We start from the raw sequence: 57,671 nt of genomic DNA on the forward strand, positions 1-57,671 counted from the left end.
CTGAACATACTGACCTGCCGCAAATTCTGTATAATGTGCCGTCCCGTACAGGCTGCGATATGCTGCCGGAAACCGTCGGCCGTCTGGCGAAAGTAAAAAATATTGTCGCAATCAAAGAGGCGACAGGGAACTTAAGTCGGGTTCACCAGATCAAAGAGCTGGTTTCAGACGATTTTATTCTGCTCAGCGGTGATGATGCGACCGGGTTGGACTTCATACAGCTCGGCGGTCATGGCGTGATTTCCGTTACCGCGAACGTTGCGGCGCGTGATATGGCGGAAATGTGCAAACTGGCGGCGGAAGGTCGTTTTGCCGACGCGCGGGTGATTAATCAGCGTCTGATGCCGTTACATAACAAACTATTTGTCGAACCCAATCCGATCCCGGTGAAATGGGCATGTAAGGAGTTGGGACTTGTGGCGACCGATACGCTGCGCTTGCCGATGACGCCGATCACCGATACGGGTCGTGAGATTGTCAAAGCGGCGCTCAAGCATGCCGGTTTGCTGTAAAGTTTAGGGAGATTTGATGGCTTACTCAGTACAAAAGTCGCGCCTGGCCAGGGTTGCGGGTGTTTCGCTCATTATGCTGCTCGCGGCCTGTAGCTCTGACTCGCGCTACAAGCGCCAGGTGAGCGGTGATGAATCCTATCTGGAAGCCGCACCGCTTGCTGAACTTCATGCGCCAGCAGGGATGATTCTGCCGGTAACGACGGGCGACTATAACATTCCGGTGACCAACGGCAGCGGCGCTGTCGGCAAAGCGCTGGACATTCGTCCGCCTGCTCAGCCGTTAGCGCTGGTGACCGGCGCGCGTACCCAGTTTACGGGCGATACCGCAACCTTGCTGGTGGAAAATGGTCGCAATACCAACCTGTGGCCGCAGGTTGTCAGCGTGATTCAGTCCAAAAACTACACGATTGAAAAACGTGATGACGCCAGCCAGACCCTGACGACCGATTGGGTTGAATGGAACCGTCTGGATGAAGACCAGCAGTACCGTGGACGTTATCAAATCTCGGTGAAACCGCAGGGTTATCAGCAGGCTGTAACGGTGAAACTGGTGAATCTGGAACAGGCTGGCAAGCCTGCCGCAGATGCCGCTTCGCTACAGCGTTATAGCGCTGAGATGATGAACGTAATCTCGGCGGGTCTGGATAAAACCGCCACCGACGCTGCGAACGCCGCGCAAAACCGTTCTGCCGCTACGATGGATGTGCAGAGCGCCGCAGATGACACCGGTTTGCCAATGCTGGTCGTCCGTGGGCCGTTCAACGTGGTGTGGCAGCGTCTGCCAGCCGCGCTTGAAAAAGTGGGCATGAAAGTGACCGACAGCACGCGTTCTCAGGGCAGCCTGGCAGTGACCTACAAACCGCTGTCTGACAGCGGCTGGCAGGAGCTGGGCGCAACCGATCCGGGGCTGTCGTCCGGCGACTATAAATTGCAGGTGGGCGATTTAGACAACCGCAGTAGCCTACAGTTTATCGATCCGAAGGGGCATACCCTGACGCAGAGCCAGAACGACGCGCTGGTTGCCGTCTTCCAGGCAGCGTTCAGCAAGTAAAAATTGAGGGGCTGGAGCAATCCAGCCCTTTTTTCTGATATGATACGCAAACGTGTGCGTCAGCAGAAAAACGCAATTTTTACCGTAATTTCGCCCCCAGGCTGTAGGTCGGATAAGGCAACGCCGCCATCCGGCAAAGTGTGGCAGAAAATGAATTTTTATCGTTAATTCACACCAGGAGTAATAAAGATGCAAAAGCAAGCTGAGTTGTATCGTGGTAAAGCGAAGACCGTATACAGCACGGAAAACCCGGACCTGTTGGTGCTCGAATTCCGCAATGATACGTCAGCAGGGGATGGCGCGCGCATTGAACAGTTTGATCGCAAAGGGATGGTGAACAACAAGTTTAACCATTTCATCATGACTAAACTGGCAGAAGCGGGCATCCCGACCCAGATGGAGCAGCTGCTGTCCGATACCGAGTGTCTGGTGAAAAAGCTGGATATGGTGCCGGTCGAGTGCGTGGTGCGTAACCGTGCGGCTGGTTCTCTGGTCAAGCGTCTGGGCATTGAAGAAGGCATCGAACTGAACCCACCGCTGTTCGACCTGTTCCTGAAAAACGATGCGATGCACGATCCGATGGTCAACGATTCTTACTGCGAAACCTTCGGCTGGGTGAACAAAGAGAATCTGGCGCGCATGAAAGAGCTGACCTACAAAGCTAACGACGTGCTGAAAAAGCTGTTTGACGATGCCGGTCTGATCCTGGTCGATTTCAAACTGGAGTTTGGTCTGTACAAAGGCGAAGTAGTGCTGGGCGATGAATTTTCCCCGGACGGTAGTCGCCTGTGGGACAAAGAGACGCTGGATAAAATGGACAAAGACCGTTTCCGCCAGAGTCTGGGCGGCCTGATCGAAGCCTATGAAACCGTCGCACGTCGCCTGGGCGTGCAGTTAGATTAATTCTTCCCCCGTCAGCATCAACCGGAGAGTCAATGCTCTCCGGTTTTTCTCTACCACCATTATTCTAATGGTAATCTTGCGCTGAACCGCCTACGATCATCATCATAATGAATAGTATGTTGAGGTGATTATGCGCTGGCAAGGGCGTCGTGAAAGTGACAATGTAGAAGACAGACGCAATAGCTCCGGCGGCCCGTCAATGGGCGGGCCGGGTTTTCGTTTGCCCAGCGGCAAAGGCGGAATCATTCTGCTGATTGTCGTGCTGGTGGCGGGCTATTACGGGGTGGATCTTACCGGTTTAATGACCGGGCAGCCGATTTCTCAGCAGGAAACGACGCGTTCGATCAGTCCAAATGACGATGAGGCCGCGAAGTTTACCTCCGTCATTCTGGCGACCACAGAAGATACCTGGGGCCAGCAGTTTGAGAAAATGGGGCGTACATATCAGCAGCCTAAGCTGGTGATGTACCGTGGCGCGACGCGCACAGGATGCGGTGCGGGTCAGTCCGTAATGGGGCCGTTCTATTGCCCGGCGGATGGCACGGTCTATATCGATCTTTCCTTCTACGATGACATGAAAAACAAACTGGGCGCGGATGGCGATTTTGCCCAGGGTTACGTTATCGCCCACGAAGTGGGGCACCATGTGCAAAAACTGTTGGGCATCGAACCGAAGGTCCGTCAGCTGCAACAGACCGCATCGCAAGCGGAAGTGAACCGACTCTCCGTACGTATGGAGCTACAGGCGGATTGCTTCGCGGGCGTCTGGGGGCACAACATGCAGCAACAGGGCGTGCTGGAATCCGGCGATCTGGAAGAAGCGTTGAATGCGGCGCAGGCGATTGGCGACGATCGTCTGCAACAACAAAGTCAGGGACGCGTGGTGCCGGACAGCTTCACTCACGGCACTTCCGAGCAGCGCTATACCTGGTTTAAACGCGGTTTTGATAGCGGCGATCCGGCACAATGTAATACCTTCGGCAAAGGTTTTTAACATACCGGGGCAGGGATGTCTGACAATGACGCATTGCGGGCGCTAACCGCACAAATGGCGCAGGAAGGGATTCGTCGGCTGCTGGTGCTCAGCGGCGATGCGTCCTGGTGTCGTGAACGGGCGCTGGCGCTGCGAGAAGCATTGGCTGGCGACTGGCTGTGGGTGGCAACCGATGCGCCCGCCGCGCCGCACTGTACGCCGCAGGCGTTACAAACGCTACTGGGACGCGAGTTCCGCCACGCGGTTTTTGATGCGCAGTTGGGGTTTGATGCCTCGGCATTCGCGGCGCTGAGCGGCACGCTGCGAGCCGGAAGCTGGCTGGTGCTGCTGACGCCGCCGTATTCTGCATGGGAATCCCGTCCCGATGCGGACTCGCTGCGCTGGAGCGACTGCCCGCAGCCTGTTGCAACGCCACATTTTATCCAGCACCTCAAACGCGTGATGGCCCGTGACGAGCAGACGCTGCACTGGCAGCAGTCTCAACCGTTTTCATGGCCGCGCTTTCCTGCTCGTCCCCACTGGCAACCCGCTACGGGTGAACCGCAGCCTGAGCAGGCCGCGATTTTGCAGCATCTGCTGCGGATGCCGCCTGGCGTGGCCGCCGTTACGGCAGCGCGAGGTCGGGGTAAATCGGCGCTGGCCGGGCAGTTAATTTCGCGGATGAGCGGGACGGCCATTGTAACTGCGCCGTCGAAAGCGGCGACGGACGTGCTGGCGCAGTTTGCCGGTGAGAAATTTCGCTTTCTCGCTCCTGATGCGCTGTTGGCGGGCACGGAAACGGCCGACTGGCTGATTGTCGATGAAGCGGCGGCAATCCCCGCGCCGCAGCTACATCGCCTGGCGTCGCGTTTTTCACGCATATTGTTGACCACCACCGTTCAGGGCTATGAAGGGACGGGACGCGGTTTTTTGCTGAAGTTCTGCGCCCGTTTTCCTCATCTCCGGCGTTTTGAACTGCGACAGCCTGTTCGCTGGGCGCAGGGGTGCCCGCTGGAACAATGGGTCGGCGAAGCGCTGATATTCGACGACGAGACGTTTGCCCATGCGCCGCAGGGGGCGATTCGGTTCTCCGCTTTTACGCAGGCGCTCTGGCATACCGGGCCGACGCAGCCGCTGGCGGTGTATCAGCTGCTTTCCGGCGCGCACTACCGCACCTCTCCGCTCGATCTGCGCCGTATGATGGATGCGCCGGGGCAGCATTTTCTCGGCGCTTTTACGGCTGAACGAGTGGCGGGAGCCGCCTGGCTGGTGGAGGAGGGCGGACTATCGGCCGCGCTGAGCCAGGCCGTGTGGGCGGGCTATCGTCGCCCGCGCGGAAATCTTGTCGCGCAGTCGTTGGCCGCTCATGGCGGCGATCCGCTGGCGGCGACGCTGACCGGGCGTCGGGTGAGCCGTATTGCCGTCCACCCGGCCCGCCAGCGGGAAGGGATTGGGCAGCAGCTGATCGCTGAGGCATACGGCGGCGCCAGCCAGTGCGACTATCTCTCCGTCAGTTTTGGTTATACCGCCGAACTCTGGCGATTCTGGCAGCGTTGCGGTTTTGTACTGGTGCGGATGGGGAACCACAAGGAGGCGAGCAGCGGCTGTTATACGGCGATGGCTTTGCTGCCCATCAGCGAGGCCGGCGCGCGGCTGGCGCACCGCGAGCACCAGCGTCTGCGCCGGGATGCGGAGATACTGGCTCGCTGGAACGGAGAAGCGATCCCGGTTATCCCGCTGAAAGCGTCTACGCTTAATGATGATGACTGGGATGAACTGGCGGGCTTTGCGTTTGCCCATCGACCGTTGCTCACGTCGTTAGGCTGTCTGAGTCGACTGCTTGAGCGCTGCGAGCTGGCGCTCCCCGCGCTGCGTGGACGCCTGGAGGAGAAGTGCAGCGACGCGAATCTGTGTATCCGGCTGGGTTTGCCTGGGCGTAAAGCGCTGCTTGTCGCCCAGCGCCGGGAAGTCGCCCATGCGCTTACCGCACTGGATGACGAACGGGCGCAGCGGTTACGCGAACGCGTTTTGCAATGGCAATTTTTTCACTAACTCCTTCAATTTCCTGGCATGGTCATTGTGATTAAGCGGCGTAGAATCTGTTTTATCAGTTAAGGAGATCGCCATGAAACATGACCATTTTGTTGTTCAAAGCCCCGATAAACCCGCGAAACAACTGCTGTTGCTGTTTCATGGCGTGGGCGATAACCCGGTCTCAATGGGAGAAATTGGCTCCTGGTTCGCACCGTTATTTCCAGAGGCGCTGGTGGTCAGCATTGGCGGCGCGGAACCTTGTGGCCCGGCGCCTGGGCGTCAGTGGTTTTCGGTTCAGGATGTGACGGAAGAGAACCGCCAGGCGCGGGTTGATGCGATTATGCCGGTGTTTATCGAGACGGTTCGCTACTGGCAGAAACAGAGCGGCGTTGGGCCGGAGGCTACCGCGCTGATTGGGTTTTCGCAGGGGGCGATTATGTCTCTTGAGAGCATCAAGGCCGAGCCGGGTCTGGCATCGCGCGTGATTGCTTTCAACGGACGCTACGCCAGCTTGCCGGAAACCGCCACGACCGCCACAACGGTACATTTGATTCACGGCGGTGAAGACCGGGTGATTGAGTTATCTCATGCGGTTGCCGCACAGGAAGCGTTAGTCCGTGCCGGAGGCGATGTGACGCTGGATATCGTCGAGGATTTAGGCCATGCGATTGACGATCGCAGTATGCAGTTTGCGCTCGACCATTTGCGCTATACCGTGCCGAAACACTACTTTGATGAAGCGTTGAGCGGCGGTAAGCCGAATGATGATGATATTATCGAAATGATATAAGCCGGAACTGAACCGTAGGCCGGATAGGGCGAAGCCGCCATCCGGCATTCAGACGGTATGTTGACTGATGGCGACACGCTTATCAAGCCTACAGGTTTATCTGACTATTTCTTTGGCTGATCTTTCTTCGGCCAGTCGTCGTCATCGTCCCACTTATCGTTAAAATCACGATGCGGGGGCAGCTCCGGTTTATTGGCGAGGAATTTTTTGTGATCGACCCGCTTGAGGTCTTTGATCACATTGATCAGTACGCCCACCAAAAACACCAGCACCAGAATCCACCAATATTTTGCCAGCCAGTCCATGCTTATTTCCTCTTACAGGAACACGCGTCAGGCGACGAGTTGTTCCATGATACGTTGATACATGCGGGCAAGCAGTTGCAGATCGGCTGCATTAACACATTCATTAATTTTATGAATGGTGGCGTTGACCGGCCCGAGTTCGACTACCTGCGCCCCCATACGCGCAATAAAGCGCCCGTCGGACGTTCCACCCGTAGTGAGTAACTGCGGTTTTATCTCATTATAGTGCTCAATGGCGTTCACCACCGCATCCACCAGCTTGCCGCGCGCCGTCAGGAACGGCTGGCCGGAAAGCCACCAGTCCACCGTGTAGCGTAATTGATGTTTATCCAGCAGCGCGTGAACGCGCTCTTTGAGAGTCTCATCGGTAAGCTCGGTGCTGAAGCGGAAATTGAACTGAATAAACAGCTCGCCCGGAATGACGTTATTGCTGCCGGTGCCAGCCTGAATGTTGGCAATCTGCATACTGGTCGCCGGGAAAAATTCATTTCCCTGATCCCACTCGATCGCCACCAGTTCATTCAACATCGGCGCTGCGCGATGCACCGGGTTATCCGCCAGATGGGGATAAGCGACGTGCCCCTGCACACCGTGGATCGTCAGGTTGCAGGTCAGCGACCCGCGACGGCCATTCTTGACCACATCCCCGACGATTTCAGTGCTGGACGGTTCGCCGACCAGGCAATAGTCCAGACGTTCGTTACGCGCCATCAGCGTTTCGACCACCTTCACGGTGCCGTTTTTCGCGCTGGCTTCTTCATCCGAAGTGATAAGGAACGCCAGACGCCCCTGATGATCTGGATGCTGGGCGACGAAACGTTCAGCCGCAACGACCATCGCCGCCAGAGAGCCTTTCATGTCTGCCGCACCACGGCCAAACAGCATTCCGTCGCGGATTGTCGGTTCAAAAGGCGGGTTGATCCAGCGATCGACATCACCCGCTGGTACGACATCGGTATGCCCGGCAAAAGCCAGCGTTTCGCCTTGTCCGCGCCATGCCCAAAAATTCTGTGTATCGCCAAAATCCATATGCTCAACGGTAAAACCGATTGCACGCAGGCGTTCAATCATTAACGCCTGGCATCCTGCGTCATCTGGACTCAGGGAAGGGCGGCGAATAAGCTGCTGTGTCAGCTCAATAACCGGGCACGACATAGACTACACCTCATCAAAAAACTGCTGATAACTGGATTCGCTAAAACCCAGCAGCATAGGCTTCCCGGTCGCGCAGAGCAATGGGCGTTTGATAATTGCTGGCATTTCAGTCATTAATGCTGCGGCGGACGCCGCATCCGTGATGCCGTTACGCGTGGCTTCATCAAGTTTACGCCATGTCGTTCCGCGCGTATTCAGCAAGGGCTGCCAGCCTGACTCCGCAATAAACGTATTCAATAACGCGGCATCGATTCCGTCTGCGCGGTAATCGTGAAAGCGGTAGTCAATACCGTGAGCCTCCAGCCAGCGTCGCGCCTTTTTAATCGTGTCACAATTTTTGATGCCGTAGACGGTGATCATGTTGAATCCTTTTACGCGAATTACGAATAATTAAGCAATATTATCGTGGTATCCGTCAGTGCGGAACTGCCATATACCGGTTATTTATCATGACATAATAAACGGTAAATATAACATTGTTGAACTCTTGTGAATAATAATTCTGAAATGTTGCTTAATAAGCATCTCATCGGGAAGTATAAATCCAGCGAGCTGCAATAGGCTGTTTCTTAACTGAAATGAGCGCGGTTTTCAGAAGTGGATTAATGTTTCAAAATATTGCAGTAAGTCACATAAAATTTATGGTTACAGGGTCATAGTAATGCCATGAACCCCATTCACCGGAGGATGTAATCACTGCAATCGGTTAAATTATCTTCTCTTGAGGATAATGTTTTCGTAGAATAGCCATAATAATAAGAGAGGTTGTTATGATTGAACGCGAACTGGGGAACTGGAAAGATTTTATCGAAGTTATGCTTCGCAAATAAATTTCTGGAAGATATCCTGATCCTGAAAAGGATAAGAAAAAGGCGACTCAAAGTAAGTCGCCTTTTTTGTGTCTTATTCCGGCTTCGGTTTCAGCGGGAAGCGGCGACGCACCAGCACAAAGAACAGCGGTACGAAGTAAATCGCCAGGATGGTGGCGGAGATCATCCCGCCCATGACGCCTGTCCCGACGGCATGCTGGCTCCCGGAACCCGCCCCGTTGCTAATCGCCATCGGCAGCACCCCGAAAATAAAGGCCAGAGAGGTCATCAGAATTGGGCGTAAACGCTGGCGGCAGGCATGCAGCGTGGCATCCAGCAGATCGTGGCCTTTCTCGTTCATCTCATTGGCGAATTCGACAATCAGGATCGCGTTTTTCGCGGAAAGGCCGATCACCGTTAGCAACCCGACCTGGAAGTAAACGTCATTTTCCAGTCCGCGCATCCAGGTGGCGAGCAGCGCGCCAATGACGCCCAGCGGCACCACCAGCATGACCGAGAACGGCACCGACCAGCTTTCATACAGCGCGGCCAGACACAGGAAAACGACCAGCAGTGAAATGGCGTACAGCGCAGGCGCCTGCGCGCCAGAGAGACGTTCCTGATAAGACATCGCCGTCCATTCAAGCCCAAACCCCGTTGGCAACTGGCGAACCAGCGACTCCATTACATCCATTGCCGTACCGGTACTGACGCCAGGCGCCGCTTCGCCAACAATCTCGACCGCCGAGTAGCCGTTATAGCGCTCCAGACGCGGAGAGCCCGTTTCCCAGCGTGACGTTGCAAAGGCGGAGAAAGGCACCATGCCGCCGTCTTTATTACGCACATACCAGAGATTGATATCGTCCGGCAGCATGCGGTATTTCGCCGCCGCCTGTACATAGACCTTCTTCACGCGACCCCGGTCCATAAAGTCATTGACGTAACTGGAGCCCCATGCGGTTTGCAGCGTGTCATTGATGTCGTCGATAGAGACGCCCAGCGCCTGGGCTTTGCGCTGATCGATATCAATTTGCAACTGCGGACTGTCGTCCAGACCATTGTGACGCACGCGGGTCAGCGCACTGTCCTGCGCTGCCAGCTCAATCAACCGATCGCGTGCGGCCATTAAGGCATCGTGACCGGCGCCCGCGTGGTCCTGAAGTTCCATATCAAACCCTGCGGAACTGCCCAGACCGCTGATTGCCGGTGGACTGCTGGCGTAAACGCGCGCTTCTTTAATCTTGTTAAAGGCTTTCGTGGCGCGTTCAATAATGGCAAACGAGGTGCCGGTCGTGGCGTTGCGTTCGTCCCAGTCTTTTAAGCGGACAAACATGCGCGCCACGTTTTGACCGTTCCCGCCAGGCCCCGATCCCACCGTCGAGAAGACGGACATGACGTTGTCTTTCTCCTGGGTGAAGTAATATTTTTCAACTTCCTGCACCACTTTTAAGGTCTGCTGCTGCGTGGAGCCGCTTGGCAACTGTACTGAGGTAATAAACATCCCACGGTCTTCCTGCGGCAAGAAGGAGGTCGGCAGACGCAGGAACAGCACCACCATCGCGCCGAGCAACAGAACGTAGATCAGTATCCAGCGCAGGCTGCGATGCAGGATCTTCGCAACGCCTTTCTCGTAGCGTTCAGCGTTGCGGTTGAACGTCCGGTTAAACCAGCCGAAGAAGCCTTTCTGTCCGTGATGCTCGCCTTTGTGCAGGGGTTTTAGCAGCGTGGCGCACAGGGCGGGCGTCAGGATCATCGCCACCAGCACGGAGAGCACCATCGCGGCGACAATCGTGATGGAGAACTGGCGATAGATAGCCCCGGTCGTACCGCCAAAGAAAGCCATCGGCACAAATACGGCTGACAGCACCATCGCGATACCGACCAGCGCCCCTTGTATCTGCCCCATCGATTTTCTGGTGGCTTCGCGCGGCGAAAGACCTTCCTCGCTCATGATGCGCTCGACGTTTTCCACCACCACGATGGCATCATCGACCAGCAGGCCGATCGCCAGCACCATCGCGAACATCGTCAGCGTGTTAATGCTGTAGTCGAAGGCATACAGGACGGAGAATGTCCCCATCAATACCACCGGTACGGCGATAGTGGGGATCAGCGTGGCGCGGAAGTTTTGCAGGAACAGGTACATCACCAGGAACACCAGCGCGATGGCTTCCAGCAGGGTTTTCACCACATCGATAATCGAGGCTTTGACGAAGGAGGTGGTTTCATACGCCACCTTATACTCCAGACCGTGCGGGAAGTATTCGGCCAGCTCGTCCAGGCGGTTAAGCACCAGTTTGGCGGTTTCCATTTCGTTGGCGCCAGAGGCCAGTTTTACCCCCAGACCGGAGGCCGGATTACCGTTGAAGCGGCTGAGATAATCATATTTTTCAGCGCCCATTTCGACGGTCGCCACATCGCCCAGCTTGACCTCTGAACCGTCCTGGTTGACGCGCAGCGTGATATCACGGAACTGCTCGGGCGTTTGCAGCAGCGACTGGGCGTTGATTGTCGCATTGAGCGCCTGCCTGTCGACCGAAGGCGTGCCGCCAAGCTGCCCGACGGCAATTTGCGCGTTCTGTGATTCGATGGCATCCGTGACATCTTTCGCGGTCATCTGGTAGCTGTTGAGTTTGGCCGGGTCCAGCCAGATACGCATCGAATATTGCGAACCGTAGGCGTCGATATCCCCCACGCCGTTTACGCGGCTGAGCGGGTCCTGGATATTACTGGCGACATAGTCGGCGATGTCCTGTTTATCCATTGAGCCGTCGGTGGAGACAAACGCAATGGTCAGGATGTTGGTGTCCCCGGTTTTACGGACCGTGACGCCCTGGTTCTGTACCGCCTGCGGCAATTTACGCATTGCCGATTGCAGCTGGTTTTGTACCTGCTGGACGGCTTCATCGGGGTCGGTTCCGGCCACAAAACTGAGCGTCACCGTTGCCTGGCCCGTCCCACTGCTTTGCGACGACATATACATCAGATTATCGAGGCCGGTCATATTCTGTTCGATAACCTGAGTGACGGTATTCTCCAGCGTCTGCGCGGATGCCCCCGGATAATTCGCGGTAATACGGACGTTTGGCGGCGCCAGGTCGGGGTATTGCTCTACGGGCAAAGAGAGAATGGCCAGGGTGCCCGTCAGACACAACAGGATTGCCAGCACCCAGGCAAAAATGGGGCGATCGATAAAGAAATTCGCCATTAAAGGAGGACCTCGTGTTTCTGCGTATAATTATTGGGTATGACCTGCTTCACTGTAGCGGCAAGGTACGTGTCAAACGTGGAGAAAAAAAGAAGATAATGTAAATTATCATGCACGTTTACAGCATACATTTTGTGCCAGTGCCGCCCTGTCTGTATTCCCGCCGTGCGGTGCTTTGCCGTTCTTTACGCTAATTGACCCTCTTCATCTTCCGATGAGCGAAAACTGATGCTGACCAGCGTCCCGCCCCCTGACGGTTGCGAGAAATTCAGCGTGCCGCTAAGTCTTTCCGCACGCTCGCGCATAATGTTCAGACCGTAGTGTCCCGTTGGTTCGTTCGGTTCGCCAATGCCGACGCCGTTATCCCGAATATAGACCGTATGGTTGCCATCGGGGGCGGTGACGCAGCTAACGGCGATCTCCGTGGCGCTGGCGTGTTTAATCGCATTCAGCACCGCCTCGCGAACGATTTGTAACAGGTGCACCTGCATTTGCGCATCCAGCGCCAGCGTCGGTAAACGGCAATCTAGCGTCAGTTTCGCAGAGGTCTGGCTTTGCAGGGTATCCAGCATTTCATGCAGCGCAGAAGGTAAGTCGGCCTGCTGTAAGGTCAGGCGGAAGGTGGTCAGCAGCTCGCGCAACTGACGATAAGCGTCGTTCAGCGCCCGGGAGAAATCCGCCATGATGCTTTGCGCAGGGAGGTTATCTTCTGGAATTGAGCGCTTCAGCAGCGTCAACTGAATGCGCAAATAGGAGAGCACCTGCGCCAGTGAGTCATGCAGCTCGCGGGCAATAGTCGCGCGCTCTTCCATCAGCAGCAGTTGCTGGAAATGTTTTTGCGCCTGATTAAAGTACAAACCGCGTCCCAGCATGGTCGATACGCTGTGCAGCAGCGGGGTGGAGGCGCTGACGTTGGGGCTTTGCCAGTGCAGTTCGCCGTAGACCGTTTCCTGCATCGTGACCGGCAGAATCTGCATGGGCAAATCAGTGCTTTCCGCTCCTTCGCTGATCCGCCAGTTATCGCCCACGGTTAATTCCAGATAGTAAGCGGCGTCATGTTCGCGGACGATCTGTAAAATATGGCGGAAACAGTGAACGTCGATTTGGCTGGTATTGAGCGCCTGTGAGCACTGGTACAGCACTTCCAGACGGCGGTTGGCTTCGTGCAGATCGTGGGTTTTTTCTTCTACCGAAGCCTCGAGAGAGCGGTACAGCTTATGCAACTCGCTCGACATCTGGCTAAACGTTTTGGCCAGCAGCCCCAGCTCATTCGGCAAGTGGGTATTCAGCGGCGGGATGTCGAACTGACCATGTTCAATGTGCTGGCTGGCGGCGACCAGTTGGTTAAGCGGCTGGACTACCTGCTGGCGAATCCGCCGCAGGGTGAAAAAGACCAGCGTGAAGATCCCGATGCCGCCCGCCAGCGATATGCCGACCACCAGCATCACCTTGCGCTCGGCATAGTGTTGCAGCGCCAGAACGAAGAGATCGATCTGATCGACATAGTTATTGATATTGGCGCGATACCACTTTATATCCGCATCCACCAGTCTCGTGTTCATCTCCAGCCAGTTCGCATGCAGTTGCCCGTAACGGCTTTTAACCGTCTGCGGGACGTACCAGGCGTTCAGGTTACTTAACGCGGGAGAGTTGAGCGCTTGCTGAAAAAGCTGACGGTGCGCGTTCAATTGCGGACTGCCGCTTTGCAGATCGTAACCCAGTCGGTAGCTCTGCATACGCAGTGAACCGGCCACGTTAATGGCCTCGGCATCCCGCAAACTGCTCGCCAGCGTCAGCAGGGCGATACCGGTTGAGAGAATCGACAGCAGCACAATGTAAAAAAAGGCCCGGGCCAGGCTGGCCGAGACAGGGCGTTTGACGACCACGCGCGTAATCCCCGAAAAATATGCTCACAGTGAACGGATAAATATTGGCAAGTGTAACTGAAACGCAATTTCACCAGCGATGAAATAAATTGATCTGCCACAGGTTCTGGATAAATAGTTGTGCGTCCTGGGCAAATGAACATTGCCGACCCCTTCGGCGTCGGTTAATAACATTCATATAAAGAATAAGGTTTTTGCCACCAAAACAGAAGGACGCCATGAATCGTTTTATTATGGCCAATAGCCAACAGTGCCTGGGATGCCATGCCTGTGAGGTCGCTTGCGTAATGGCCCACAATGATGAGCAACACGTACTGCACCAGCGGCATTTTCAGCCCCGAATTACGGTGATCAAACATCAGCATCAGCGCAGCGCGGTAACCTGCCACCACTGCGAGGATGCGCCTTGCGCCAGGAGCTGCCCAAATGGCGCAATCCGTCATGTCAAAGACAGCGTTCAGGTCAACCAGCAAAAATGTATCGGCTGTAAATCCTGCGTGGTTGCCTGTCCCTTCGGCACAATGCAGATAATCCTTACGCCAACAGGTCAGGATCAGGTCAAAGCCACGGCGCACAAATGCGATTTGTGTCTGGATCGCGAAGGCGGCCCGGCCTGTGTTGAAAACTGCCCGGCAGATGCGTTGCAGCTGGTAACGGAAGCGTCGCTGACCCGGCTGTCGAAAGCGCGGCGTCTGCGCACCGCGCGTCAGGAAAATCAGCCCTGGCATGCCTGTGCGACGGGAGTCACTCCTGGTGCGCTCAATAAAGTCGAACAGATGCGGGCGACGCCCCCACGCGGTGAGCCGGATAAGCTGGCGATTGACGCGCGAAAAACCAGCTTTGATGAAATCTACCTGCCGTTTCGTACCGCGCAGGCTGAACGCGAAGCGGCCCGCTGCCTGAAGTGCGGTGAACACAGTATCTGCGAGTGGACGTGCCCGCTGCACAACCATATTCCGCAGTGGATTGAGCTGGTAAAAGCGGGAAACATTGACGATGCGGTGGCGCTGTCGCACCAGACTAACTGCCTGCCGGAAATTACCGGGCGCGTATGCCCGCAGGACAGGCTGTGCGAAGGCGCCTGTACGGTGCGCGATGAGTATGGCGCGGTGACGATCGGCAATATTGAACGCTACATTTCCGACCGGGCGCTGGACAAAGGCTGGCGGCCAGACCTGAGCGGCGTGCAGCAGCAGGATAAACGCGTGGCGATTATTGGCGCGGGCCCGGCCGGGCTGGCCTGCGCGGATGTGCTGGCGCGTCATGGCGTGAGCACGACCGTGTTCGATCGCCACCCTGAAATTGGCGGCCTGCTGACCTTTGGCATTCCCTCTTTTAAGCTGGATAAATCACTGCTGGCGCGCCGTCGCGAAATCTTCAGCGCGATGGGAATTCATTTTGAACTGAACTGCGAAGTCGGCAAAGACGTCAGGCTGGCGTCGCTGCTGGATGAGTACGATGCGGTTTTTGTCGGCGTCGGCACATACCGTTCCATGAAGGCCGACCTGCCAAACGAAGATGCGCCGGGCGTATATGATGCGCTGCCGTTCCTGATTGCCAACACGAAACAGGTTATGGGGCTGGATGAATTGCCTGACGAACCTTTTATCGACACCGCTGGGCTTAATGTTGTGGTGCTGGGCGGCGGCGATACCGCGATGGACTGCGTGCGTACCGCGCTGCGTCATGGCGCAAGCCAGGTGACCTGCGCATATCGTCGCGACGAGGCGAATATGCCGGGGTCGAAAAAAGAGGTAAAAAACGCGCGGGAAGAGGGGGCGCACTTTGAATTTAACGTACAGCCGGTTGAACTGGTGCTGAATGCCGACGGTTGCGTCAGCGGCGTGCGTTTTTTACGTACTCAGCTTGGCGAACCCGATGCGCAGGGGCGTCGCCGCCCGATGCCCATCGCGGGCAGCGAGTTTGTCATGCCCGCCGATGCGGTAATTATGGCGTTTGGTTTTCATCCGCATGGTATGCCGTGGCTGGAGGCGCACGGTGTGAAAGTGGACGACTGGGGGCGCATTGCGGCAAATGTCGAAAGCGCGTTCCGTTACCAGACCAGTAATCCTAAAATCTTCGCGGGCGGTGACGCCGTGCGCGGCGCCGATCTGGTGGTGACGGCGATGGCGGAAGGGCGTCACGCCGCGCAGGGGATTATTCAGTGGCTGGGGATCATGCAAACCGGATAAGTCTCCATTCGGCGCGAGCAGCATGATAGCGCGCAGACAAAACCGGCCTTGCGGCGTAAGATTACCTGTCTTCTTATGCTGTGGAGCCGGTATGTCGCAAAAAATTACTCTCATCAAAGACAAAGTTCTCTCTGATAACTACTTTATCCTGCGCAATATTACCTACGATCTGACCCGTAAAAATGGCGATGTGATTCGCCATAAGCGCGAGGTTTACGATCGCGGCAATGGCGCAACGATCCTGCTGTATAACCGTGAAAAGCAGACCGTGGTGCTCATCCGCCAGTTTCGCGTTGCCACCTGGGTGAACGGCAATGAAAGCGGCCAGTTGATAGAAACCTGCGCCGGGCTGCTGGATAACGACGAGCCGGAAGCGTGCATTCGCAAAGAAGCGATTGAAGAGACCGGCTATGAAGTGGGTGAGGTGCGTAAACTGTTTGAGTTATACATGTCGCCTGGCGGCGTGACGGAACTGATTCACTTCTTCATTGCAGAATACAGCGACAGCCAGCGGGCAAACGCAGGCGGCGGTGTGGAAGATGAAGATATTGAGGTACTGGAACTGCCATTAACACAGGCGCTGGCGATGATCAAAACCGGTGAGATACGAGACGGTAAGACCGTGTTATTGCTCAATTATTTGCATTCTTCCTCGCTAATGGATTGATAAATAAGGTTTATATTTCTTTACATAATGATGCCGCTATCCGACAAATCTGATTGAGCCACAGGAGTCGCGCAAGGAAGATACCGCCTAAAGCCGTTTCGTTTTTCTTCTGGGGTTGTACCGTCCATGCGCAATCGCGTTATTTTCGTTTTCCTGCTCGGCCTGCTGCCGACGTCGCTGACGTGGGCGGCGCCAGCGCAGCAGACTTTTTCTGACTGGCAGGTCACCTGTAACAATCAGAATTTTTGCGTGGCGCGTAATACCGGCGAACATCGCGGGCTGGTGATGACGTTAAGCCGCAGCGCCGGGGCGCATACCGATGCGGTACTTCGCATTGATTTGGGGGGGCTGACCTCGCCCGGTGCGAAAGAGGCGGAGATTGCGCCGCGTCTGCTGCTGGATGAAAAACCGCTGCCGCTAAATGCCGGGCAATGGCGCATCACGCCCTGGCATCTGATGACGGACGACACCGCCACCATTGCTGCGTTTTTACAGACCATTCAGGAAGCCCAGGCGATTACCCTGAAAAAGGGAAAACAGACGATTTCTCTGGTGGGGCTTAAAGCTGCGCTGTTGTTTATCGACGCACAGCAAAAACGCGTTGGCAGCGAAACGGCGTGGATTGATAAAGGGAATGATCCGCCGCTCAGCGTGCCGCCCGCGCCAGCGCTGAAAGGCGTGGCTATCGTCAACCCAACGCCGACGCCGCTCTCTTATGATGAACGCAACGATCTGCTGGATTACGGTAACTGGCGGATGAACAGTATTCACTGCTCGCTTGACCCGATGCGCCGGGAAGTGCGCGTCGCGGCCCTGACCGATGACAAAGCCCTGCTGATGATCGGTTGCGAAGCCGGAGCCTATAATACGGTCGATCTCGCGTGGATTGTCTCACGCAAAAAACCATTCGCCTCCCGCGCCGTACGGTTGCGTTTGCCCTTTAACTCCGGGGCTGAAAGCAATGATATGGAGCTGATGAACGCGGTTTTTGACGAGAAATCCCGGGAATTAATCACGCTGGCAAAAGGGCGTGGGTTGGCCGATTGCGGTATCCAGACGCGCTGGCGTTTTGACGGCCAGCGTTTTCGTTTGGTGCGTTATGCCGAAGAGCCAAGCTGCGATAACTGGCATGGGCCAGATGCCTGGCCCACGTTGTGGATCACACGTTAGGGGCGCCCGGTGGCGCTAACGCTTACCGGGCCTACGGCCCATTTTGTAGGCCGGATAAGACGCATCGCGTCGCCATCCGGCTTCCGACCCACTCATCCATTTTTACGCTTTAAGCACCTTATGCGCTTTTTCGACGATATTCTCGACCGTAAAGCCGAAATAAGGGAACAGTTTTTCGGCCGGGGCCGATTCGCCATATCCCGTCATCCCGACAATCGCGCCTTTCAGCCCGACATATTTGTACCAGTAGTCGGCAATGCCTGCCTCAATCGCCACGCGAGCGGCAACGTTCGACGGCAGCACGGATTCGCGATACGCCTCATCCTGAGCATCAAAAATATCCGTCGAAGGCAGGGACACCACCCGGACGTTATGACCTTCTCCGGTCAGCTTTTCCGCCGCCAGCAGGGTGATTTCCATTTCAGACCCGGTGGCAATCAGGATCACATCCGGCTTACCGCCGCTGTCTTTCAGCACATAACCACCACGGGCGATCTCCTTCACCTGCTCCGGGGTACGCTCCACCTGCGCCAGATTCTGCCTTGAGAGAATCAGCGCCGTCGGGCCGGTATGGCGCTCAACCGCCAGCTTCCAGCCGACTGCCGCCTCAACCTGATCGCACGGACGCCAGGTGCTGAAATTCGGCGTCAGACGCAGGCTGGCCAGTTGCTCCACGGCCTGGTGCGTCGGCCCATCTTCACCCAGCCCGATGGAGTCGTGGGTATAAACCATGATCTGCCGGGCTTTCATCAACGCCGCCATTCGCGCCGCGTTACGGGCGTATTCCACAAACATCAGGAAGGTCGCGGTGTAAGGCACAAATCCGCCGTGGTGGGCAATGCCGTTGGCAATGGCCGTCATACCAAATTCGCGCACGCCGTAGTGAATGTAATTCCCGGCCGGATCTTCTTTCAGCGACGTCGAACCTTTCCAGATAGTCAGGTTACTGGGCGCGAGATCCGCCGAGCCGCCGAGCAGTTCCGGTAGTATTGGGCCGTAGGCGTTCAGCGTATTTTGCGATGCCTTGCGGGTGGCGATTTTGGCCGGGTTGGCCTGCAATTCAGCAATGTATTTTCGCGTCGTGGTTTCCCAGGACTCTGGCAACTCGCCGCGCATTCGTCGGGTAAACGCTCTTGCCAGATCGGGATATGCTTTCTGATACGCCGCGAACTTCTCCTGCCATGCCTGCTGCGCTTTTTCCCCTTTTTCACGCGCATCCCAGGCACGGTAAATCTCTTTCGGGATCTCAAAAGCAGGGTGATGCCAGCCCAGTTTCTGGCGGGTCAGCGCCACTTCTTCTTCTCCCAGCGCCGCGCCGTGAGACTCCTCTTTCCCGGCTTTATTCGGTGAGCCGAAGCCGATTACCGTCCGGCAAATAATCAACGACGGTTTGTCTTTCACACTCTGCGCTTCAAGAATCGCTTTCTTCACGGCTTCGGGATCGTGTCCGTCGATCTCATGCACCACATGCCAGTGATACGCTTCGAACCGTTTGGCGGTATCGTCGGTAAACCAGCCTTCGGTTTCGCCATCAATTGAGATGCCGTTGTGATCGTAGAAGCCGATTAGCTTGCCCAGCCCCAGCGTACCCGCCAGCGAGCAGACTTCGTGCGAAATCCCCTCCATCAGGCAGCCATCGCCCATAAAGACATACGTGTAGTGATCGACGATGTCATGATCGGGCTGATTAAACTGCGCGGCCAGCGTGCGTTCGGCAATCGCCAGACCGACGGCGTTCGCCAGTCCCTGACCTAATGGCCCGGTGGTGGTTTCAACGCCTGGCGTATAGCCGATTTCCGGGTGCCCCGGCGTTTTTGAATGGAGCTGACGGAAGTTTTTCAGCTCCTCGATTGGCAGATCGTAGCCGGTCAGGTGCAGCAGGCTGTAGAGCAGCATTGACGCGTGGCCGTTGGAAAGAATAAAGCGATCGCGGTCATACCAGGTGGGGTCGGTTGGGTTGTGGCGGAGAAAATCATTCCACAGCACTTCAGCAATATCCGCCATGCCCATCGGCGCGCCGGGATGACCGGAATTGGCTTTTTGTACGGCATCCATACTGAGCGCACGAATGGCATTGGCAAGGTCTTTTCGGGACATAAATCACTCCGTGGCAAGGTTTACAGTTTGGCGGCGAGCAGGTCTTCCAGTTTGCGTTGGTCAACGGCGAACAGGCGGATACCTTCCGACAGTTTCTCAACGGCCATCGCGTCCTGATTATGTTCCCAGCGGAATTCCGCTTCGGTCATCGGGGTCGGGCGATGGAACGTCTGCGATGACGGCACCAGTTTGCGGATCACCGGCTCTTCTTTTTCTTGTAGCGCTTTCAGTAGGTTGGGAGAAATGGTCAGGCGGTCGCAGCCTGTCAGCGCCAGGATTTGCTCGGTGCGACGGAAACTGGCCCCCATGACGATGGTTTCGTAGCGGTGACGTTTGAAGTAGTCATAGATATTACGTACCGATTTCACCCCCGGATCTTCTTCCACGACGTAGGGGTCCATCGGGCTGTGCGCCTGATACCAGTCATAGATACGCCCGACAAACGGCGAAACCAGAAAAACGCCCGCTTCCGCGCAGGCGCGCGCCTGTGCAAAAGAGAACAGCAGCGTCAGGTTACAGTTGATGCCTTCTTTCTCCAGCCCTTCCGCCGCCCGTATCCCTTCCCAGGTTGACGCGAGCTTAATTAAAATGCGCGATTTTTCCACGCCCTGCTGCTGGTAGAGGTCAACCAGGTGGCGGGCCTTCTGCATACTTTTTTCTTTATCGAAGGATAAGCGCGCGTCCACTTCCGTAGAGACCCGTCCGGGGACGATTTTCAGAATTTCCGCACCGAAATTGACGGCCAGTTTATCGCTGGCCTCGGCGACCTGTTGCTCCTGGGTTTTACCGCGTTTCTTGCCCCAGGCGATCGCGTCATCAATCAAATGGCTGTATTGCGCAAGGCCAGCCGCTTTTAGCAGCAGCGAGGGATTGGTGGTGGCGTCCTGAGGCTGATAATGGCGAATGGATTCGATATCGCCGCTGTCTGCCACGACAGTGGTGAATTGTTTGATGCCGTCTAACTGGTTCATAGGAAATACTCCTTGAAAAGTAAAGCGTTAGGTGAGTGCGTTGATTCACACTTCTGAGAAATTCATGCAGTACACAACAAAAAAGCATAGCAGACAGGCATGGTAATGCGGGTTTAAGCGGGTAACATGGATGCTATAAATTGATAACAAATTCTTTCTTTGAGTAGTGAGAGTATGGCTACCTTCAAAGTTTATGCCGCGCAGGGAGGTGATAATGTGCGGCGCACCAGAGGTTACCCGCGCCACTTTTTTGATCGATACGTGAAAGGAACAACAAGATGGATGACCAATTAAAACAAAGCGCCCTCGATTTCCACGAATTTCCCGTTCCAGGTAAAATCCAGGTTTCCCCGACCAAGCCCCTTGCCACACAGCGCGATCTGGCGCTGGCCTATTCGCCAGGCGTAGCGGCGCCGTGTCTTGAAATTGAAAAAGACCCGCTGGCGGCTTACAAATACACCGCTCGCGGCAATCTGGTCGCGGTGGTCTCTAACGGAACGGCGGTACTCGGCCTGGGCAACATCGGCGCGCTGGCCGGTAAACCGGTAATGGAAGGTAAGGGCGTTCTGTTTAAGAAATTCGCGGGTATCGACGTGTTTGATATTGAAGTCGACGAACATAACCCGGATAAATTCATTGATGTCGTTGCCGCGCTGGAGCCGACGTTCGGCGGGATTAACCTCGAAGATATTAAAGCGCCTGAATGTTTCTATATCGAGCAGAAACTGCGTGAGCGCATGAATATTCCGGTATTCCATGATGACCAGCACGGAACGGCGATTATCAGCACCGCCGCGATTCTTAACGGCCTGCGCGTGGTGGAAAAAAATATCTCTGACGTGCGGATGGTGGTTTCCGGTGCAGGGGCGGCGGCAATCGCCTGTATGAACCTGCTGGTGGCGTTGGGGATGCAGAAACACAATATCGTGGTCTGTGACTCGAAAGGCGTTATCTATAAAGATCGCGAACCCAACATGGTGGAGACCAAAGCGGCCTATGCGGTGGTGGATGACGGCAAACGCACGCTGGATGACGTGATTGACGGGGCGGACATTTTCCTGGGCTGTTCCGGCCCGAAAGTGCTGACCCAGGAGATGGTGAAAAAAATGGCGCGTGCGCCGATGATCCTGGCGCTGGCGAACCCGGAGCCGGAAATTCTGCCGCCGCTGGCGAAAGAAGTGCGTTCAGACGCCATCATTTGTACCGGACGTTCCGACTATCCGAACCAGGTCAACAACGTGCTCTGCTTCCCGTTCATCTTCCGTGGCGCGCTGGATGTCGGCGCAACCGCGATCAACGAAGAGATGAAACTGGCGGCGGTACACGCCATTGCCGAACTGGCGCACGCCGAACAAAGTGAAGTGGTCGCTTCCGCCTATGGCGATCAAGATTTGAGCTTCGGCCCGGAATACATCATTCCAAAACCGTTCGACCCGCGCCTGATTGTGAAGATTGCGCCTGCCGTGGCGAAAGCGGCGATGGACTCCGGCGTGGCGACGCGGCCGATCGCTGATTTCGATGCCTACATCGATAAGCTGACCGAATTTGTCTACAAAACCAACCTGTTCATGAAGCCAATTTTCTCTCTGGCCCGTAAAGCGCCGAAGCGCGTAGTGCTGGCGGAAGGGGAAGAGGCGCGTGTCCTGCATGCGACGCAGGAGCTGATTACGTTAGGTCTGGCGAAACCGATCCTGATTGGTCGCCCGAGCGTGATCGAAATGCGTATTCAGAAGCTGGGGCTACAGATCAAATCGGGTGTGGATTTCGAGATCGTTAACAATGAATCCGATCCGCGCTTCAAAGAGTACTGGGGTGAATACTATAAGATCATGAAACGCCGTGGCGTGACGCAGGAACAGGCGCAGCGGGCGGTGATCAGCAATACCACGGTGATTGGCGCGATCATGGTTCTGCGCGGTGAAGCGGATGCGATGATCTGCGGCACCATCGGCGAATACCACGAACACTTCAGCGTGGTGCAGGAACTGTTTGGCTACCGTGAGGGCGTCCACGCGGCGGGGGCGATGAACGCCTTGCTGTTGCCGAGCGGCAACACCTTTATCGCCGACACCTATGTCAATGACGATCCGACGCCGGAGCAACTGGCGGAAATTACGTTAATGGCTGCGGAAACGGTGCGCCGCTTTGGTATTGAGCCGAAGGTGGCGCTGTTGTCGCACTCCAACTTTGGTTCGTCTAAGTCGGTCGCTGCTTGCAAAATGCGTCAGACGCTGGAGTTAGTACGCGAACGCGCGCCTGAGCTGATGATCGACGGCGAAATGCACGGTGATGCCGCGCTGGTCGAAAGCATTCGCAACGACAGAATGCCGGACAGCCCGCTGAAAGGAGCGGCGAATATTTTAATTATGCCTAACGTGGAGGCCGCGCGTATTAGTTACAACTTACTGCGTGTCTCCAGCTCGGAAGGCGTGACGGTAGGGCCGGTATTGATGGGCGTTGCCAAACCGGTGCATGTATTAACGCCGATCGCTTCTGTTCGCCGTATCGTTAATATGGTGGCGCTGGCGGTGGTCGAAGCGCAAACACAGCCACTGTAATTTCACTTTAATTCATTCCGGCGCGGGGTTCCCCGCGCTTTTTTATTTCCTCCTTTCTTAGTGATCTACTTCACCTTTTAAATCTGCTTGCCGAATTTTGTTATTTACTCTGACAAAAAATTGCCACGATGAGGTCAGTTTCAGCGGAGGCGGTGAGCAATGGATAAAGAACGCATTATTCAGGAATTTGTGCCGGGGAAACAGGTCACGCTGGCGCATCTGATTGCCCACCCGGGTGAAGAACTGGCGAAAAAGATCGGCGTTCCCGAAGCGGGCGCCATCGGCATCATGACGCTAACGCCAGGGGAAACGGCGATGATCGCGGGCGATTTAGCCATGAAAGCCGCCGATGTTCATATCGGTTTTCTCGATAGATTCAGCGGCGCGCTGGTGATTTATGGCTCCGTTGGCGCCGTCGAAGAAGCCTTATTGCAAACGGTCAACGGGCTGGGACGCTTATTAAATTTCACGTTGTGCGAATTAACAAAAAGTTAATTGGGGGGCGGCAATGAAACGTATTGCGTTTGTCGGCACCGTTGGCGCGGGGAAAACAACGCTTTTTAACGCCTTGCAGGGAAATTATTCCCTCGCCCGAAAAACACAAGCCGTGGAATTTAATGACAACGGCGATATCGATACGCCGGGAGAATATTTTAGCCATCCTCGCTGGTATCACGCCTTAATTACCACGCTACAGGATGTGGATACGCTGATTTATGTACATGCGGCAAATGACCGCGAAAGTCGCTTACCCGCCGGGTTATTGGATATTGGCGCCAGTAAACGACACATCGCCGTCATCAGCAAAACGGACATGCCGGATGCCGACGTCGCCGCCGCGCGACAGCTACTGAGCGGGTTGGGATTTCAGGAGCCGATTTTCGAGCTCAACAGCCATGACCCGCAAAGTGTGCAGCACCTGGTGGATTATCTGGCAGCACTCACCGAACAGGAGGAAGGCGCAGGTGAAGAAACTCATCACAGCTAACGATATTCGTGCGGCTCACGCACGCGGCGAACAGGAAATGTCGGTTGTTCTGCGCGCCAGCATCATTACCCCGGAAGCCCGCGAAGTTGCGGAACTGCTGGACTTCACGATCGTGGAATGCGACGAATCGGCACCGGCTGTCGCGCCGGTGGAAGACGCGAAAACCGAAAGTCAGCGCATTCGTGAAACCATCATCGCGCAACTGCCGGAAGGGCAATTTACCGAAAGCCTGGTCGCGCAGCTGATGGACAAAGTGATGAAGGAAAAACAGTCGCTGGAGCAGGCTGACATGCAGCCGGGCTTTAAGTCGGTCACCGGCAAGGGCGGCGTAAAAGTGATCGACGGCAGCAGCGTGAAGTTTGGTCGCTTCGACGGCGCGCAGCCCCACTGCGTCGGCTTAACGGATTTGGTCACCGACAAGGACGGCAGCAGCATGGCCGCCGGGTTCATGCAGTGGGATAACGCGTTTTTCCCGTGGACGCTGAACTACGACGAGATCGATATGGTACTGGAGGGCGAACTGCATGTGCGTCATGAAGGCGAAACCATGATCGCGAAAGCCGGGGACGTGATGTTTATCCCGAAAGGCTCCAGCATTGAGTTTGGCACACCGTCGACCGTGCGCTTCTTATACGTTGCCTGGCCTGCGAACTGGCAGTCCTGCTAAGGCGGATGTATGAAGGATTTCATTACCGAAGCATGGCTCAGAGCGAATCATACGCTCAGCGAAGGGGCGGAGATCCATCTTCCCGCTGACGCTCGCCTGACGCCATCTGCCCGGGAATTGCTGGAAAGTCGCCATTTGCGCATCAAGTTTCTGGATGAGCAAGGCCGTCTTTTTGTCGATGACGATGAGCAGCAATTACAGCCGGTGCACGGTTTGACCAGCAGCGATACGCACCCTAAGGCGTGCTGCGAACTGTGTCGCCAGCCGGTGGCGAAAAAGCCCGATACGCTGACCCACCTGACCGCCGACAAAATGGTTGCGAAAAGCGATCCGCGCCTGGGATTTCGCGCCGCGCTGGACAGCACCATCGCGCTGGTGGTGTGGCTGCAAATTGAGTTGCCGGAGCAGTGGCAGCCCTGGCTTGCCGACATTCGTTCCCGCCTGGGCAACATCATGCGTGCCGATGCGATGGATGAACCGCTGGCCGCGCAGGCCATTGTGGGGCTAAACGAAGACGAATTGCATCGTCTGTCCCATCAGCCGCTGCGCTATCTCGATCACGATCATCTGGTGCCGGAAGCCAGCCACGGCCGCGATGCCGCGCTGCTGAATCTGCTGCGTACCAAAGTGCGTGAGACGGAAGTCGTGGCCGCTCAGGTCTTTATCACCCGCAATTTTGACGTGCTGCGCCCGGATCTTCTACAGGCGTTGAACCGCCTCTCCAGTACGGTCTACGTGATGATGATTTTGTGCGTGACGAAGCATCCGCTCACCGTCAGCCAGATTCAACAGCGACTGGGAGGGGAGCAATGATCATTGAACGTTGCCGCGAACAGGCCTTACGCGCGCCCGCCAGGGTGGTCTTCCCGGATGCGCTGGATGTCCGTGTCCTGAAGGCGGCGCACTATCTGCAACGGCATGGTCTGGCGCGACCGGTTCTTGTCACCAGCCCGTTTGCGCTACGCCAGTTTGCGCTCACTCACCATATCGCGATGGATGGCATTCAGGTGATTGACCCACAGAGCAATCTGTCTATGCGTGAGGTGTTCGCCGGGCGCTGGCTGGCGCGGGCGGGAGAGAAAACACCGCCGGATGCGCTGGAAAAACTGAACGATCCGCTGATGTTCGCCGCCGCGATGGTGAGCGCAGGTCATGCCGATGTGTGCATTGCCGGCAACCTCTCTTCGACAGCGAACGTGCTGCGGGCAGGGCTACGCCTGATCGGTTTGCAGCCGGGCTGCAAAACGCTGTCGTCGATCTTCCTGATGCTGCCGCAGTACACCGGGCAGGCGCTGGGATTCGCCGATTGCAGCGTGGTGCCGCAACCCACGGCGGCGCAACTGGCGGATATCGCCATCGCCAGCGCGCAGACCTGGCGAACCATTACCGGAGAGGTGCCTCGGGTCGCCATGCTGTCGTTCTCCAGTCATGGCAGCGCGCGTCACCCCAATGTCGCCAATGTGCAGCAGGCGACAGAGATCGTTCGCGAGCGCGCGCCGGATTTGATTGTTGACGGCGAGTTACAGTTCGACGCCGCTTTTGTCCCGGACGTCGCCGCGCAAAAAGCGCCCGCCAGTCCGTTACAGGGCAAAGCCAATGTGATGGTCTTTCCGTCACTGGAAGCGGGCAACATTGGCTACAAAATCGCCCAGCGTCTGGGAGGATATCGCGCCGTTGGGCCGCTGATTCAGGGGCTTGCCGCACCGCTTCACGATCTCTCCCGAGGCTGTAGCGTACAGGAAATTATCGAACTGGCGTTGGTGGCAGCAGTGCCGCGCCAGACTGACGTGAGTCGTGAACACGACTCGCAAACACTGGTTGTATAAAGGTCCCGTCTGGACCCCCTTACCGAAGAGGAAAACACAATGGAAGCATTAGGAATGATTGAAACCCGGGGCCTGGTTGCACTGATTGAGGCCTCTGATGCGATGGTTAAAGCAGCACGCGTGAAACTGGTTGGCGTGAAGCAGATTGGCGGCGGTCTGGTCACCGCGATGGTGCGTGGCGATGTGGCAGCGTGCAAAGCCGCTACTGATGCCGGCGCCGCAGCGGCGCAGCGCATTGGCGAACTGGTTTCCGTACACGTCATTCCGCGCCCGCACGGCGATCTGGAAGAGGTGTTCCCGATCAGCTTCAAAGGTGACAGCAATATCTAAGCTGGATGGCTACGTCTGATCGTGTAGGCCGGAGAAGACGCGAACGCGTCGCCATCCGGCAATGAGATGGCATCGATGCCGGATGGCGCCTCGCTTATCCGGCCTACAGTTTCGGCACGCAACACACAACACATGGAGGCGGGTATGAAGCTGGCAGTCGTCACAGGACAAATTGTTTGTACGGTGCGCCATGAAGGACTCGCGCATGACAAATTGCTGATGGTGAAAATGATTGATGCCGAAGGGAATCCCGACGGGCAGTGCGCCGTTGCAATCGACAGCATTGGGGCGGGAACCGGGGAGTGGGTGCTGCTGGTTAGCGGCAGTTCTGCCCGCCAGGCGCATCGGAGCGAATCCTCACCTGTCGATCTGTGCGTGATTGGTATTGTCGATGAAGTGGTGGCTGGCGGGAAAGTCGTTTTCCATAAATAGGACTGAACATCATGAATCAACAGGATATTGAACAGGTGGTAAAAGCGGTATTGCTGAAAATGAAAGACAGCAGTCAACCTGCCGCCGCCGTTCATGAAATGGGCGTCTTTGCCTCCCTGGATGACGCCGTTGCCGCAGCGAAAGTGGCTCAGCAGGGGCTGAAGAGCGTGGCCATGCGCCAGCTCGCTATTCATGCGATACGTGAGGCGGGTGAAAAGCACGCCAGAGAACTGGCGGAACTTGCCGTGTCAGAAACCGGCATGGGACGCGTCGAAGATAAATTAGCGAAAAACGTGGCGCAGGCGCGCGGTACGCCGGGCGTGGAATGCCTCTCGCCGCAGGTACTGACCGGCGATAACGGTCTGACCTTAATTGAAAATGCGCCGTGGGGGGTTGTGGCGTCGGTCACGCCGTCCACCAATCCGGCGGCAACCGTGATTAACAACGCCATTAGCCTGATTGCCGCAGGCAACAGCGTGATCTTTGCGCCGCATCCGGCGGCGAAAAAGGTTTCTCAGCGCGCCATTACGCTGCTTAACCAGGCGGTTGTTGCCGCAGGCGGCCCGGCTAACCTGCTGGTGACCGTTGCGAACCCGGATATCGAAACCGCCCAGCGCCTCTTTAAATATCCCGGTATCGGCCTGCTGGTGGTGACCGGCGGCGAAGCGGTCGTTGAGGCCGCGCGTAAACACACCAACAAACGTCTGATTGCCGCAGGCGCCGGGAACCCGCCGGTGGTGGTGGATGAAACCGCTGACCTGGCGCGTGCCGCGCAGTCCATCGTCAAAGGCGCATCCTTCGATAACAACATCATTTGCGCCGACGAGAAGGTGCTGATTGTTGTCGATAGCGTTGCCGATGAACTGATGCGCCTGATGGAAGGGCAGCATGCGGTGAAACTCACCGCCGCACAGGCCGAACAGCTTCAGCCGGTATTGCTGAAAAATATCGACGAGCGTGGCAAAGGAACGGTCAGCCGCGACTGGGTTGGGCGTGACGCCGCCAAAATCGCCGCCGCGATTGGGCTGACGGTGCCGGAGCAAACGCGCTTGCTGTTTGTGGAAACGCCTGCCACGCACCCGTTCGCGGTCACGGAACTGATGATGCCGGTACTGCCGGTGGTGCGGGTTGCCAACGTAGAAGAGGCCATTGAACTGGCGGTCACGCTGGAAGGCGGTTGCCACCATACGGCGGCGATGCACTCGCGCAACATCGACAACATGAACCGGATGGCAAACGCCATTGATACCAGCATCTTCGTCAAGAACGGGCCGTGTATCGCCGGGCTGGGTCTGGGCGGCGAAGGCTGGACCACCATGACCATTACTACGCCAACCGGGGAAGGGGTGACCAGCGCGCGCACCTTCGTGCGTCTGCGTCGCTGCGTGTTGGTGGATGCGTTTCGCATTGTCTGATTCCGGCCCAGCAGACTGTCTATAAGGAGAAAAGAGATGGCGCACGATGAACAACGTTGGCTGACGCCGAGACTCCAGAAAGCCGCTGAGCTATGTAATCAGCATCCCGTCGCCAGCGATTCGCCGCTGTGGCTGGGTATTGATTTAGGGACGTGCGATGTGGTGTCGATGGTTGTCGACCGCGACGCGCAGCCAGTCGCCGTTTGTCTGGACTGGGCTGACGTCGTGCGTGACGGCATCGTCTGGGACTTCTTCGGCGCCGTCACCATCGTGCGTCGCCATCTCGACACGCTCGAACGCCAGCTTGGCTGCCAGTTCACCCACGCGGCGACCTCATTTCCGCCAGGCACCGACCCGCGTATCTCCATCAATGTTCTGGAATCCGCCGGGCTGGAGGTCAGCCATGTGCTGGATGAGCCGACCGCCGTGGCGGATCTGCTGCGACTGGATAACGCGGGCGTGGTGGATATCGGCGGCGGTACGACGGGGATCGCCATTGTGAAGCAGGGCAAGGTGACTTACTCCGCTGATGAAGCGACCGGCGGACACCATATTTCCCTGACGCTGGCCGGAAACCGCCGCATCGAACTGGAAGACGCTGAGCAGTTCAAGCGCAGCAACGCCCGGGAGATTTGGCCGGTGGTAAAACCGGTGTACGAAAAGATGGCGGAGATTGTTGCCCGGCATATCGAAGGGCAAGGTATAGCCGATCTGTGGCTGGCGGGCGGCTCCTGTATGCAACCGGGCGTGGATGAACTATTCCGTAAACGTTTCCCGGAACTGCGGGTGCATTTACCTGAACACAGCCTGTTTATGACGCCGCTGGCGATTGCCAACAGCGGGAAAGAAAAAGCGGAGGGGATCTATGCAAAGTGAATTGCAGACCGCGCTCTTTCAGGCATTCGATACCCTGAATCTGCAACGGATAAAAACGTTCAGCGTTCCGCCCGTCACGCTGTGCGGCCTGGGGGCGCTTAGCGCCTGCGGGCAGGAAGCGCAAACGCGCGGGCTGACGCATCTGTTTGTCATGGTTGACAGTTTTCTGCATCAGGCAGGGATGACCGCCGGGCTTGAACGGAGTCTGGCGATGAAAGGCGTGGCGATGAGCATCTGGCCCTGCCCGGTGGGAGAACCTTCCATCACTGACGTTTGCGCGGCGGTCGCGCAGCTGCGCGAATCAAAATGTGACGGCGTGGTGGCGTTTGGCGGCGGCTCGGTGCTGGATGCGGCAAAAGCCGTAGCGCTGCTCTTTACCAACCCAGGGCAGACGCTGGCGGATATGACGGCGCAGAGCGTACTGCGCCCGCGTCTGCCGCTGATTGCCGTGCCGACGACGGCGGGGACGGGGTCGGAAACCACCAACGTGACGGTGATTATTGATGCGGTAAGCGGGCGCAAGCAGGTTCTGGCGCATGCCTCGCTGATGCCGGACGTCGCCATTCTGGATGCGGCGCTGACGGAAGGGGTGCCTTCTCACGTAACGGCGATGACCGGGATTGACGCGCTGACCCATGCGGTTGAGGCGTATAGCGCTCTGAATGCCACGCCGTTTACCGACAGCCTGGCGATTGGCGCTATTGCGATGATCGGCAAGTCGCTGCCGAAAGCGGTGGGGAACGGGCATGACATGGCGGCGCGGGAAAACATGCTGCTGGCGTCCTGCATGGCGGGGATGGCCTTTTCCAGCGCGGGGCTGGGGCTGTGTCATGCGATGGCGCACCAGCCGGGCGCGACGCTGCATATTCCGCATGGCCAGGCGAACAGTATGTTGCTGCCGACGGTGATGGGATTTAACCGCATGGTGTGTCGCGAACGGTTCAGCCATATCGGCCGGGCGTTGCTCAACAAGAAAGCGGACGATCGCGACGCGATCGGCGCAGTTAGCGAACTGATTATTGAAACCGGGCTGACAAAACGCCTCGCCGATGTTGGCGCGACGTCCGCGCATTACAGCGCGTGGGCGCAAGGCGCGCTGGAGGACATTTGTATTCGCAGTAACCCACGAACCGCCACACAGGAACAGATTATCGACCTGTACGCGGCGGCACAATAAAGCATACCAGGATGTAGGCCCGATAAGGCGTTCGCGCCGCCATCCGGCAAAAACGCGGCACTATTGCCTGATGGCGCTGCGCTTATCAGGCCTACGAAACACCTGGCAAATGGAGATAGGGCTATGGGAATTAACGAAATCATCATGTACATCATGATGTTCTTTATGCTGATTGCCGCCGTGGACAGGATCCTGTCGCAGTTTGGCGGTTCGGCGCGTTTTCTCGGTAAATTCGGTAAGAGCATCGAGGGGTCGGGCGGTCAGTTTGAAGAAGGTTTTATGGCGATGGGCGCGCTGGGGCTGGCGATGGTCGGTATGACCGCCCTGGCGCCGGTGCTGGCGAAGCTGCTCGGGCCGGTGATTATCCCGCTGTATGAAATGCTCGGCGCGAACCCGTCGATGTTCGCCGGAACGCTGCTGGCCTGCGATATGGGCGGTTTCTTCCTCGCCAAAGAACTGGCGGGCGGCGATGTGGCGGCATGGCTGTACTCCGGTCTGATCCTGGGAGCGATGATGGGGCCGACGATCGTCTTCTCCATTCCGGTGGCGCTCGGCATTATCGAGCCGTCTGACCGCCGCTACCTGGCGCTGGGCGTGCTGGCGGGAATTGTTACCATTCCCATTGGCTGTATCGCCGGTGGTTTAGTGGCGATGTACTCCGGCGTGGAGATCAACGGGCAACCGGTGGAGTTCACCTTCGCGCTGATCCTGATGAACATGATCCCGGTGATCATCGTTGCGGTGCTGGTTGCGCTGGGGCTGAAATTTATCCCGGAGAAAATGATCAGCGGTTTCCAGATCTTCGCTAAATTCCTGGTGGCGTTGATCACCATTGGTTTGGCGGCTGCGGTGATTAAATTCCTGCTGGGATGGGAGCTGATCCCAGGCCTCGACCCGATCTTCATGTCCCCTGGCGACCAGCCTGGCGAAGTGATGCGCGCCATTGAAGTGATCGGCTCCATCTCCTGCGTTCTGCTCGGCGCCTATCCGATGGTGCTTCTGCTGACCCGCTGGTTTGAAAAACCGCTGATGCGCGTTGGCGGCCTGTTAAAAATCAACAATATGGCGGCAGGCGGCATGGTCGCGACGCTGGCGAACAATATTCCGATGTTCGGCATGATGAAACAGATGGATACCCGCGGCAAAGTGATCAACTGCGCCTTCGCGGTCTCCGCTGCCTTTGCGCTGGGCGACCACTTAGGCTTTGCGGCCGCCAACATGAACGCGATGATCTTCCCGATGATTGTCGGCAAGCTGATCGGCGGCGTGACGGCGATTGGCGTGGCGATGATGCTGGTGCCCAAAGATGAAGATGTTCCGGCAGAAACGGAAGTGGAGGCGCAGTCGTGAACACTCGCCAGCTACTGAGCGTCGGTATCGATATCGGCACCACCACCACTCAGGTGATCTTCTCACGCCTTGAGCTGGTTAACCGTGCGGCAGTGTCGCAGGTGCCGCGCTACGAATTTATCAAACGTGAAATTAGCTGGCAAAGCCCGGTCTTTTTTACCCCTGTGGATAAGCAGGGCGGGTTGAAAGAGGCCGAACTTAAGGCGCTGATTCTGGCTCAGTACCAGGCGGCGGGGATTGCGCCGGAGACGGTGGATTCCGGGGCGATCATCATTACCGGCGAAAGCGCGAAAACCCGCAATGCGCGTCCGGCAGTGATGGCGCTGTCGCAGTCTCTCGGCGATTTTGTCGTCGCCAGCGCCGGGCCGCATCTGGAATCGGTGATTGCCGGGCACGGCGCGGGGGCGCAGACCCTGTCTGAACAGCGTTTGTGCCGCGTGCTCAACATCGACATCGGCGGCGGCACTTCGAACTATGTTCTGTTTGACGCCGGAAAAGTGAGCGGCTCCGCCTGTCTGAACGTGGGCGGCAGATTGCTGGAAACGGACGGTCAGGGGCGGGTGGTGCATGCGCATAAACCGGGGCAGATGATCGTTGAGGCGGTGTTCGGCGCGGGCACTGACGCCCGCTCGCTCAATGCCACGCAGCTGGCGCAGGTTGTGCGGCGGATGGCGGATTTGATTGTCGAAATTATTGACGGCGAGCCTTCGCCGCTGGCGCAGGCGCTGATGCAAACCGGATTACTGCCCGCAGGGGTGAAACCGGAGGTGATCACCCTTTCCGGCGGAGTCGGGGAGTGCTACCGCAATCAGCCTGCCGATCCGTTCTGCTTTTCTGATGTCGGCCCGCTGCTGGCGACGGCGCTGCATGAGCACCCGCGCCTGCGTGAGATGAACGTGCAGTTTCCGACGCAAACCGTGCGCGCCACGGTGATTGGCGCGGGGGCGCACACGCTGTCGCTGTCCGGCAGCACCATCTGGCTGGAGGGGGTGGCGCTTCCGCTGCGCAACCTGCCGGTGGCGATTCCACAAGATGAAAGTGAACTGGTGGCCGCCTGGGAACAGGCGCTGACTCAGCTCGATCTCGACCCTGGCACTGACGCATACGTGCTGGCGCTTCCCGCCCGGCTTCCGGTGCGCTACGCGGCATTACTCACGGTCATCGACGCGCTGCTGGCGTTTACCGCGCGTTTTCCCAATCCGCATCCCCTGCTGGTGGTGGCCGAGCAGGACTTTGGCAAAGCCCTGGGCATGTTATTGCGCCCACAGTTACAGCAACACCCGCTGGCGGTCATTGACGAAGTGAGCGTCCGGGCGGGGGACTATATCGACATTGGTACGCCTCTTTTTGGCGGATCGGTTGTGCCGGTGACGGTGAAATCACTCGCATTTCCTTCCTGAGGGAACGACTTATGAAACTAAAGACCACATTGTTCGGCAATGTTTATCAGTTTAAGGATGTAAAAGAGGTGCTGGCAAAAGCCAACGAACTGCGTTCGGGGGATGTGCTGGCAGGTGTTGCGGCTGAAAGCTCACAGGAGCGCGTTGCCGCGAAACAGGTGTTGTCGGAAATGTCGGTGGCGGATATTCGCAACAACCCGGTGATTTCCTATGAAGAGGACTGCGTGACGCGTCTGATTCAGGACGACGTCAATGAAACGGCCTATAACCGCATTAAAAACTGGAGCATCAGTGAGCTGCGCGAATATGTGCTGAGTGATGAAACTTCCGTGGATGACATTGCGTTTACGCGTAAAGGGCTGACTTCGGAAGTGGTGGCGGCGGTCGCGAAGATCTGCTCCAACGCCGACCTGATCTACGGTGGTAAGAAGATGCCGGTGATCAAAAAGGCCAATACCACCATCGGTATTCCGGGCACCTTTAGCTGCCGTTTGCAGCCGAACGATACCCGTGACGATGTACAGAGTATCGCCGCGCAAATCTATGAAGGGCTCTCTTTCGGGGCGGGCGATGCGGTGATTGGCGTTAACCCGGTAACGGACGACGTGGAAAACTTAAGTCGCGTGCTGGATACCGTGTACGGGGTGATCGACAAGTTCAATATTCCGACGCAGGGCTGCGTACTGGCGCACGTCACCACTCAGATTGAAGCCATTCGTCGCGGCGCGCCGGGCGGGCTGATTTTCCAGAGTATTTGCGGCAGCGAAAAAGGATTAAAAGAGTTCGGCGTGGAGCTGGCGATGCTGGATGAAGCGCGTGCGGTCGGCGCGGAGTTCAACCGTATCGCCGGGGAAAACTGCCTGTACTTTGAAACCGGGCAGGGTTCTGCGCTTTCGGCTGGAGCCAACTTCGGCGCCGACCAGGTGACGATGGAAGCGCGTAACTACGGCCTGGCGCGGCACTACGATCCGTTCCTGGTGAATACGGTGGTCGGTTTTATCGGGCCGGAGTATCTCTACAATGACCGGCAGATTATTCGCGCCGGTCTGGAAGATCACTTCATGGGCAAGCTGAGCGGCATCTCAATGGGCTGCGACTGCTGCTACACCAACCACGCCGACGCCGATCAGAACCTCAACGAAAACCTGATGATTCTGCTCGCCACCGCAGGCTGTAACTACATTATGGGCATGCCGCTCGGTGACGACATCATGCTCAACTACCAGACCACCGCATTCCACGATACTGCAACGGTACGTCAGTTACTCAACCTGCGTCCGTCGCCGGAGTTTGAGCGCTGGCTGGAAACGATGGGCATTATGGAAAACGGTCGCCTGACCAAGCGGGCGGGCGATCCGTCACTGTTCTTCTGATGACGCGGGGATGACATACGATGGATCAAAAACAGATTGAAGAAATTGTACGCAGTGTAATGGCGTCAATGGGCGAGTCGCAGCCGCAGGCCCCCGCAGAATCCGCGCCAGCCTGTAGCGCTAAACAATGTGCCGCACCTTCAGCGCCTTCAGCGGCGGAAAGCTGCGCGCTGGATTTAGGAGCGGCTGAGGCGAAAGCCTGGGTAGGCGTGGAGAATCCGCATCGCGCGGATGTGTTGGCCGAACTGCGCCGCAGCACCGCTGCGCGCGTGTGTACCGGTCGCGCTGGCCCACGTCCGCGCACCCTGGCGCTGTTGCGCTTCCTGGCGGATCACTCGCGTTCGAAAGATACCGTCCTGAAAGAGGTGCCGGAAGAGTGGGTGAAAGCACAGGGGCTGCTGGAAGTGCGTTCGGAAATCAGCGACAAAAACCTCTACCTGACCCGCCCGGATATGGGGCGTCGTCTGAGCCAGGAGGCCATTGACGCGCTGAAAGCGCAGTGTGTCGCCAGCCCGGATGTCCAGGTGGTGATTTCCGATGGTTTATCGACGGATGCGATTACCGCCAACTATGAAGAGATCCTGCCGCCGCTGCTCTCTGGCCTGAAACAGGCGGGGCTGAAAGTCGGGACGCCGTTCTTTGTACGCTATGGCCGCGTGAAGATTGAAGATCAGATCGGCGAAATTCTTGGCGCGAAAGTGGTGATTCTGCTGGTGGGCGAGCGTCCTGGCTTAGGTCAGTCGGAAAGCCTCTCCTGCTATGCGGTTTACTCACCACGGGTGGCAACCACCGTTGAAGCGGATCGTACCTGTATTTCGAATATTCACCAGGGCGGCACGCCGCCAGTTGAAGCCGCAGCGGTAATTGTGGATTTGGCGAAACGTATGCTGGAGCAGAAAGCATCCGGCATCAATATGACCCGTTAAGGAGGCAACATGCCAGCATTAGATTTGATTCGACCGTCGGTCACCGCAATGCGCGTGATTGCCTCGGTGAATGACGGTTTCGCGCGTGAGCTTAAATTACCGTCACATATACGTAGCCTCGGTCTCATCACGGCAGACTCTGATGACGTAACGTATATTGCGGCAGACGAAGCGACAAAACAGGCGATGGTGGAAGTGGTGTATGGCCGTTCACTGTATGCCGGAGCGGCCCACGGGCCGTCGCCGACGGCCGGTGAAGTCTTGATTATGTTGGGCGGCCCGAACCCGGCGGAAGTGCGGGCGGGTCTGGATGCGATGGTGGCGCATATTGAAGGCGGCGCAGCGTTCCAGTGGGCCAACGATGCGGAAGATACTGCATTCCTGGCGCATGTGGTTTCGCGTACCGGGTCTTATCTCTCATCAACCTCAGGCATCGCGTTGGGCGATCCTATCGCCTATCTGGTGGCGCCGCCGCTGGAAGCGACGTTTGGCATTGATGCGGCGATGAAATCCGCCGATGTCCAGCTGGTGACCTACGTGCCGCCGCCGTCAGAAACCAACTACTCTGCGGCGTTTTTAACGGGGAGCCAGGCCGCCTGTAAAGCCGCCTGCAACGCCTTTACCGATGCCGTTCTGGATATTGCCCGTAATCCCGTCCAGCGCGCGTAAGAGAGGTAGCGATGATCAATGCACTGGGATTACTGGAAGTGGATGGCATGGTTGCCGCCGTTGATGCGGCGGACGCCATGCTGAAAGCCGCCAATGTGCGATTGCTCAGCCACGAAGTGCTCGATCCCGGCAGGCTGACGCTGGTGGTGGAGGGCGATCTGGCGGCGTGTCGCGCGGCGCTGGATGCCGGAAGCGCCGCAGCACAACGCACGGGCCGTGTTATCAGCCGCAAAGAAATTGGGCGGCCGGAAGACGACACCCAATGGCTGATCGGCGGCTTTAAGCGCCAGCCAACGAAAGTCGGAAAGACGCCAGATGCGCCTGTTACCTCTGAATCCTCAGAAGTGCTGTTGGCGTTATTAGCATCAGTACGTCAGGGAATGACGGCAGGGGAGGTGGCCGCGCATTTTGGCTGGTCACTGGAGCGCGCCAGAAATGCGCTGGAGCAACTCTTTTCTGACGGGGCGTTGCGTAAACGCAGTAGTCGCTATCGTCTGAAGAAAGTATAACCTGTCGGAGGTGCCGGGGACGTTGCGCCCCGGCTTTGAAGATCATGAAAAAGACTCGTACAGCAAACTTGCACCATCTTTATCATGAAGCGTTACCCGAAGACGTTAAACTTACGCCTCTGGTTGAGGTGGATAATGTTCACCAGCGGCTGACAACGGACGTCTATGAACACGCCCTGACGATAACTGCCTGGCAGCAGATTTACGATCAGCTGCATCCCGGTAAATTTCATGGGGAATTTACGGAAATACTGCTGGATGAAATTCAGGTTTTCCGTGAGTACACCGGTCTGGCGCTGCGTCAGTCTTGCCTGGTCTGGCCGAACTCCTTCTGGTTCGGTATTCCGGCAACGCGCGGCGAGCAAGGTTTTATCGGCACGCAGTGCATTGGCAGCGCGGAGATCGCCACCCGTCCTGGCGGGACGGAGTTTGAGCTGAGCACGCCGGATGATTACACCATCCTTGGCGTGGTTGTCTCGGAGGAGGTGCTTACCCGGCAGGCCAATTTCCTGCATCACCCGGAAAGGGTGCTGCATATGCTGCGTAACCAGTCTGCGCTGGAGGTGAAAGAGCAGCATAAAGCGGCGCTGTGGGGCTTTGTCCAGCAGGCGCTGGCGACGTTCAGCGAAAACCCGGAAAACCTGCATCAGCATGCGGTGCGTAAAGTGCTGGGGGACAACCTGCTGCTGGCGATGGGGACGATGCTGGAAGAAGCGCAGCCGATTATAACGGCAGAAAGCGTCAGCCATCAGAGCTATCGAAAATTGCTGTCCCGCGCGCGGGAATACGTGCTGGAGAATATGTCGGAGCCGCTGACGGTGCTCGATCTGTGCAATCAGCTGCACGTCAGCCGCCGCACGTTGCAAAACGCGTTTCACGCGATTCTGGGGATTGGCCCGAACGCGTGGCTGAAGCGGATTCGATTAAACGCGGTGCGGCGGGAGCTGATCAGTCCGTGGTCGCAAAGTTCGACGGTCAAAGAGGCGGCAATGCAGTGGGGGTTCTGGCATCTGGGGCAGTTCGCGACCGATTACCAGCAGCTGTTTGCCGAAAAACCGTCGCTGACGCTGCATCAGCGTATGCGTCAGTGGATGTGATGACATTATTGTGCCGGATGCGACGCTTTGCGTCTTATCCGGCCTACGGGCGCTACCGTTGCAGTTGTAGGCCGAATAAGGCGTTAGCTGTCATCAGGCAAAAACGCGGCCAGGTAAATTATACCCAGTCGCGGACTTTGATAAATTCGCTCAGCGCCGCTTCCGGGCTGCCTTCTTCCGGCTGCCAGTCGTACTCCCAGCGCACCAGCGGCGGCATCGACATCAAAATGGACTCGGTGCGTCCGCCCGTTTGCAGGCCAAACAGCGTGCCGCGATCCCACACCAGATTAAACTCCACATAGCGGCCCCGGCGATAAAGCTGGAAATGACGCTCGCGCTCGCCCCAGGCCATTGCTTTACGCCGCTCGACAATTGGCAGAAAAGCATCGGTATAGCCTTTGCCTACCGCCTGCATAAAGCGAAAGCAGCTGTCGAAATCCGGCGTGTTCAGATCGTCGAAGAAAAGCCCGCCAATGCCGCGCTGCTCATCGCGATGCTTCAGGAAAAAGTAATCGTCGCACCATTTTTTATAGCGCGGATAGACGTCCTCGCCGTAGGGCTGGCACAGATCCCGCGCCGTGCGGTGCCAGTGAATGGCATCCTCTTCAAACGCGTAATAGGGCGTCAGGTCGAAACCGCCGCCAAACCACCAGACCGGCTCCGCGCCGGGCTTCTCCGCAATAAAAAAGCGAACATTGGCATGGCTGGTTGGAATGTACGGATTCAACGGATGCACCACCAGCGACACGCCCATCGCTTCAAAACTGCGCCCAGCCAGCTCCGGGCGGTGTGCCGTCGCGGAGGCGGGCATCGCGTCGCCGTGAACATGGGAGAAATTTACCCCAGCCTGCTCAAAGACACCGCCGTTACGCAGTACCCGGCTGCGCCCGCCGCCACCCGCGTCGCGCTGCCAGCTATCTTCAACAAAATCAGCGCCATCAACGGCGGCTAACTGCTGGCAAATATCATCCTGAAGGCTGAGCAGGAACTGTTTTACGCGTTGTGCATCGGGTTTCATGATTACCGTTTCTTCGAGTGTGCTTTCTGGTTATCAAACCAGTGGAAATAACTGATCACGCCATTGGCTATCGCGGTGGCGATTTTCTGCCGGAATGCGGTGGTGCCTAACAGACGCTCCTCTTCCGGGTTGGTGATAAATGAGGTTTCTACCAGTACGGAGGGAATTGACGGTGATTTTAGCACCACAAACGCCGCCTGTTCCGTATTGCGACTGTGCAGACGATGCACCGGCTTGATCTTCTTAAGAATATGCGATCCCAGCGTCAGGCTATTTTTGATGGTGTCGGTTTGCACCAGATCGAACAATACCTGCTGCAACAGATGATCTTTATCGGTCGCTTTTTTCCCCGCGACTTCATCGGCGCGGTTTTCACGGTCGGAGAGGTATTTCGCCATGGCGCTACTGGCGCCGCGATTAGAAAGCGCAAACACCGAGGCCCCTGCGGCGCTGGGGTTGGTAAAGCCATCTGCGTGGATGGACATAAACAGATCCGCGCCGTGCTTGTGGGCGATTTCCACGCGATCGTACAGGGGAATAAAGGTGTCGCCCGTGCGTGTCAGGCGCGCATCAATCCCCTGGTTGCGCAAAATCGCGCGCACGTTTTTGGCGATCTCCAGCACGACGTGTTTTTCCTTCGAGCCGTTGCGACCAATCGCGCCGGTGTCGATACCGCCGTGGCCGGGATCGAGAACAACAATGCGTCTGGCGCCTGCTTTTTTGGCCTTCGGTTTGCTGTGACCATTACTGGTCTTTAGCGCTTCTTCTTTAGCGATGGCGTGCGACATGCCCGACAGCGTCAGAGCCGCCAGCCCGGCTTTCAGCACCTGGCGGCGCGATGTGAGAGTTTTTAAGGGTTTAAAAGTGCTCATACAGCCTGAGTTGTGAAAATTGAGTTCCAGATGTTATATCGTATCGCGTAATCCGTTACGACTGTTCGTGATGAGAATTGTTTTACTTTTCATTTCAATACGTGACAATCCGTCATTATGCCATTTTTTTCGCCGTTTCGCGTCAGATATTGGCTAAATCAGTCGTTCGCGCCATAATCGGAGTTTTAACCTTGAAAAGGGTCTCAATACCATGGAGATACGCGTTTTTCGCCAGGAAGATTTCGAAGAGGTGATCACCCTCTGGGAGCGCTGCGATTTGCTGCGTCCGTGGAACGATCCTGAAATGGATATCGAACGTAAGCTGAACCATGACGTCAGCCTGTTCCTGGTCGCTGAGGTGAATGGTGAGGTGGTCGGTACGGTCATGGGCGGCTATGACGGCCATCGGGGTTCTGCCTATTATCTTGGCGTACACCCGGAGTTTCGCGGTCGTGGCATCGCCAACGCGCTGTTGAACCGGCTGGAGAAAAAGCTCATTGCTCGCGGCTGCCCGAAAATCCAAATCATGGTGCGGGAAGACAACGACATTGTACTGGGCATGTACGAGCGCCTGGGTTATGAACATTCGGACGCGTTAAGTCTGGGCAAGCGTCTGATTGAAGATGAAGAGTACTGAGTTTCATCCTGCTGACTACGACGGTCATGGGCGCTTGCGCCTGCCTTTTCTGTTCTGGGGCGTGCTGCTGCTTCAGGCGCGTACCTGGGTGCTGTTTGTGATTGCTGGCTCCTCCCGCGAGCAGGGCGATACGCTGCTGAATCTGTTTTATCCCGATCACGATACGTTCTGGCTGGGGTTGTTGCCCGGCGTCCCGGCGGTACTGGCGTTTTTACTGAGCGGGCGGCGCGACGCTTTCCCGGTGCTGTGGCGCGGGCTGCGCGGCTTGTTGATTCTGGCGCAGGGCGTTCTGCTCTGCTGGCAACCGGTGCTGTGGCTGTACGGTGAACCGGTAAACGGCATCGGGCTGGCGCTGGTGGTGGCCGATATTGTCGCGCTTATCTGGTTGCTCTCTAACCGTCGTTTACGCGCCTGCTTTGCACCGGTAAAAGAATAACGGCACTTTTTGGCGAAACCGGACTCCAAACAACGTTGATTAATAAAGAAAGGAAGTGAGATGAAATCGCTGCGTTTGATTTTATGCGCAATGCCGCTGGTGCTGAGCGGCTGTTCAACCCTCTCGTCGGTGAACTGGTCTGCTGCGAATCCGTGGAACTGGTTTGGCTCGTCGACAGAGGTCACTGAGCAGGGCGTTGGGGCATTAACTGCCTCCACGCCGCTGGATGAAAAAGCGATTACTGACGCGCTGGATGGCGACTATCGCCTGCGTAGCGGAATGAAAACCCAGAACGGCAACGTGGTGCGTTTTTTTGAAGCGATGAAAGAGGACAAGGTTGCGCTGGTTATCAATGGCGACCAGGGAACCATCAGCCGTATTGATGTGCTGGACAGCGATATTCCATCGCAGGCAGGCGTCGAAATCGGTACGCCGTTTAGCGACCTTTACAGCAAAGCCTTCGGTAACTGCCAGAAAGCGACGGGCGATGACAGCGCGTCGGTCGAGTGTAAAGCACAGGACAGTCAACATATTAGCTATCTGTTCTCCGGCGAGTGGAACGGCCCGGAAGGGTTAATGCCTCCTGACGACACGCTGAAGAACTGGAAAGTGAGCAAAATCATCTGGCGCCGTTAATTTGCGTCTGAACAAACCGCCTCGCTGAAAAAACGGGTACAATACGCCCATCAATGCCACGCAGCCGTGGCATTCTTATTTTTCAGGAGGAACAATGTCTCAGGTTCAAAGTGGCATTTTGCCAGAACACTGCCGCGCGGCGATTTGGATTGAAGCCAATGTAAAAGGGGATGTCGATGCCCTGCGTGCGGCCAGCAAAGCGTTTGCCGATAAACTGGCAACCTTCGAAGCGAAATTCCCTGACGCGCATCTGGGCGCGGTTGTCGCATTTGGCAACAACACCTGGCGCGCCCTGAGCGGCGGCGTTGGGGCTGAAGAGCTGAAAGATTTTATCCCTTACGGTAAAGGTCTGGCGCCAGCAACCCAGTACGATGTGCTGATCCACATTCTTTCACTGCGTCACGACGTGAACTTCTCTGTCGCGCAGGCGGCAATGGCGGCTTTTGGCGAGTGCATCGAGGTGCAGGAAGAAGTCCACGGTTTCCGTTGGGTGGAAGAACGCGATCTCAGCGGCTTCGTTGACGGGACGGAAAACCCGGCGGGAGAAGAGGTTCGCCGCGAAGTCGCGGTCATCAAAGACGGCGTGGATGCGGGCGGCAGCTACGTGTTCGTTCAGCGTTGGGAACACAACCTGACGCAGCTCAACCGCATGAGCGTTCACGACCAGGAGATGATGATTGGTCGTACTAAAGAAGCCAACGAAGAGATCGATGGCGATGACCGTCCGGTCACGTCTCACCTGACCCGCGTGGATCTGAAAGAGGACGGCAAAGGGCTGAAAATTGTGCGCCAGAGCCTGCCATACGGTACGGCCAGCGGCACCCACGGCCTCTATTTCTGCGCTTACTGCGCGCGTCTGTACAATATTGAGCAGCAGTTGCTGAGCATGTTTGGCGATACCGACGGGAAGCGTGACGCCATGCTGCGCTTCACGAAGCCAGTGACGGGCGGCTATTACTTCGCACCGTCTCTGGACAGATTGATGGCGCTGTAATTTCTTTTGCCGGATGGCGGCGTCGTTTTACCCGGCCTACAGAGACTTTTTGTAGGCCGGGCAAGCGAAGCGCCCCCGGCAGTCCTGCCTTATCGGTTACTCATGTTTTAACGCCGCGTATATCTGATCCACCACCCAACCGTATGTGGCTATCGGCATCAACCCGCTGTTAAACATATTCGGGTTCTTTTGCGGGTCGGCGACGGGCGAGTGCGGTTTGTTGCTCAGCATCACAATCGCCATCTGATTGGCCGGGTCGATAACGGTCAGCGTCCCTGTCCATCCGGTATGGCCGTATGCCTGCGCGCTGGCCAGCGTGCCGAATGTCGGCGTCATGGACGCATTGCCGTTAACGCGCCAGCCGAGACCAAACGTGGCATCCTCCGGCGAGGATTGCGTGAACATTTTCACGGTTTCCGGGCTGAACAGCGTCACGTTACCGTACCCACCGCCATTCAGCATGGTCTGCATCAGTACCGCAATATCGCCGGTATTCGAAAACAGTCCCGCATGTCCTGAAACACCGCCCATCGAGTAGAATGCTTTTTCATCATGCACCTGGCCCCATAGGGTGGTCGTGCGGATATTGGGGAAATGAATCACGCCATCCCGGGTATTGCCGTTCAGTTCCGTCGCGGCGATCTGCTGTTGGCGGAAGCCTTTCTGTAGCGGGTTAAAGACCGTATGCGTTAAACCGAGCGGGCGATAGAGGTTCTCTTCAACATAACGATCGAGCGGCTGGCCCGTCACGGACTCCACGATAAACCCAAGCAGCATATAATCCACATCGCTGTAGATGTGTTTTGTGCCGGGGCGGTACGCCAGCGGCGTGCGTTTGATCATCTCCAGCGTGGTGGCCTTATCCTGCGAATACAACTCGCCCGCGACGGCCTGGTTCGGGTATTGCGGGTCAGCAGGGAAACCGCCGGAATGATGCAGCAGATCCGCAATGCGTAACGTGCTTTTCCCTTTAATCGCATCCCCCGGGCGATCGCCAAAATCGGGAATATATTTCGAGATAAGATCGTCCGGCTGTAATTTGCCCTCTGACATCAGTTTTTGCAGGGCAAAGTTCGTGGCATACATTTTTGTATTTGATGCCAGGTCGTACAGGGTGTCAGTGGTTGCCTTGACGGGATGAGACATCAGGACGCTGCCGTCATATTTTTTAGCCTGACCCCAGGCCTTACGATAAACAATATGACTGTCTTTAATAATGAGCAGGTTAACGCTCGGATAACCGGCATCAACCTGTTGCGCTATCCAGTTATCCAGCGCGTTAAGCCGTTCAATATTAAATCCTGCTTTTTCCGGCGCGGCGTCAGTCAATACCGGAAATGGCGCGGCGCTGGCGGTGCAGCTGAGCGCCAGCAGGGAAGCAAAAAGTAATGTCATTTTCATGGTATTAGTCCAGATTCACATTACGGCAGCCAAAGAGAGCGGTAAAAATAAACCCGCCAAGATACGCAATCAGCATTCCTCCGGCATATACCGCCATTGCGGGCAGAATACCTTGCGCGGACGTCATTAACGGCAGCGCCACCAGACCGGATGGGCCAAAGGCGCTGTTTAAGCCCATCGGCAGACCCGACCAGGCCACTAAGCCGATGAAAAGCCCCCCGGCAGCGCCGCCGAGGCAGGCGGTGATAAACGGTTTCATTCGTGGCAGCGTAACGCCGTAAATCAGCGGTTCGCCAACACCGAGTAAGCCGGGAATAATCGCCCCGCGAACCTGGCTGCGTAACACGCTGTGTTTTTCTGCTCGCCAGTAGAGCGCCAGTGCGGCGCCGACCTGACCCGCGCCCGCCATAGAAAGAATAGGGAACAGGCTGTTGAATCCCTGGCTACTCATTAATGCCAGATAGACGGGAATGAAGCCCTGATGGACGCCAAACACCACCGAAACAAGAAACAGACCCGCCAGAACGGCGCAGCCCAGCGGGTTGCTGTTGAGGTGGATAAAGAGCCATGACATCCCTTCGAACAGCCAGCCGCCCAGCGGCATGATGATCAGGTAGGCCAGTGCGGCGGTGACCAGCAGGGTTAACATGGAGGTCAGCAGCATGTCCAGATCGTCGGGCATAAAGCGTCGGATAAAGCCCTCAATACGCGCGCTGGCCCAGGCGGCGATCAGTACGCCGATAATGTTGCCGCGCGGGTCGATCGGCAGGCCAAAGAAGTCCTCAATACCGGAGAAATAGCCCGTGGTGGCGGCAGGGTTGTATCCCAACAGGAACAGCGAGGCGATGATCGCCCCGTTAACGCCGGTGCCGCCGAAAGCCTGCGCGGCGTTATAGCCAATAAGAATGACCAGAAAGGTAAACAGCCCTTTACTGAACACTTTCATAAAGTTCAGGGCGTCGGGAAGCATACCTTGCGCATCGGCCGGAACGTGCAATACCGTACCCAGCAGCGTGGCAATCCCCAGCAGCAGACCCGCAGCAATAAAACCGGGAATGAGCGGCGTAAAAATAGTGGCGAACTTCGACAGGAATTGCTGAATGCCTGAAGTTTGTTTCGCTTTTAGCTGGCTTTTGGTTTTGGCGGCGATATCTGCCGCCTGCGTGACGGCGCCGCTGTTATCGCTCAGTAGCGCATTCATGGCGTCTGCTGCCCGCTGCGCTTTACCGGGGCCAAAAATGACCTGCACCTGGTTATTCGAGAGGACAACGCCTTTCACGCCTTCGAGCGTTTTAATCGCCGGATCGACCCGATCGCTGTCATGTACCGCCAGGCGTAAACGGGTCATGCAGTTCCCGCAGGTGGCAATATTACCCGGGCCACCGACCCGGGAGATAATCGTATTCAGGAGATCATTACTGATTTCTTTTGCCATTCGCTTTATTCCTCTTCCAGTACCTGGCGAATGAAGCCGCCATGTTGCTCAAGACGCAGACTGGCTTCTGTTGCGTTGAGGTTTTTCAGTAGCATGACGATAGCGGTTTTGCAGTGACGGCCACAGGCCATCAGCGCGGCTTCAGCCTGTTGCCCGGTGCAGCCTGTCGCATTTTTCACAATATTTACCTGACGCACGTTGAGTTTTTCGTTCGTGGCGACAACATCCACCATCAGGTTGCCAAACACCTTGCCGGATTTAATCATCAGGCCGGTGGACAGCATGTTGAGAATCAGCTTCTGCGCGGTGCCCGCCTTCATACGGGAAGAACCGCTCACCACTTCGGCGCCGACAACGGGCGTGATGGCAAGCTCCGTCGCCTTTGCTACAGCGCTCCCCGGATTGCAGGAGATCCCGACTGTCCGGCAGCCGAGCGTACGGGCATATTCCAGACCGGCAATCACATACGGCGTGCGACCGCTGGCCGCAATGCCCACAACCACATCTTTTTCATTGAGTGCGAGGGTCTTCAGGTCGTTGACCCCAAGCTCGCGGTTGTCTTCCGCGCCTTCAATCGCATGCTGTATCGCGCGCTCGCCACCGGCGATCAAACCGATAACCAGGCCTGATTCCACGCCATAGGTCGGGGGGCATTCGCTGGCGTCAAGGATACCCAGGCGACCGGACGTTCCGGCGCCGGTATAAATCAGCCGCCCGCCAGCGCTGACCTGCGCATAAATGATGTCGATAGCCGCGGCGATCTCGGGCAGAACCTGCTCCACGGCGAGTGGAACCGTTTTATCTTCATCATTAATGATGCGGCACATATCGAGGGTGGAAGCCCGGTCAATCTCAAAAGAGGCGCGGTTAACACCTTCGGTAATCATATTTTCAAGTTGCATATTACTTACAGCCTTACAGGTTTAGCGCCCATTTCAGGAATGCTTTTTTCTGGGTGTCGTCAGCTTTCAGATACAGTTGCTGTAGCTGGGAGAGCTGGTCATGCGAAGTGGCGGACGCCGCCGGGGAAGCGGAGCGCGCCGGAGAAGGTATCATCGTGCTGTCATCGTTGACGATGGCGCTCAGGTCGGTGAACACGGTGATGCTGTCACGGTCGAGAATTTTGATATCAAACGGTACGGGTTTCCCGGCTGCCGTCAGGGTGAATACCGGTTTTTGCGCCATCTGGCTGGCTTCTTTTTCGTCCAGCGGTTTTCCCGCAGACAGTTGCAGATCCACATTGCCGGAAGCGTTAAACGAGATGATATACGGGTTAGACGTTACGCGGCCCCGGTTATTGTTCACCGATTCAGGATTTGCCGGACTGTCGAACTTCACCACCATTTTTTGAGCGCCGTCTGGCAGCGCCACGTCTTTACTAAAAATACTGACTTTTGCCGAACGGGCCGCCAGCACGCTGACGTTATCGCCAATAAAGAGATGCGGAGCGGCAAAAGCCTGGCTGCAAAACAACAGTGCTGCGGCGGACACAAAATATTTCTTCATTTTTACTCTCCCGGAAAAGGGGAATCAGAATTCGTAACGTAAGCCAAGGTGGAAATAGTCATCAGCCGGGTTGCTGCCGCCAAAGGAGACATCATTGCCGTTCGTCCGTTTTTTCCCTTCTTCACCATTACGCCAGGAGTAAGACGCAAATATGGAACTGCGAACGGTGAGTTTGTACTGCGCTTCAAAGGTGGTATCGCGAAGTTTCAGCCCGTCGCCGTCCTCATTTTTCAGATGGCGATAGCCGGTACGTAACGCCCAGTCCGGGCTGACGTTCCAGACCAGCGTTGCTTCGTAATCTTTATCGGTGCTGTCCGCAGAACCGTCGAGGTAGGTCACTTTATCCTGGGCATAGAGCAGGCCGAACATGAAATCGCCCAGGTAGTAGCGGGTGCCGATGCCATAAAAGGTGTACTTATCGACATTATTATCCGACAGCGTGGATGTATCGTCATGGCTCGCTTTCTCTGTCTGACCGGCAATCACCGGCTGGAGGCGGCCAAAATCGCCCATATCGAGCGTATAGCGAAGGGCGGCATTATAACCGTAATCCAGATCGGAGGTGTTGTTGCCCAGAATATAGGCGGTAGAGAAATCAAAATTGCCGAATGTGTTCTGGTACTGGATGGTGCCGTCCTGACGGAAAACCTGTACCGCCGTCGGGTCAACAAAGTTTGCCTGGCGGGCCATTGCGACATCGGAGCTGGCGAACACATCGCCGATATCCGTGAACATGATCAGGCCGGATGACACGCGCCCGCCGGTCAGCTTGCCGTATTCGGCAAAATCAATCCCTGCCCAGACGTAACGCGCGGTGAAGTCATTCGGGTTTTCCGCGCTGATGTTGTTCGCGTACTCTGCGGCATTTACCTGATACTGCGTAAAACCAATAACGGCCAGCTTGTCATTAATCGCCTGGCGGGCGGAGAAACCGATACGCGCGTCAAAATCGCCCGAGGTGTCGCCTGATTTCTTGTCAGAGATATTGAATCCGAGACGCCCGTAGAGATCGATATTCGATCCGTCATTGGCCTGGTAGATCACGGCGGCATGGCTGGCGCTGGTTGCGAGGAGAGTAAAGATTGCCAGGGACTTCAGAGTACGTTTCATTATGATTATCCTTTTCTGTGTGTAGTTTTTTGTTGCTATGAAAGACGCAAGGAATCATATATTCCATAAAAATATTTACAATAGAATCATTGAATCGTAATACAAATATTGTGAGGGCTATCAAATTCTCACCCGCGTTGTGTTATCCTGCGAACAGTGCGTTGGAATTAATGATTCCATGATGACGGGAGCGGAAGAGCGATGTTGTATCTGGCGAAAATGCGTAATGCAGAGGGAGAGTTAACGGAAAATGAACAGAAAATTGCCAGCTTTCTTTTGGCCCATGTCAGCGAGCTAAAAACCGTTTCTTCCCGCAATCTGGCAAAGCAGCTGGAAGTCAGCCAGTCCAGTATTGTGAAATTTGCCCAGAAACTTGGCGCGAAGGGATTCACCGAGCTCAGAATGGCGCTCATTGAGGAGTACAGCGTCAACCGGGAAAAGAAACATGACACGGCGCTGCATCTGCACAGTACGATTACCAGTGAAGACAGCCTGGAGGTGATTGCCCGTAAGCTGAACAGAGAAAAAATGTTCGCGCTGGAGGAAACCTGTAGTCTGATGGATTTCGATCGCCTGAAGCAGGTGATTAACCTGATCAGCAAGGCCCGGCTTATTCAGATTACGGGCGTCGGCGGTTCGGCGCTGGTAGGACGGGATTTATCCTTCAAGCTGATGAAAATTGGTTATCGCGTGGCCTGCGAGGTCGATACCCATGTGCAGGCAACCATTGCTCAGGCCTTGCAGGAAGGGGACGTGCAAATAGCCATTTCCTACAGCGGGTCGAAAAAGGAGATCGTGCTTTGCGCTGAAGCGGCGCGTAAGCAGGGGGCGACGGTGATTGCGATCACCTCTTTGACGGACTCTCCGCTGCGGCGGCTGGCCGATTACACGCTGGATACCGTATCCGGTGAGACCGAATGGCGCAGTTCGTCCATGTCCACCCGAACCGCGCAGAACTCGGTGACCGATCTGCTGTTTGTTGGCATGGTGCAGCTCAATGATGTTGAGTCGCTTCGTATGATTGAGCGCAGCAGCGAGCTGATTAATCTTTTAGGCAGGAGCTAGGGACTTTTACGTAAGATTTACCCTAATTAGTGAGCTGTTCCGCAGCACTTATTTGTTTTTTCTGTATTTTCAATGTTAATGGAGTGTAAGGCTTCATCGTAGTTTCGCTGGAGACGAGAGTAGCGCATAAGACGCACCGCTTATGCGCTGCAACAGACTGAAAAGGAGAACATTGAAATGGGTAAACTCACGGGCAAAACGGCATTGATTACCGGCGCGTCACAGGGCATTGGCGAGGGGATCGCCAGAGTGTTTGCTCGCCACGGCGCGAATTTAATTTTGCTGGATATCTCCGATGAGGCGGAAAAACTGGCGGATGAGCTGGGCGGACGCGGTCATCGTTGTACCGCCATCAAAGCGGATGTCAGGGATTTTGCATCGGTCGCGGCGGCAGTGGCGCGCGCGAAAAAGATAGAAGGTAAAATTGATATTCTGGTCAACAATGCGGGTGTTTGCCGGTTGGGCAACTTCCTCGACATGAGCGAAGAAGATCGCGATTTCCATATCGATATTAATATCAAAGGCGTCTGGAACGTCACAAAAGCCGTTCTGCCGGAAATGGTTGAACGCAAAGATGGGCGTATCGTCATGATGTCCTCCGTGACCGGGGATATGGTGGCCGATCCAGGCGAAACGGCTTATGCCCTGTCTAAAGCGGCGATTATCGGACTCACCAAGTCCCTGGCCGTGGAGTATGCGCAGTCCGGCGTTCGTGTGAACGCAATCTGTCCGGGTTATGTCCGCACGCCGATGGCGGAAAATATCGCCCGTCAGTCTAATCCTGACGATCCTGAATCGGTACTCACCGAAATGGCGAAAGCGATCCCGATGCGCCGTCTGGCCTGTCCGCTCGAAGTGGGTGAACTGGCGGCCTTCCTGGCGTCGGATGAGTCCAGTTATTTGACCGGGACGCAAAACGTGATTGATGGCGGCAGCACGCTGCCTGAAAGCGTGAGCGTGGGCGTCTGATTAACGCCGCTTTCCTCCTCACCGCATGTGGGGAGGGATTCTCTGGCGGAGCATCTGTTCTTCTGAAGGCACGCCCTGTCTGATTATTTCGTCGATACGCATCTTATCTCGGTAAAAAATATTTTACCTGAAATTCAAATGTATTTGAGTACAGAATCGAGTAATCAATCGGTTGATGGTTTTTGCAGACCGCCTGCGTTTGAATTTTCAGTACGGGATCTTTGGTACTTATATGCAGAATACTGGCAATTTCTGCTGTTGGAAATGCCGGAGAAAACGTCTCAAAGGTGCCAATGATTTTGATGCCACACTCTTTTTCTATATATGAAAATTTAGATTTTTTCATATGTGAGATTGTGAGTTTTGGGAAACGACTTACCGATAGCCAGGTTTCTTCTAATTGCGCTGGTTTATCATCAATAATACGTAATCGCTTTATATAATATACAGGGTCATTAAGTTTTATATTTAGCTCCCTGGAGATGAGTGGGGATGCTGTCTGAAGCTCAAACTTCATGATCTGACTAATAACTTCTTTACCGCTGTTATGAGCAATCTCACTAAAACTATTCATATGATTTACATGTGCGATAAAGCTTTTCTGCTTTACGTATGTCCCTGAGCCATGTTTACGCTCTATCATTCCGTCTTCTTCTAAGAGAAGTAGTGCTTTCCGTAAGGTATTCCGGGAAATACTGTAGCGCTGTGCAAGTTCAACTTCTGGCGGTAATAGATCTCCTACATTATATGTATATCCGTTAATACTGTCTTTAAGCATCCTGGCGACATCCTGAAATACCACTTTTGCACCTCTTGAATATGAATGAAAACAATTGGTTGTGTGTTTTTTATTGAAGATTATTTATGGTTGTTCATTTCTCAGGCCTAAATTGAACCTATTTACTTATATCTTACTGTGACCAATGTAACAAAAAGTATATTTGGCATTAAATATTATAATAACGCAATAATTCATATTTAATATATTAATGGGTAATTTATATGAAAAAGATATTATTAGTCTGTGCTGCGGGTATGTCTACCAGTATGCTGGTAAAGCGGATGATTGAACATGCGACAACAGTAAATATTGAAGTTGATATAAATGCATTCGCGATTGCTGAGGCCAAAGGTAAAATAAAAAATAATGAGGCAGATGTCATTCTGCTTGGGCCACAGGTTCGTTTCCAGAAATCAGAAATTGAGGCAGTTGCTCAGGGAAAAATTCCGGTGGCTGTTATTGATATGAAAGATTATGGCGCGATGAATGGTAAATCGGTTCTTGATTTTGCCATGAAACTTCTTGAAGAATAAAGCATACCCATACTGAATATTTGTTCCTGATAATGTCTGTCAATTTTTTATTAGTGCGGATGACGTAATTAAATTATTGCAGCGCACGGTCGGGAACGATTCTTTATATTTACGGGAAATATTGGATAATTACAGGAGACTATAATGGGATTAATGCGCTCATTTGAAAGCGGGATGGAACGCTTTCTTGTGCCAATAGCAATAAAATTAAACTCACAAAAACATGTTGCCGCTGTAAGAGATGGTTTTGTTTATACATTTCCTATTATTATGGCAAGTTCACTAATTATTTTAATAAATTTTGCCATATTATCGCCAGATGGCTTTATTGCCGGGTTATTGCACCTTAACAGCTTGTTTCCTAATCTGGAAAAAGCTCAGGCCATCTTTACACCGGTAATGAATGGCTCTGTAAACATAATGTCTATAATGATTGCGTTTCTCGTCGCAAGAAATATGGCTATTAGTTATGAACAAGATGATCTCTTATGTGGTTTGACCGCGATAGGCGCATTTTTTATTGTTTATACCCCTTACCAGATGATTGATGGTCAGGCCTTTTTAACAACAAAATTTCTGGGAGCGCAGGGACTGTTTGTTGCAGTTATTGTTGCATTATTGACCAGTGAAATTTTTTGTCGGATGGCAAGAAACCCCAAAATAACGATAACCATGCCAGCGGCGGTTCCACCTGCGGTAGCCCGATCGTTTAAAGTGCTGTTACCCATTTTTTTCGTCATGATATTCTTTTCAGCGCTGAACTATTTATTGTCGCTGATTTCTCCTGCCGGGCTGAATGACCTGATTTATACATTGATTCAGGCTCCGCTTAAACACATGGGGACGAATATCTTTGCGGTGATTATCCTTGGCGCCGTCGGAAACTTTCTGTGGGTTCTTGGCATACATGGCCCTAATACCACATCGGCTATCCGCGAAACCGTTTTTTCTGAAGCGAATCTGGAAAATCTTTCCTGGGCTGCGCAACACGGTTCAACATGGGGGGCGCCTTATCCCATCACCTGGACGTCGATTAATGATGCTTTCGCGAACTGCGGTGGGTCAGGTATGACATTGGGGCTGCTATTGGCAATTTTTATTGCTTCACGGCGAGCTGAATATCGGGATCTGGCAAAGATGTCGTTCATTCCCGGTATTTTCAATATCAACGAGCCGGTCATGTTTGGACTGCCGATTGTCCTGAATCCGATTATGATGGTGCCTTTTATCCTTGTCCCCATTGTTAACTCTGTAATCGGCTATTTCTTTGTATCCCTGAAGATTATTCCTCCTGTTGCTTATGCTGTTCCCTGGACAACACCTGGGCCATTAATCGCATTTCTGGGGACGGGAGGTAACTGGCTAGCCTTACTTGTTGGTTTTTTATGTCTTGGCGTTGCGACATTAATATATTTACCTTTTGTTATTGCTTCTAACAAAGTAAATGTCGCCCTTTCTGAATAAATAACAATCTACTTTCTCTGGAATGACAGGAGTGATTCATGTTTGCAAATGAAGAGACCGTAATGGAGTTATTGATACATTCCGGGCAGGCACGCTCTGATGCAATGGAGGCAATCAGCCGTGCCCGTGAAAAGGACTGGAGTGCTGTAGAGCAATTGATGAAAAGTTCGGAACAGGCCTGTCTTAAAGCTCACAAGATTCAAACAGCCTTAATCGGTCAGGATGAAGGATGCGGAAAAATACGGGTTAATTTGATTCTTGTACATGCACAAGATCATTTAATGAATGCAATATTGTGTCAGGACCTGGCGAAAGAGATTATTTCATTAAGGAAAGAGTTACTCTCTTAATACTATTTCCTCCAATAAAAACATTGGAGGAAAATGATTTGTATTTATCAAGGATGTTTTATGAATTCAAGAAAATTGAAGGTGAGTCTATTATCGTTATATGTGTGTCTGGCTTTATGTCCAGTTGATGTGCTGGCCGGTAAATTAACCGTTGAGCAACGACTCGAACTTCTGGAGTCAGAACTTACTGCAAATAAAAATGAACTCCAGAAAACGAAAGATGAACTAGGGAAGTACAAGTCAAAGCTGGCATCTTTACAGCAAAGTGTTGTTGAAAATAATTATCGCAATACGGTTGTTTCTAACCCATCGGGATCATCACCGGTCGCTGAAAACATAAAAAATGAGAATGGCGAACTGGCTCAGTCGGTGGCGAATACTCAGGTGAAAGGAACACAGCAGGTCGCTGTAATTGATAGCAATGGAGAAAAAACCACAATTGAAAGTGTTACGCTGAAAGATATTAGCAAGTACGTGAAGGATGACATAGGGTTTAGTTATCAGGGGTATTTCCGATCGGGATGGGGGACTGGTAATCATGGCTCTCCTGAGACGTATGCCGCGGGCTCATTGGGGCGTTTTGGTAATGAAATGAGCGGCTGGTTTGATCTGACATTAAATCAACGGGTTTATAATCAGGATGGTAAAACCGCTAATGCTATCGTTACCTATGATGGCAATGTTGGCGAACAATATAATGATGCCTGGTTTGGTGACAGTGATAATGAAAATATCATGCAGTTTAGTGATATTTACCTGACTACCCGTGGTTTTTTACCTTTTGCGCCTGATGCGGATTTTTGGGTTGGTAAACATAAATTACCACAATATGAAATCCAGATGCTGGACTGGAAAACATTAACTACCGATGTGGCCGCTGGGGTAGGCATTGAAAACTGGGCGATAGGACCTGGTATGCTGGATATTTCATTAAGCCGTGATGATGTGGATGTCTATTCACGCGACTTTGAACATACCACCCAAATGAACACGAATTCTGTAGATGTTCGCTATCGTAATATCCCACTATGGGAGAGTGGAACGCTGTCATTGATGGCCAAATACTCCAGTCCAAATAAAACCGATCAGCAGGAAGACAATGAAAGCGATGATAGCTATTTTGAGATGAAAGATAGCTGGATGTTGAGTTCTATTCTTCGCCAGAACATGGAACGTGATGCTTTTAATGAATTCACATTGCAGGTCGCTAATAATTCTTTCGCCAGTAGTTTCTCAAGTTTTTCCGACGCAAGTAACACAATGGCGCATGGACGTTATTACTACGGTGATCATACCAATGGCATCGCCTGGCGATTGATTTCGCAAGGTGAAATGTACCTTAGCGATAATATTATTGTTGCCAATGCTCTGGTTTACTCACATGGCGAAGATGTTTATAGCTATGAAAGTGGTGCTCATAGCGATTTTGATAGTATTCGCACAGTGATCCGTCCTGCATGGATTTGGAATACCTGGAATCAGACTGGGGTTGAATTGGGATGGTTTAAACAGAAAAATAAAACTCAACAAGGTATAACGCTGGATGAGTCGGCATATAAAACGACCCTGTATCATGCTTTCAAAGTTGGCACGAGTATCCTTGGTTCAAGACCTGAAATTCGATTCTATGGGACGTACATTAATATCTTAGATAATGAATTGTCTAATTTTAACTTTAATGATGACAGTAAAGATGAATTCATGGCTGGCATACAGGCTGAAGTCTGGTGGTAATTTATTTTAATTAAGGAAGGTATTTATGTCTGGTTTTAAAAAAGATTTTCTTTGGGGTGGCGCGGTAGCAGCACATCAACTTGAAGGTGGCTGGAACGAAGGTGGTAAGGGCATCAGCATTGCGGATGTCATGACGGCTGGAGAATACGGTATTTCACGAGAGGTGACGCCGGGGATCATTGAAGGCAGAAACTACCCTAATCACGAAGCTATTGATTTCTTTCATCGTTATAAGGACGATATTAAGCTATTTTCAGAAATGGGATTTACGTGTTTCCGCACCTCTATTGCCTGGTCCAGAATTTTTCCTGAAGGTGACGAGCTGGAGCCTAATGAAGCGGGCTTGCAATTTTATGATGATATGTTTGATGAGTGTTTAAAATATAATATTCAACCCGTTATCACTTTATCGCATTTTGAAATGCCATATCACCTTGTGACTGAGTATGGCGGCTGGCGGAACCGCAAATTAATCGACTTTTTTCTTCGGTTTGCGAAGGTAGTTTTCACGCGTTATAAATCTAAAGTTAAATACTGGATGACATTTAATGAAATAAATAACCAGGTCAACTATCGTGAAAGTCTTTGTCCTTTTACTAATTCAGGTATTCTTTATTCTTCGGATGAAGATGAGTATGCGCGTGAAAGAGTGATGTATCAGGCAGTTCACTATGAATTAGTTGCCAGTGCATTAGTCGTTGATGCTGGACACCTCATTAATCCAGATTTTAAAATTGGTTGTATGATTGCGATGTGTCCAATCTATCCGCTTACCTGTTCACCGGGCGATATGATGATGTCTGTGAGTGCAATGCATCGTCGTTATTGGTTTACTGACGTGCATGTGCGTGGATATTATCCTCAACATATGGTTAATTATTTCAGGAAAAAAGGTTTTGAACTTGATATCACTGAAAGTGATATTGAGATTCTTCAGCATGGGCGTGTGGACTATATCGGTTTCAGTTACTACATGTCTTTCGTAACTCAATACACGGATGATAATCCTGAGTTTGATTATGTCGAGCCAGCGCATCTGGTGAATAATCCGTATATTCAAACATCTGACTGGGGTTGGCAGGTTGATGCGATGGGCTTGCGCTACTCGCTCAACTGGTTCTGGGACCATTACCAGCTACCGATGTTTATCGTAGAGAACGGTTTTGGCGCGAATGATGTCCAGCAGGCGGACGGAACAGTTGATGATCAATATCGCATTGACTATCTTACCGCGCATGTGAGCGAGATGAAAAAAGCCGTTGTAGAAGATGGTGTTGACTTAATCGGGTATACCCCGTGGGGCTGCATTGACCTGATTTCTGCCGGTACGGGCGAAATGAAGAAGCGCTACGGTATGATTTATGTTGATAAGGATAATGACGGTAATGGTTCTCTGAATCGTAGTCGTAAGAAATCCTTCTACTGGTATCGGGATCTTATTGCGGATAATGGCAATACTATTTGATTGATTATTGTTCACTTCATGCGGCAAAAGGGGTTCCGAATGGAATCCCTTGCTGCTCGTTTTTCGTCCATGTTTTTCTGCCGTAACGTTGGGCGAGTTGTCTGGAGCCTTTGGGACATCCGGCATGCGTGTTCCAGCTTTCCCATGCAGGAAAGGATTTTCCTTATTCCCTTTTCGACTTTCAAATCATCAAACGGTATATAAAACCGTTACTCCTTTCGTACCCGTTATAAATATTATGACCATAAGAAAGTCATCAAATTTATAAGGGTGCGCAATGGCTGTTAACTTACTGAAAAAAAGATACCTGGCGCTGAGCGCGATGCTGTTGTTGGCCACGCAGGCGCAGGCAACAGAGCTGCTGAACAGCTCATACGACGTTTCTCGCGAACTGTTTGCCGCCCTTAATCCGCCGTTTGAACAGCAGTGGGCGAAAGATAACGGCGGCGATAAGCTGACCATCAAGCAGTCTCACGCCGGTTCGTCAAAACAAGCGCTGGCGATCCTGCAAGGGCTGAAAGCTGACGTAGTGACCTATAACCAGGTCACGGATGTGCAGATCCTGCATGACAAAGGCAAGCTGATCCCTGCCGACTGGCAAAGCCGTTTGCCGAATAACAGCTCACCGTTCTATTCCACGATGGGATTCCTGGTGCGCAAAGGGAATCCGAAAAATATCCATGACTGGAATGACCTTGTGCGTTCCGATGTAAAACTGATTTTTCCGAACCCGAAAACCTCAGGCAACGCCCGTTACACCTATCTGGCTGCATGGGGCGCGGCAGATAAAGCTGACGGTGGCGACAAAGCCAAAACCGAGCAGTTTATGACCCAGTTCCTGAAGAACGTCGAAGTGTTTGATACCGGCGGTCGCGGCGCGACCACCACCTTTGCGGAACGCGGCCTGGGCGATGTGCTGATTAGCTTTGAATCGGAAGTGAATAACATC

Annotated in this window: 55 protein-coding genes (2 of these 55 only partly in view); 40 read left to right on the forward strand and 15 right to left on the reverse strand. The window is 54.7% G+C overall.

Going from position 1 to position 57,671, the window contains the following annotated elements; all coding sequences use genetic code 11:
• From dapA to ypfH, 6 genes are all read left to right on the forward strand, one after another.
• On the forward strand, positions 1-512 hold the 3' portion of the coding sequence (dapA, locus tag OGX80_RS16715) for a 4-hydroxy-tetrahydrodipicolinate synthase (RefSeq protein WP_012131302.1). It extends 367 nt beyond the left edge of the window; 512 of the gene's 879 nt are visible here — the last part of the coding sequence; its start codon lies beyond the left edge, outside the window; it ends in the stop codon at positions 510-512.
• Between the two features lie 16 nt (positions 513-528).
• Positions 529-1,563: an outer membrane protein assembly factor BamC gene (gene bamC, locus OGX80_RS16720; RefSeq protein ID WP_115181295.1), complete on the forward strand. Its 1,035-nt coding sequence runs from the start codon at positions 529-531 to the stop codon at positions 1,561-1,563.
• A 189-nt stretch (positions 1,564-1,752) separates the two neighbouring features.
• Positions 1,753-2,466: a phosphoribosylaminoimidazolesuccinocarboxamide synthase gene (gene purC / locus OGX80_RS16725; protein WP_115181296.1), complete on the forward strand. Its 714-nt coding sequence runs from the start codon at positions 1,753-1,755 to the stop codon at positions 2,464-2,466.
• A 130-nt stretch (positions 2,467-2,596) separates the two neighbouring features.
• Complete coding sequence (gene ypfJ, locus OGX80_RS16730) at positions 2,597-3,460, forward strand: KPN_02809 family neutral zinc metallopeptidase (RefSeq protein WP_024130129.1); 864 nt, start codon at positions 2,597-2,599, stop codon at positions 3,458-3,460.
• A 15-nt stretch (positions 3,461-3,475) separates the two neighbouring features.
• Positions 3,476-5,491 (forward strand): tRNA(Met) cytidine acetyltransferase TmcA, encoded by a 2,016-nt coding sequence (locus OGX80_RS16735; RefSeq protein WP_115181297.1) that lies wholly within the window; start codon positions 3,476-3,478, stop codon positions 5,489-5,491.
• A 73-nt stretch (positions 5,492-5,564) separates the two neighbouring features.
• A complete protein-coding gene (gene ypfH / locus OGX80_RS16740) occupies positions 5,565-6,263 on the forward strand; it encodes an esterase (protein WP_058667868.1) in 699 nt (232 codons plus the stop codon).
• 104 nt (positions 6,264-6,367) lie between these two features.
• On the opposite strand, the gene OGX80_RS16745 is transcribed toward ypfH, so the two are convergent.
• Genes OGX80_RS16745 through OGX80_RS16755 form a run of 3 tightly spaced genes read right to left on the reverse strand, consistent with a single transcriptional unit; the run spans position 6,368 to position 8,083 of the window.
• Positions 6,368-6,568, reverse strand: a complete 201-nt coding sequence (locus tag OGX80_RS16745) for a YpfN family protein (protein ID WP_012131308.1) — start codon at positions 6,566-6,568, stop codon at positions 6,368-6,370.
• A 27-nt stretch (positions 6,569-6,595) separates the two neighbouring features.
• A complete protein-coding gene (gene dapE / locus OGX80_RS16750) occupies positions 6,596-7,723 on the reverse strand; it encodes a succinyl-diaminopimelate desuccinylase (protein WP_012131309.1) in 1,128 nt (375 codons plus the stop codon).
• A 3-nt stretch (positions 7,724-7,726) separates the two neighbouring features.
• Positions 7,727-8,083, reverse strand: coding sequence for an ArsC family reductase (locus tag OGX80_RS16755; RefSeq protein WP_012131310.1), 357 nt, complete (start codon positions 8,081-8,083; stop codon positions 7,727-7,729).
• Between the two features lie 410 nt (positions 8,084-8,493).
• Here OGX80_RS16755 and ypfM point away from each other — a divergent pair, with 410 nt between their 5' ends.
• On the forward strand, positions 8,494-8,553 hold the full coding sequence (gene ypfM, locus OGX80_RS16760; protein ID WP_001386977.1) for a protein YpfM: 60 nt from the start codon (positions 8,494-8,496) through the stop codon (positions 8,551-8,553).
• Positions 8,554-8,626: 73 nt separating this feature from the next.
• Here the strand turns inward: ypfM and acrD are convergent, their stop codons facing one another.
• On the reverse strand, positions 8,627-11,740 hold the full coding sequence (gene acrD / locus OGX80_RS16765; protein ID WP_012131312.1) for a multidrug efflux RND transporter permease AcrD: 3,114 nt from the start codon (positions 11,738-11,740) through the stop codon (positions 8,627-8,629).
• Between the two features lie 185 nt (positions 11,741-11,925).
• A complete protein-coding gene (gene narQ / locus OGX80_RS16770) occupies positions 11,926-13,626 on the reverse strand; it encodes a nitrate/nitrite two-component system sensor histidine kinase NarQ (RefSeq protein WP_115181298.1) in 1,701 nt (566 codons plus the stop codon).
• A 218-nt stretch (positions 13,627-13,844) separates the two neighbouring features.
• Between narQ and aegA the strand changes: the two genes are divergently transcribed.
• The 3 genes from aegA (at position 13,845) to OGX80_RS16785 (ending at position 17,655) form a co-directional block, all read left to right on the forward strand.
• Positions 13,845-15,818 (forward strand): formate-dependent uric acid utilization protein AegA, encoded by a 1,974-nt coding sequence (gene aegA / locus OGX80_RS16775; protein WP_049009705.1) that lies wholly within the window; start codon positions 13,845-13,847, stop codon positions 15,816-15,818.
• Between the two features lie 91 nt (positions 15,819-15,909).
• A complete protein-coding gene (gene nudK, locus OGX80_RS16780) occupies positions 15,910-16,485 on the forward strand; it encodes a GDP-mannose pyrophosphatase NudK (RefSeq protein ID WP_049009707.1) in 576 nt (191 codons plus the stop codon).
• A 126-nt stretch (positions 16,486-16,611) separates the two neighbouring features.
• Positions 16,612-17,655, forward strand: coding sequence for a DUF1176 domain-containing protein (locus tag OGX80_RS16785; protein WP_047462103.1), 1,044 nt, complete (start codon positions 16,612-16,614; stop codon positions 17,653-17,655).
• 102 nt (positions 17,656-17,757) lie between these two features.
• On the opposite strand, the gene tkt is transcribed toward OGX80_RS16785, so the two are convergent.
• Positions 17,758-19,752, reverse strand: coding sequence for a transketolase (gene tkt, locus OGX80_RS16790; protein ID WP_012131322.1), 1,995 nt, complete (start codon positions 19,750-19,752; stop codon positions 17,758-17,760).
• Positions 19,753-19,772: 20 nt separating this feature from the next.
• Positions 19,773-20,723 carry a transaldolase gene (gene tal / locus OGX80_RS16795; RefSeq protein WP_115181299.1) on the reverse strand — a complete coding sequence of 317 codons (951 nt, stop codon included), beginning with the start codon at positions 20,721-20,723 and terminating at the stop codon, positions 19,773-19,775.
• 278 nt (positions 20,724-21,001) lie between these two features.
• Here tal and maeB point away from each other — a divergent pair, with 278 nt between their 5' ends.
• The 18 genes from maeB (at position 21,002) to eutR (ending at position 38,316) form a co-directional block, all read left to right on the forward strand.
• The gene (maeB, locus tag OGX80_RS16800) at positions 21,002-23,281 is read left to right on the forward strand and encodes an NADP-dependent oxaloacetate-decarboxylating malate dehydrogenase (protein WP_012131325.1); all 2,280 of its coding nucleotides are present in this window, start codon (positions 21,002-21,004) and stop codon (positions 23,279-23,281) included.
• 159 nt (positions 23,282-23,440) lie between these two features.
• Entirely contained in the window at positions 23,441-23,776 is a 336-nt protein-coding gene (gene eutS / locus OGX80_RS16805; RefSeq protein WP_047462111.1) for an ethanolamine utilization microcompartment protein EutS, read from the forward strand.
• 13 nt (positions 23,777-23,789) lie between these two features.
• Positions 23,790-24,269 (forward strand): ethanolamine utilization acetate kinase EutP, encoded by a 480-nt coding sequence (gene eutP / locus OGX80_RS16810; protein ID WP_012131327.1) that lies wholly within the window; start codon positions 23,790-23,792, stop codon positions 24,267-24,269.
• Positions 24,247-24,936, forward strand: a complete 690-nt coding sequence (eutQ, locus tag OGX80_RS16815) for an ethanolamine utilization acetate kinase EutQ (protein ID WP_012131328.1) — start codon at positions 24,247-24,249, stop codon at positions 24,934-24,936. Before eutP ends, eutQ begins: the two co-directional genes overlap by 23 nt.
• 9 nt (positions 24,937-24,945) lie before the next feature.
• Complete coding sequence (gene eutT / locus OGX80_RS16820; RefSeq protein WP_012131329.1) at positions 24,946-25,749, forward strand: ethanolamine utilization cob(I)yrinic acid a,c-diamide adenosyltransferase EutT; 804 nt, start codon at positions 24,946-24,948, stop codon at positions 25,747-25,749.
• Positions 25,746-26,762: a phosphate acetyltransferase gene (pta, locus tag OGX80_RS16825; protein ID WP_115181300.1), complete on the forward strand. Its 1,017-nt coding sequence runs from the start codon at positions 25,746-25,748 to the stop codon at positions 26,760-26,762. The genes eutT and pta overlap by 4 nt, the downstream gene beginning before the upstream one ends.
• A gap of 39 nt (positions 26,763-26,801) precedes the next feature.
• A complete protein-coding gene (eutM, locus tag OGX80_RS16830) occupies positions 26,802-27,092 on the forward strand; it encodes an ethanolamine utilization microcompartment protein EutM (RefSeq protein ID WP_000387720.1) in 291 nt (96 codons plus the stop codon).
• A gap of 144 nt (positions 27,093-27,236) precedes the next feature.
• On the forward strand, positions 27,237-27,524 hold the full coding sequence (gene eutN, locus OGX80_RS16835) for an ethanolamine utilization microcompartment protein EutN (protein ID WP_024130131.1): 288 nt from the start codon (positions 27,237-27,239) through the stop codon (positions 27,522-27,524).
• Positions 27,525-27,535: 11 nt separating this feature from the next.
• The gene (locus OGX80_RS16840) at positions 27,536-28,939 is read left to right on the forward strand and encodes an aldehyde dehydrogenase family protein (RefSeq protein WP_047462117.1); all 1,404 of its coding nucleotides are present in this window, start codon (positions 27,536-27,538) and stop codon (positions 28,937-28,939) included.
• A 36-nt stretch (positions 28,940-28,975) separates the two neighbouring features.
• A complete protein-coding gene (gene eutJ / locus OGX80_RS16845) occupies positions 28,976-29,815 on the forward strand; it encodes an ethanolamine utilization protein EutJ (RefSeq protein ID WP_012131333.1) in 840 nt (279 codons plus the stop codon).
• Complete coding sequence (gene eutG / locus OGX80_RS16850) at positions 29,805-30,992, forward strand: ethanolamine utilization ethanol dehydrogenase EutG (protein ID WP_012131334.1); 1,188 nt, start codon at positions 29,805-29,807, stop codon at positions 30,990-30,992. Before eutJ ends, eutG begins: the two co-directional genes overlap by 11 nt.
• A gap of 123 nt (positions 30,993-31,115) precedes the next feature.
• Positions 31,116-32,342, forward strand: a complete 1,227-nt coding sequence (gene eutH, locus OGX80_RS16855) for an ethanolamine utilization protein EutH (protein ID WP_047462122.1) — start codon at positions 31,116-31,118, stop codon at positions 32,340-32,342.
• Complete coding sequence (eutA, locus tag OGX80_RS16860) at positions 32,339-33,742, forward strand: ethanolamine ammonia-lyase reactivating factor EutA (RefSeq protein ID WP_047462125.1); 1,404 nt, start codon at positions 32,339-32,341, stop codon at positions 33,740-33,742. The genes eutH and eutA overlap by 4 nt, the downstream gene beginning before the upstream one ends.
• Before the next feature lie 11 nt (positions 33,743-33,753).
• Positions 33,754-35,115: an ethanolamine ammonia-lyase subunit alpha gene (gene eutB, locus OGX80_RS16865; protein ID WP_012131337.1), complete on the forward strand. Its 1,362-nt coding sequence runs from the start codon at positions 33,754-33,756 to the stop codon at positions 35,113-35,115.
• A gap of 20 nt (positions 35,116-35,135) precedes the next feature.
• Positions 35,136-36,041: an ethanolamine ammonia-lyase subunit EutC gene (gene eutC / locus OGX80_RS16870; protein ID WP_115181301.1), complete on the forward strand. Its 906-nt coding sequence runs from the start codon at positions 35,136-35,138 to the stop codon at positions 36,039-36,041.
• A 9-nt stretch (positions 36,042-36,050) separates the two neighbouring features.
• Positions 36,051-36,710, forward strand: a complete 660-nt coding sequence (gene eutL, locus OGX80_RS16875) for an ethanolamine utilization microcompartment protein EutL (protein ID WP_047462132.1) — start codon at positions 36,051-36,053, stop codon at positions 36,708-36,710.
• Positions 36,711-36,721: 11 nt separating this feature from the next.
• Entirely contained in the window at positions 36,722-37,219 is a 498-nt protein-coding gene (gene eutK / locus OGX80_RS16880) for an ethanolamine utilization microcompartment protein EutK (protein WP_115181302.1), read from the forward strand.
• A 44-nt stretch (positions 37,220-37,263) separates the two neighbouring features.
• Positions 37,264-38,316: an HTH-type transcriptional regulator EutR gene (gene eutR, locus OGX80_RS16885; RefSeq protein WP_047462135.1), complete on the forward strand. Its 1,053-nt coding sequence runs from the start codon at positions 37,264-37,266 to the stop codon at positions 38,314-38,316.
• 118 nt (positions 38,317-38,434) lie between these two features.
• On the opposite strand, the gene hemF is transcribed toward eutR, so the two are convergent.
• Together hemF and amiA are read right to left on the reverse strand one after the other, a co-directional pair.
• A complete protein-coding gene (gene hemF / locus OGX80_RS16890; RefSeq protein ID WP_101744322.1) occupies positions 38,435-39,334 on the reverse strand; it encodes an oxygen-dependent coproporphyrinogen oxidase in 900 nt (299 codons plus the stop codon).
• A 2-nt stretch (positions 39,335-39,336) separates the two neighbouring features.
• A complete protein-coding gene (gene amiA, locus OGX80_RS16895; RefSeq protein WP_071258031.1) occupies positions 39,337-40,206 on the reverse strand; it encodes an N-acetylmuramoyl-L-alanine amidase AmiA in 870 nt (289 codons plus the stop codon).
• Positions 40,207-40,417: 211 nt separating this feature from the next.
• On the opposite strand from amiA, the gene OGX80_RS16900 reads away from it, so the two are divergent.
• The 4 genes from OGX80_RS16900 to yfeX all read left to right on the forward strand — a co-directional run bounded on the left by OGX80_RS16900 (position 40,418) and on the right by yfeX (position 42,909).
• On the forward strand, positions 40,418-40,843 hold the full coding sequence (locus OGX80_RS16900) for a GNAT family acetyltransferase (protein WP_012131345.1): 426 nt from the start codon (positions 40,418-40,420) through the stop codon (positions 40,841-40,843).
• Positions 40,830-41,279: a DUF2919 domain-containing protein gene (locus tag OGX80_RS16905; RefSeq protein ID WP_104868370.1), complete on the forward strand. Its 450-nt coding sequence runs from the start codon at positions 40,830-40,832 to the stop codon at positions 41,277-41,279. The genes OGX80_RS16900 and OGX80_RS16905 overlap by 14 nt, the downstream gene beginning before the upstream one ends.
• A gap of 60 nt (positions 41,280-41,339) precedes the next feature.
• Complete coding sequence (locus tag OGX80_RS16910; RefSeq protein WP_024130133.1) at positions 41,340-41,915, forward strand: RpoE-regulated lipoprotein; 576 nt, start codon at positions 41,340-41,342, stop codon at positions 41,913-41,915.
• 94 nt (positions 41,916-42,009) lie between these two features.
• Positions 42,010-42,909, forward strand: a complete 900-nt coding sequence (yfeX, locus tag OGX80_RS16915) for a porphyrinogen peroxidase (RefSeq protein WP_101744324.1) — start codon at positions 42,010-42,012, stop codon at positions 42,907-42,909.
• 96 nt (positions 42,910-43,005) lie between these two features.
• Here the strand turns inward: yfeX and pbp4b are convergent, their stop codons facing one another.
• The 5 genes from pbp4b to OGX80_RS16940 are packed head-to-tail and all read right to left on the reverse strand — an operon-like array spanning position 43,006 to position 48,361.
• Positions 43,006-44,310: a penicillin binding protein PBP4B gene (gene pbp4b / locus OGX80_RS16920; RefSeq protein ID WP_047462148.1), complete on the reverse strand. Its 1,305-nt coding sequence runs from the start codon at positions 44,308-44,310 to the stop codon at positions 43,006-43,008.
• 4 nt (positions 44,311-44,314) lie between these two features.
• The gene (murP, locus tag OGX80_RS16925) at positions 44,315-45,745 is read right to left on the reverse strand and encodes a PTS N-acetylmuramic acid transporter subunit IIBC (RefSeq protein ID WP_060815889.1); all 1,431 of its coding nucleotides are present in this window, start codon (positions 45,743-45,745) and stop codon (positions 44,315-44,317) included.
• Between the two features lie 5 nt (positions 45,746-45,750).
• A complete protein-coding gene (murQ, locus tag OGX80_RS16930) occupies positions 45,751-46,647 on the reverse strand; it encodes an N-acetylmuramic acid 6-phosphate etherase (RefSeq protein WP_115181303.1) in 897 nt (298 codons plus the stop codon).
• A gap of 13 nt (positions 46,648-46,660) precedes the next feature.
• Positions 46,661-47,251: a DUF2057 family protein gene (locus tag OGX80_RS16935; RefSeq protein ID WP_115181304.1), complete on the reverse strand. Its 591-nt coding sequence runs from the start codon at positions 47,249-47,251 to the stop codon at positions 46,661-46,663.
• A gap of 24 nt (positions 47,252-47,275) precedes the next feature.
• Entirely contained in the window at positions 47,276-48,361 is a 1,086-nt protein-coding gene (locus OGX80_RS16940; protein WP_012131354.1) for a porin, read from the reverse strand.
• A 201-nt stretch (positions 48,362-48,562) separates the two neighbouring features.
• On the opposite strand from OGX80_RS16940, the gene murR reads away from it, so the two are divergent.
• Positions 48,563-49,426: an HTH-type transcriptional regulator MurR gene (gene murR / locus OGX80_RS16945; RefSeq protein ID WP_012131355.1), complete on the forward strand. Its 864-nt coding sequence runs from the start codon at positions 48,563-48,565 to the stop codon at positions 49,424-49,426.
• A 177-nt stretch (positions 49,427-49,603) separates the two neighbouring features.
• Positions 49,604-50,395: an SDR family oxidoreductase UcpA gene (gene ucpA, locus OGX80_RS16950; protein WP_012131356.1), complete on the forward strand. Its 792-nt coding sequence runs from the start codon at positions 49,604-49,606 to the stop codon at positions 50,393-50,395.
• A gap of 103 nt (positions 50,396-50,498) precedes the next feature.
• Here the strand turns inward: ucpA and OGX80_RS16955 are convergent, their stop codons facing one another.
• Positions 50,499-51,197 carry a GntR family transcriptional regulator gene (locus OGX80_RS16955; protein WP_071258021.1) on the reverse strand — a complete coding sequence of 233 codons (699 nt, stop codon included), beginning with the start codon at positions 51,195-51,197 and terminating at the stop codon, positions 50,499-50,501.
• Positions 51,198-51,397: 200 nt separating this feature from the next.
• Here OGX80_RS16955 and OGX80_RS16960 point away from each other — a divergent pair, with 200 nt between their 5' ends.
• From OGX80_RS16960 to cysP, 6 genes are all read left to right on the forward strand, one after another.
• On the forward strand, positions 51,398-51,709 hold the full coding sequence (locus tag OGX80_RS16960) for a PTS sugar transporter subunit IIB (RefSeq protein ID WP_115181305.1): 312 nt from the start codon (positions 51,398-51,400) through the stop codon (positions 51,707-51,709).
• Positions 51,710-51,853: 144 nt separating this feature from the next.
• The gene (locus tag OGX80_RS16965) at positions 51,854-53,173 is read left to right on the forward strand and encodes a PTS sugar transporter subunit IIC (RefSeq protein WP_115181306.1); all 1,320 of its coding nucleotides are present in this window, start codon (positions 51,854-51,856) and stop codon (positions 53,171-53,173) included.
• 38 nt (positions 53,174-53,211) lie between these two features.
• Positions 53,212-53,523 carry a PTS lactose/cellobiose transporter subunit IIA gene (locus OGX80_RS16970; protein WP_115181307.1) on the forward strand — a complete coding sequence of 104 codons (312 nt, stop codon included), beginning with the start codon at positions 53,212-53,214 and terminating at the stop codon, positions 53,521-53,523.
• Positions 53,524-53,583: 60 nt separating this feature from the next.
• Positions 53,584-55,257 carry a carbohydrate porin gene (locus tag OGX80_RS16975; protein ID WP_115181308.1) on the forward strand — a complete coding sequence of 558 codons (1,674 nt, stop codon included), beginning with the start codon at positions 53,584-53,586 and terminating at the stop codon, positions 55,255-55,257.
• 25 nt (positions 55,258-55,282) lie between these two features.
• The gene (locus OGX80_RS16980) at positions 55,283-56,722 is read left to right on the forward strand and encodes a 6-phospho-beta-glucosidase (protein WP_115181309.1); all 1,440 of its coding nucleotides are present in this window, start codon (positions 55,283-55,285) and stop codon (positions 56,720-56,722) included.
• 277 nt (positions 56,723-56,999) lie between these two features.
• On the forward strand, positions 57,000-57,671 hold the 5' portion of the coding sequence (cysP, locus tag OGX80_RS16985) for a thiosulfate/sulfate ABC transporter substrate-binding protein CysP (protein WP_101744326.1). 345 nt of this gene lie beyond the right edge of the window; only the first 672 of its 1,017 coding nucleotides appear in the window; it begins with the start codon at positions 57,000-57,002; the stop codon falls past the right edge of the window.

The sequence above is a fragment of the Citrobacter sp. CK194 genome (assembly GCF_030333395.1).
GTDB classification, from domain to species: Bacteria; Pseudomonadota; Gammaproteobacteria; order Enterobacterales; family Enterobacteriaceae; genus Citrobacter_B; species Citrobacter_B koseri.

Bases quoted from the DNA above. Each gene is read 5' to 3' on its own strand.
- eutT (WP_012131329.1), top strand. From the start codon at position 24,946: ATGAAGGATTTCATTACCGAAGCATGGCTCAGAGCGAATCATACGCTC.
- eutR (WP_047462135.1), top strand. From the start codon at position 37,264: ATGAAAAAGACTCGTACAGCAAACTTGCACCATCTTTATCATGAAGCG.
- hemF (WP_101744322.1), bottom strand. From the start codon at position 39,334: ATGAAACCCGATGCACAACGCGTAAAACAGTTCCTGCTCAGCCTTCAG.
- acrD (WP_012131312.1), bottom strand. From the start codon at position 11,740: ATGGCGAATTTCTTTATCGATCGCCCCATTTTTGCCTGGGTGCTGGCA.
- yfeX (WP_101744324.1), top strand. From the start codon at position 42,010: ATGTCTCAGGTTCAAAGTGGCATTTTGCCAGAACACTGCCGCGCGGCG.
- OGX80_RS16935 (WP_115181304.1), bottom strand. From the start codon at position 47,251: ATGAAGAAATATTTTGTGTCCGCCGCAGCACTGTTGTTTTGCAGCCAG.
- eutG (WP_012131334.1), top strand. From the start codon at position 29,805: ATGCAAAGTGAATTGCAGACCGCGCTCTTTCAGGCATTCGATACCCTG.
- eutL (WP_047462132.1), top strand. From the start codon at position 36,051: ATGCCAGCATTAGATTTGATTCGACCGTCGGTCACCGCAATGCGCGTG.
- tal (WP_115181299.1), bottom strand. From the start codon at position 20,723: ATGAACCAGTTAGACGGCATCAAACAATTCACCACTGTCGTGGCAGAC.
- OGX80_RS16905 (WP_104868370.1), top strand. From the start codon at position 40,830: ATGAAGAGTACTGAGTTTCATCCTGCTGACTACGACGGTCATGGGCGC.
- murP (WP_060815889.1), bottom strand. From the start codon at position 45,745: ATGGCAAAAGAAATCAGTAATGATCTCCTGAATACGATTATCTCCCGG.
- eutH (WP_047462122.1), top strand. From the start codon at position 31,116: ATGGGAATTAACGAAATCATCATGTACATCATGATGTTCTTTATGCTG.
- eutK (WP_115181302.1), top strand. From the start codon at position 36,722: ATGATCAATGCACTGGGATTACTGGAAGTGGATGGCATGGTTGCCGCC.
- eutP (WP_012131327.1), top strand. From the start codon at position 23,790: ATGAAACGTATTGCGTTTGTCGGCACCGTTGGCGCGGGGAAAACAACG.
- OGX80_RS16940 (WP_012131354.1), bottom strand. From the start codon at position 48,361: ATGAAACGTACTCTGAAGTCCCTGGCAATCTTTACTCTCCTCGCAACC.
- OGX80_RS16785 (WP_047462103.1), top strand. From the start codon at position 16,612: ATGCGCAATCGCGTTATTTTCGTTTTCCTGCTCGGCCTGCTGCCGACG.
- ypfH (WP_058667868.1), top strand. From the start codon at position 5,565: ATGAAACATGACCATTTTGTTGTTCAAAGCCCCGATAAACCCGCGAAA.
- tkt (WP_012131322.1), bottom strand. From the start codon at position 19,752: ATGTCCCGAAAAGACCTTGCCAATGCCATTCGTGCGCTCAGTATGGAT.
- OGX80_RS16735 (WP_115181297.1), top strand. From the start codon at position 3,476: ATGTCTGACAATGACGCATTGCGGGCGCTAACCGCACAAATGGCGCAG.
- ucpA (WP_012131356.1), top strand. From the start codon at position 49,604: ATGGGTAAACTCACGGGCAAAACGGCATTGATTACCGGCGCGTCACAG.
- eutM (WP_000387720.1), top strand. From the start codon at position 26,802: ATGGAAGCATTAGGAATGATTGAAACCCGGGGCCTGGTTGCACTGATT.
- OGX80_RS16970 (WP_115181307.1), top strand. From the start codon at position 53,212: ATGTTTGCAAATGAAGAGACCGTAATGGAGTTATTGATACATTCCGGG.
- OGX80_RS16755 (WP_012131310.1), bottom strand. From the start codon at position 8,083: ATGATCACCGTCTACGGCATCAAAAATTGTGACACGATTAAAAAGGCG.
- murQ (WP_115181303.1), bottom strand. From the start codon at position 46,647: ATGCAACTTGAAAATATGATTACCGAAGGTGTTAACCGCGCCTCTTTT.
- OGX80_RS16900 (WP_012131345.1), top strand. From the start codon at position 40,418: ATGGAGATACGCGTTTTTCGCCAGGAAGATTTCGAAGAGGTGATCACC.
- eutC (WP_115181301.1), top strand. From the start codon at position 35,136: ATGGATCAAAAACAGATTGAAGAAATTGTACGCAGTGTAATGGCGTCA.
- eutS (WP_047462111.1), top strand. From the start codon at position 23,441: ATGGATAAAGAACGCATTATTCAGGAATTTGTGCCGGGGAAACAGGTC.
- eutN (WP_024130131.1), top strand. From the start codon at position 27,237: ATGAAGCTGGCAGTCGTCACAGGACAAATTGTTTGTACGGTGCGCCAT.
- eutB (WP_012131337.1), top strand. From the start codon at position 33,754: ATGAAACTAAAGACCACATTGTTCGGCAATGTTTATCAGTTTAAGGAT.
- purC (WP_115181296.1), top strand. From the start codon at position 1,753: ATGCAAAAGCAAGCTGAGTTGTATCGTGGTAAAGCGAAGACCGTATAC.
- dapE (WP_012131309.1), bottom strand. From the start codon at position 7,723: ATGTCGTGCCCGGTTATTGAGCTGACACAGCAGCTTATTCGCCGCCCT.
- OGX80_RS16960 (WP_115181305.1), top strand. From the start codon at position 51,398: ATGAAAAAGATATTATTAGTCTGTGCTGCGGGTATGTCTACCAGTATG.
- OGX80_RS16910 (WP_024130133.1), top strand. From the start codon at position 41,340: ATGAAATCGCTGCGTTTGATTTTATGCGCAATGCCGCTGGTGCTGAGC.
- murR (WP_012131355.1), top strand. From the start codon at position 48,563: ATGTTGTATCTGGCGAAAATGCGTAATGCAGAGGGAGAGTTAACGGAA.
- bamC (WP_115181295.1), top strand. From the start codon at position 529: ATGGCTTACTCAGTACAAAAGTCGCGCCTGGCCAGGGTTGCGGGTGTT.
- pta (WP_115181300.1), top strand. From the start codon at position 25,746: ATGATCATTGAACGTTGCCGCGAACAGGCCTTACGCGCGCCCGCCAGG.
- nudK (WP_049009707.1), top strand. From the start codon at position 15,910: ATGTCGCAAAAAATTACTCTCATCAAAGACAAAGTTCTCTCTGATAAC.
- OGX80_RS16840 (WP_047462117.1), top strand. From the start codon at position 27,536: ATGAATCAACAGGATATTGAACAGGTGGTAAAAGCGGTATTGCTGAAA.
- OGX80_RS16745 (WP_012131308.1), bottom strand. From the start codon at position 6,568: ATGGACTGGCTGGCAAAATATTGGTGGATTCTGGTGCTGGTGTTTTTG.
- pbp4b (WP_047462148.1), bottom strand. From the start codon at position 44,310: ATGAAAATGACATTACTTTTTGCTTCCCTGCTGGCGCTCAGCTGCACC.
- OGX80_RS16980 (WP_115181309.1), top strand. From the start codon at position 55,283: ATGTCTGGTTTTAAAAAAGATTTTCTTTGGGGTGGCGCGGTAGCAGCA.
- ypfJ (WP_024130129.1), top strand. From the start codon at position 2,597: ATGCGCTGGCAAGGGCGTCGTGAAAGTGACAATGTAGAAGACAGACGC.
- amiA (WP_071258031.1), bottom strand. From the start codon at position 40,206: ATGAGCACTTTTAAACCCTTAAAAACTCTCACATCGCGCCGCCAGGTG.
- OGX80_RS16965 (WP_115181306.1), top strand. From the start codon at position 51,854: ATGGGATTAATGCGCTCATTTGAAAGCGGGATGGAACGCTTTCTTGTG.
- eutJ (WP_012131333.1), top strand. From the start codon at position 28,976: ATGGCGCACGATGAACAACGTTGGCTGACGCCGAGACTCCAGAAAGCC.
- OGX80_RS16975 (WP_115181308.1), top strand. From the start codon at position 53,584: ATGAATTCAAGAAAATTGAAGGTGAGTCTATTATCGTTATATGTGTGT.
- maeB (WP_012131325.1), top strand. From the start codon at position 21,002: ATGGATGACCAATTAAAACAAAGCGCCCTCGATTTCCACGAATTTCCC.
- aegA (WP_049009705.1), top strand. From the start codon at position 13,845: ATGAATCGTTTTATTATGGCCAATAGCCAACAGTGCCTGGGATGCCAT.